Origin of the sequence: Arthrobacter sp. BB-1, from assembly GCF_006151685.1 — a bacterium.
Lineage (GTDB): Bacteria > Actinomycetota > Actinomycetes > Actinomycetales > Micrococcaceae > Arthrobacter.
Genome location: NZ_VDEV01000033.1, coordinates 111,229 through 166,400, shown reverse-complemented (window position 1 = coordinate 166,400; position 55,172 = coordinate 111,229). Strand labels below are relative to the sequence as shown.

General features: G+C 67.5%; 54 protein-coding genes and 1 riboswitch (2 of these 55 only partly in view). Of the genes, 21 read left to right on the top strand and 33 right to left on the bottom strand.

From position 1 onward, the window contains the following. Positions 1 to 223, top strand: partial view of an MFS transporter gene (locus tag FHJ30_RS18430; RefSeq protein WP_171059126.1) — the end only. It extends 1,097 nt beyond the left edge of the window; only the last 223 of its 1,320 coding nucleotides appear in the window; the start codon falls outside the window, past its left edge; its stop codon occupies positions 221 to 223. Positions 224 to 235: 12 nt separating this feature from the next. After that, positions 236 to 1,639: an MFS transporter gene (locus FHJ30_RS18425; RefSeq protein WP_139030696.1), complete on the top strand. Its 1,404-nt coding sequence runs from the start codon at positions 236 to 238 to the stop codon at positions 1,637 to 1,639. A gap of 36 nt (positions 1,640 to 1,675) precedes the next feature. Here FHJ30_RS18425 and FHJ30_RS18420 read toward each other — a convergent pair whose 3' ends face one another. After that, on the bottom strand, positions 1,676 to 2,473 hold the full coding sequence (locus FHJ30_RS18420) for a bifunctional 2-polyprenyl-6-hydroxyphenol methylase/3-demethylubiquinol 3-O-methyltransferase UbiG (RefSeq protein WP_139030695.1): 798 nt from the start codon (positions 2,471 to 2,473) through the stop codon (positions 1,676 to 1,678). Between the two features lie 391 nt (positions 2,474 to 2,864). Between FHJ30_RS18420 and FHJ30_RS18415 the strand changes: the two genes are divergently transcribed. Then, positions 2,865 to 4,766 (top strand): DEAD/DEAH box helicase, encoded by a 1,902-nt coding sequence (locus FHJ30_RS18415; protein ID WP_139030694.1) that lies wholly within the window; start codon positions 2,865 to 2,867, stop codon positions 4,764 to 4,766. Positions 4,767 to 4,851: 85 nt separating this feature from the next. Here the strand turns inward: FHJ30_RS18415 and FHJ30_RS18410 are convergent, their stop codons facing one another. From FHJ30_RS18410 to pulA, 4 genes are all read right to left on the bottom strand, one after another. Further along, positions 4,852 to 5,502, bottom strand: a complete 651-nt coding sequence (locus FHJ30_RS18410; protein ID WP_139030693.1) for an MBL fold metallo-hydrolase — start codon at positions 5,500 to 5,502, stop codon at positions 4,852 to 4,854. 10 nt (positions 5,503 to 5,512) lie between these two features. Beyond that, complete coding sequence (locus FHJ30_RS18405) at positions 5,513 to 6,505, bottom strand: aldo/keto reductase (RefSeq protein ID WP_139030692.1); 993 nt, start codon at positions 6,503 to 6,505, stop codon at positions 5,513 to 5,515. Between the two features lie 50 nt (positions 6,506 to 6,555). Next, the gene (locus tag FHJ30_RS18400; protein ID WP_139030691.1) at positions 6,556 to 7,182 is read right to left on the bottom strand and encodes a nucleoside/nucleotide kinase family protein; all 627 of its coding nucleotides are present in this window, start codon (positions 7,180 to 7,182) and stop codon (positions 6,556 to 6,558) included. Positions 7,183 to 7,369: 187 nt separating this feature from the next. Beyond that, a complete protein-coding gene (gene pulA / locus FHJ30_RS18395; protein WP_139030690.1) occupies positions 7,370 to 10,447 on the bottom strand; it encodes a pullulanase-type alpha-1,6-glucosidase in 3,078 nt (1,025 codons plus the stop codon). A gap of 193 nt (positions 10,448 to 10,640) precedes the next feature. Between pulA and FHJ30_RS18390 the strand changes: the two genes are divergently transcribed. Beyond that, positions 10,641 to 11,726, top strand: coding sequence for a LacI family DNA-binding transcriptional regulator (locus FHJ30_RS18390; RefSeq protein WP_139030689.1), 1,086 nt, complete (start codon positions 10,641 to 10,643; stop codon positions 11,724 to 11,726). Here the strand turns inward: FHJ30_RS18390 and FHJ30_RS18385 are convergent. The 4 genes from FHJ30_RS18385 to FHJ30_RS18370 form a co-directional block, all read right to left on the bottom strand. Then, positions 11,668 to 12,006, bottom strand: coding sequence for a multidrug efflux SMR transporter (locus tag FHJ30_RS18385; protein ID WP_139030781.1), 339 nt, complete (start codon positions 12,004 to 12,006; stop codon positions 11,668 to 11,670). The genes FHJ30_RS18390 and FHJ30_RS18385 overlap by 59 nt on opposite strands. Then, positions 12,006 to 12,329, bottom strand: coding sequence for a multidrug efflux SMR transporter (locus FHJ30_RS18380; RefSeq protein ID WP_139030688.1), 324 nt, complete (start codon positions 12,327 to 12,329; stop codon positions 12,006 to 12,008). Before FHJ30_RS18380 ends, FHJ30_RS18385 begins: the two co-directional genes overlap by 1 nt. 9 nt (positions 12,330 to 12,338) lie before the next feature. Beyond that, positions 12,339 to 12,404, bottom strand: a riboswitch (guanidine-III (ykkC-III) riboswitch). A 141-nt stretch (positions 12,405 to 12,545) separates the two neighbouring features. Then, the gene (locus FHJ30_RS18375; protein ID WP_139030687.1) at positions 12,546 to 13,076 is read right to left on the bottom strand and encodes a ferritin; all 531 of its coding nucleotides are present in this window, start codon (positions 13,074 to 13,076) and stop codon (positions 12,546 to 12,548) included. 55 nt (positions 13,077 to 13,131) lie between these two features. After that, positions 13,132 to 14,313, bottom strand: coding sequence for an ROK family protein (locus tag FHJ30_RS18370; protein ID WP_139030686.1), 1,182 nt, complete (start codon positions 14,311 to 14,313; stop codon positions 13,132 to 13,134). A gap of 126 nt (positions 14,314 to 14,439) precedes the next feature. Here FHJ30_RS18370 and FHJ30_RS18365 point away from each other — a divergent pair, with 126 nt between their 5' ends. The 6 genes from FHJ30_RS18365 to FHJ30_RS18340 are packed head-to-tail and all read left to right on the top strand — an operon-like array spanning position 14,440 to position 21,337. Next, positions 14,440 to 15,771, top strand: coding sequence for an ABC transporter substrate-binding protein (locus tag FHJ30_RS18365; protein WP_139030685.1), 1,332 nt, complete (start codon positions 14,440 to 14,442; stop codon positions 15,769 to 15,771). After that, a complete protein-coding gene (locus FHJ30_RS18360; RefSeq protein WP_205677059.1) occupies positions 15,771 to 16,685 on the top strand; it encodes a carbohydrate ABC transporter permease in 915 nt (304 codons plus the stop codon). The genes FHJ30_RS18365 and FHJ30_RS18360 overlap by 1 nt, the downstream gene beginning before the upstream one ends. After that, complete coding sequence (locus tag FHJ30_RS18355) at positions 16,682 to 17,566, top strand: carbohydrate ABC transporter permease (protein WP_139030684.1); 885 nt, start codon at positions 16,682 to 16,684, stop codon at positions 17,564 to 17,566. Before FHJ30_RS18360 ends, FHJ30_RS18355 begins: the two co-directional genes overlap by 4 nt. A 22-nt stretch (positions 17,567 to 17,588) precedes the next feature. Beyond that, a complete protein-coding gene (locus FHJ30_RS18350) occupies positions 17,589 to 18,677 on the top strand; it encodes an ABC transporter ATP-binding protein (protein WP_139030683.1) in 1,089 nt (362 codons plus the stop codon). Beyond that, positions 18,674 to 20,029, top strand: coding sequence for an MGH1-like glycoside hydrolase domain-containing protein (locus FHJ30_RS18345; RefSeq protein WP_139030682.1), 1,356 nt, complete (start codon positions 18,674 to 18,676; stop codon positions 20,027 to 20,029). The genes FHJ30_RS18350 and FHJ30_RS18345 overlap by 4 nt, the downstream gene beginning before the upstream one ends. Positions 20,030 to 20,032: 3 nt before the next feature. After that, entirely contained in the window at positions 20,033 to 21,337 is a 1,305-nt protein-coding gene (locus FHJ30_RS18340) for a Gfo/Idh/MocA family oxidoreductase (protein ID WP_228404493.1), read from the top strand. Here the strand turns inward: FHJ30_RS18340 and FHJ30_RS18335 are convergent. Next, complete coding sequence (locus FHJ30_RS18335; protein ID WP_139030681.1) at positions 21,321 to 21,902, bottom strand: HutD family protein; 582 nt, start codon at positions 21,900 to 21,902, stop codon at positions 21,321 to 21,323. The two genes, FHJ30_RS18340 and FHJ30_RS18335, sit on opposite strands and share 17 nt — an antisense overlap. Before the next feature lie 107 nt (positions 21,903 to 22,009). Here FHJ30_RS18335 and FHJ30_RS18330 point away from each other — a divergent pair, with 107 nt between their 5' ends. Together FHJ30_RS18330 and FHJ30_RS18325 are read left to right on the top strand one after the other, a co-directional pair. Next, complete coding sequence (locus FHJ30_RS18330; protein ID WP_139030680.1) at positions 22,010 to 22,624, top strand: phosphoribosylanthranilate isomerase; 615 nt, start codon at positions 22,010 to 22,012, stop codon at positions 22,622 to 22,624. Between the two features lie 70 nt (positions 22,625 to 22,694). Then, the gene (locus FHJ30_RS18325) at positions 22,695 to 23,096 is read left to right on the top strand and encodes a YccF domain-containing protein (RefSeq protein WP_139030679.1); all 402 of its coding nucleotides are present in this window, start codon (positions 22,695 to 22,697) and stop codon (positions 23,094 to 23,096) included. A 25-nt stretch (positions 23,097 to 23,121) separates the two neighbouring features. On the opposite strand, the gene FHJ30_RS18320 is transcribed toward FHJ30_RS18325, so the two are convergent. The 3 genes from FHJ30_RS18320 to FHJ30_RS18310 form a co-directional block, all read right to left on the bottom strand. Next, positions 23,122 to 23,931 (bottom strand): 2-phosphosulfolactate phosphatase, encoded by an 810-nt coding sequence (locus FHJ30_RS18320; RefSeq protein WP_139030678.1) that lies wholly within the window; start codon positions 23,929 to 23,931, stop codon positions 23,122 to 23,124. Continuing rightward, the gene (locus tag FHJ30_RS18315; protein ID WP_139030677.1) at positions 23,928 to 24,794 is read right to left on the bottom strand and encodes a DUF4031 domain-containing protein; all 867 of its coding nucleotides are present in this window, start codon (positions 24,792 to 24,794) and stop codon (positions 23,928 to 23,930) included. Before FHJ30_RS18315 ends, FHJ30_RS18320 begins: the two co-directional genes overlap by 4 nt. 493 nt (positions 24,795 to 25,287) lie before the next feature. Then, complete coding sequence (locus FHJ30_RS18310; protein ID WP_139030676.1) at positions 25,288 to 25,620, bottom strand: hypothetical protein; 333 nt, start codon at positions 25,618 to 25,620, stop codon at positions 25,288 to 25,290. Positions 25,621 to 25,998: 378 nt separating this feature from the next. Here FHJ30_RS18310 and FHJ30_RS18305 point away from each other — a divergent pair, with 378 nt between their 5' ends. Genes FHJ30_RS18305 through FHJ30_RS18290 form a run of 4 tightly spaced genes read left to right on the top strand, consistent with a single transcriptional unit; the run spans position 25,999 to position 29,193 of the window. After that, positions 25,999 to 26,409, top strand: a complete 411-nt coding sequence (locus FHJ30_RS18305; protein WP_139030675.1) for a molybdopterin-binding protein — start codon at positions 25,999 to 26,001, stop codon at positions 26,407 to 26,409. Continuing rightward, complete coding sequence (modA, locus tag FHJ30_RS18300; RefSeq protein ID WP_240793758.1) at positions 26,406 to 27,218, top strand: molybdate ABC transporter substrate-binding protein; 813 nt, start codon at positions 26,406 to 26,408, stop codon at positions 27,216 to 27,218. Before FHJ30_RS18305 ends, modA begins: the two co-directional genes overlap by 4 nt. Continuing rightward, positions 27,218 to 28,147 (top strand): ABC transporter permease, encoded by a 930-nt coding sequence (locus tag FHJ30_RS18295; RefSeq protein ID WP_240793757.1) that lies wholly within the window; start codon positions 27,218 to 27,220, stop codon positions 28,145 to 28,147. Before modA ends, FHJ30_RS18295 begins: the two co-directional genes overlap by 1 nt. Continuing rightward, on the top strand, positions 28,144 to 29,193 hold the full coding sequence (locus FHJ30_RS18290; RefSeq protein WP_139030674.1) for a sulfate/molybdate ABC transporter ATP-binding protein: 1,050 nt from the start codon (positions 28,144 to 28,146) through the stop codon (positions 29,191 to 29,193). The genes FHJ30_RS18295 and FHJ30_RS18290 overlap by 4 nt, the downstream gene beginning before the upstream one ends. 21 nt (positions 29,194 to 29,214) lie before the next feature. On the opposite strand, the gene FHJ30_RS18285 is transcribed toward FHJ30_RS18290, so the two are convergent. Then, positions 29,215 to 29,550 carry a YciI family protein gene (locus FHJ30_RS18285; RefSeq protein ID WP_139030673.1) on the bottom strand — a complete coding sequence of 112 codons (336 nt, stop codon included), beginning with the start codon at positions 29,548 to 29,550 and terminating at the stop codon, positions 29,215 to 29,217. Between the two features lie 236 nt (positions 29,551 to 29,786). On the opposite strand from FHJ30_RS18285, the gene clpB reads away from it, so the two are divergent. Then, entirely contained in the window at positions 29,787 to 32,429 is a 2,643-nt protein-coding gene (gene clpB, locus FHJ30_RS18280; RefSeq protein ID WP_139030672.1) for an ATP-dependent chaperone ClpB, read from the top strand. A gap of 31 nt (positions 32,430 to 32,460) precedes the next feature. Here the strand turns inward: clpB and FHJ30_RS18275 are convergent, their stop codons facing one another. Beyond that, positions 32,461 to 33,126, bottom strand: coding sequence for a septum formation family protein (locus tag FHJ30_RS18275; RefSeq protein WP_139030671.1), 666 nt, complete (start codon positions 33,124 to 33,126; stop codon positions 32,461 to 32,463). 274 nt (positions 33,127 to 33,400) lie between these two features. On the opposite strand from FHJ30_RS18275, the gene FHJ30_RS18270 reads away from it, so the two are divergent. Beyond that, complete coding sequence (locus FHJ30_RS18270; RefSeq protein ID WP_009359485.1) at positions 33,401 to 33,634, top strand: DUF3073 domain-containing protein; 234 nt, start codon at positions 33,401 to 33,403, stop codon at positions 33,632 to 33,634. Positions 33,635 to 33,801: 167 nt separating this feature from the next. On the opposite strand, the gene FHJ30_RS18265 is transcribed toward FHJ30_RS18270, so the two are convergent. The 11 genes from FHJ30_RS18265 to uraD form a co-directional block, all read right to left on the bottom strand. After that, positions 33,802 to 35,541 carry an ABC transporter permease subunit gene (locus FHJ30_RS18265; RefSeq protein ID WP_139030670.1) on the bottom strand — a complete coding sequence of 580 codons (1,740 nt, stop codon included), beginning with the start codon at positions 35,539 to 35,541 and terminating at the stop codon, positions 33,802 to 33,804. Beyond that, positions 35,541 to 37,067 carry an ABC transporter substrate-binding protein gene (locus FHJ30_RS18260; RefSeq protein ID WP_139030776.1) on the bottom strand — a complete coding sequence of 509 codons (1,527 nt, stop codon included), beginning with the start codon at positions 37,065 to 37,067 and terminating at the stop codon, positions 35,541 to 35,543. The genes FHJ30_RS18265 and FHJ30_RS18260 overlap by 1 nt, the downstream gene beginning before the upstream one ends. A 70-nt stretch (positions 37,068 to 37,137) precedes the next feature. Next, a complete protein-coding gene (locus tag FHJ30_RS18255) occupies positions 37,138 to 38,409 on the bottom strand; it encodes an MFS transporter (protein ID WP_139030669.1) in 1,272 nt (423 codons plus the stop codon). Further along, positions 38,406 to 39,206, bottom strand: coding sequence for an ABC transporter ATP-binding protein (locus FHJ30_RS18250; protein ID WP_139030668.1), 801 nt, complete (start codon positions 39,204 to 39,206; stop codon positions 38,406 to 38,408). Before FHJ30_RS18250 ends, FHJ30_RS18255 begins: the two co-directional genes overlap by 4 nt. Further along, complete coding sequence (locus FHJ30_RS18245; RefSeq protein ID WP_139030667.1) at positions 39,206 to 39,976, bottom strand: ATP-binding cassette domain-containing protein; 771 nt, start codon at positions 39,974 to 39,976, stop codon at positions 39,206 to 39,208. Before FHJ30_RS18245 ends, FHJ30_RS18250 begins: the two co-directional genes overlap by 1 nt. A gap of 432 nt (positions 39,977 to 40,408) precedes the next feature. Further along, entirely contained in the window at positions 40,409 to 40,714 is a 306-nt protein-coding gene (locus FHJ30_RS18240; protein WP_139030666.1) for a hypothetical protein, read from the bottom strand. A 412-nt stretch (positions 40,715 to 41,126) separates the two neighbouring features. Further along, positions 41,127 to 42,287, bottom strand: a complete 1,161-nt coding sequence (purM, locus tag FHJ30_RS18235) for a phosphoribosylformylglycinamidine cyclo-ligase (protein ID WP_139030665.1) — start codon at positions 42,285 to 42,287, stop codon at positions 41,127 to 41,129. After that, on the bottom strand, positions 42,284 to 43,963 hold the full coding sequence (gene purF / locus FHJ30_RS18230; RefSeq protein WP_139030664.1) for an amidophosphoribosyltransferase: 1,680 nt from the start codon (positions 43,961 to 43,963) through the stop codon (positions 42,284 to 42,286). Before purF ends, purM begins: the two co-directional genes overlap by 4 nt. A gap of 74 nt (positions 43,964 to 44,037) precedes the next feature. After that, positions 44,038 to 44,352, bottom strand: a complete 315-nt coding sequence (locus FHJ30_RS18225) for a hypothetical protein (protein ID WP_139030663.1) — start codon at positions 44,350 to 44,352, stop codon at positions 44,038 to 44,040. 27 nt (positions 44,353 to 44,379) lie between these two features. Then, on the bottom strand, positions 44,380 to 44,718 hold the full coding sequence (gene uraH / locus FHJ30_RS18220) for a hydroxyisourate hydrolase (protein ID WP_139030662.1): 339 nt from the start codon (positions 44,716 to 44,718) through the stop codon (positions 44,380 to 44,382). After that, positions 44,715 to 45,212, bottom strand: a complete 498-nt coding sequence (gene uraD, locus FHJ30_RS18215) for a 2-oxo-4-hydroxy-4-carboxy-5-ureidoimidazoline decarboxylase (RefSeq protein WP_139030661.1) — start codon at positions 45,210 to 45,212, stop codon at positions 44,715 to 44,717. Before uraD ends, uraH begins: the two co-directional genes overlap by 4 nt. A 329-nt stretch (positions 45,213 to 45,541) precedes the next feature. Here uraD and FHJ30_RS18210 point away from each other — a divergent pair, with 329 nt between their 5' ends. Next, positions 45,542 to 45,865, top strand: a complete 324-nt coding sequence (locus tag FHJ30_RS18210; RefSeq protein WP_139030660.1) for a hypothetical protein — start codon at positions 45,542 to 45,544, stop codon at positions 45,863 to 45,865. Between the two features lie 214 nt (positions 45,866 to 46,079). Here FHJ30_RS18210 and FHJ30_RS18205 read toward each other — a convergent pair whose 3' ends face one another. Next, positions 46,080 to 46,658 carry a GNAT family N-acetyltransferase gene (locus FHJ30_RS18205; protein WP_139030659.1) on the bottom strand — a complete coding sequence of 193 codons (579 nt, stop codon included), beginning with the start codon at positions 46,656 to 46,658 and terminating at the stop codon, positions 46,080 to 46,082. A gap of 94 nt (positions 46,659 to 46,752) precedes the next feature. Between FHJ30_RS18205 and FHJ30_RS18200 the strand changes: the two genes are divergently transcribed. Beyond that, complete coding sequence (locus FHJ30_RS18200) at positions 46,753 to 46,956, top strand: hypothetical protein (protein ID WP_139030658.1); 204 nt, start codon at positions 46,753 to 46,755, stop codon at positions 46,954 to 46,956. A 58-nt stretch (positions 46,957 to 47,014) separates the two neighbouring features. After that, positions 47,015 to 48,529 carry an MFS transporter gene (locus FHJ30_RS18195; RefSeq protein WP_171059124.1) on the top strand — a complete coding sequence of 505 codons (1,515 nt, stop codon included), beginning with the start codon at positions 47,015 to 47,017 and terminating at the stop codon, positions 48,527 to 48,529. A gap of 140 nt (positions 48,530 to 48,669) precedes the next feature. Here FHJ30_RS18195 and bcp read toward each other — a convergent pair whose 3' ends face one another. From bcp to FHJ30_RS18165, 6 genes are all read right to left on the bottom strand, one after another. Further along, positions 48,670 to 49,149, bottom strand: a complete 480-nt coding sequence (gene bcp / locus FHJ30_RS18190) for a thioredoxin-dependent thiol peroxidase (protein ID WP_139030657.1) — start codon at positions 49,147 to 49,149, stop codon at positions 48,670 to 48,672. A gap of 81 nt (positions 49,150 to 49,230) precedes the next feature. Beyond that, entirely contained in the window at positions 49,231 to 49,872 is a 642-nt protein-coding gene (locus tag FHJ30_RS18185; RefSeq protein ID WP_139030656.1) for a winged helix-turn-helix domain-containing protein, read from the bottom strand. An 8-nt stretch (positions 49,873 to 49,880) separates the two neighbouring features. Then, complete coding sequence (gene allB / locus FHJ30_RS18180; RefSeq protein WP_139030655.1) at positions 49,881 to 51,224, bottom strand: allantoinase AllB; 1,344 nt, start codon at positions 51,222 to 51,224, stop codon at positions 49,881 to 49,883. After that, on the bottom strand, positions 51,217 to 52,425 hold the full coding sequence (locus tag FHJ30_RS18175; RefSeq protein WP_139030654.1) for a glycerate kinase: 1,209 nt from the start codon (positions 52,423 to 52,425) through the stop codon (positions 51,217 to 51,219). The genes allB and FHJ30_RS18175 overlap by 8 nt, the downstream gene beginning before the upstream one ends. A gap of 2 nt (positions 52,426 to 52,427) precedes the next feature. Continuing rightward, positions 52,428 to 54,218: a glyoxylate carboligase gene (gene gcl, locus FHJ30_RS18170; protein ID WP_139030653.1), complete on the bottom strand. Its 1,791-nt coding sequence runs from the start codon at positions 54,216 to 54,218 to the stop codon at positions 52,428 to 52,430. Between the two features lie 141 nt (positions 54,219 to 54,359). Further along, a protein-coding gene (locus tag FHJ30_RS18165; RefSeq protein WP_257223700.1) for a 2-hydroxy-3-oxopropionate reductase crosses the window boundary here: on the bottom strand, positions 54,360 to 55,172 show its 3' portion. Its footprint extends 111 nt past the window's final position; only the last 813 of its 924 coding nucleotides appear in the window; the start codon falls outside the window, past its right edge; the stop codon is at positions 54,360 to 54,362.

Here is a 55,172-nt window from a genome sequence, read left to right as displayed (position 1 = left end):
GACCATGATCATGCTCCGGACCCGCGACGGGCACACCGCCGCGCACCTGTCCGGAATGATGCAGGGCGTGGGCTACGGGCTGGGCTCCACCGGCACGCTGATGGTGGGCCAGCTGCACCAGGCCACCGGATCCTTCACCGCCGCCGGGGTCCTGTTCCTGGCGGTGGGGTTGCTGGCGGGGACCTTCGGCTACCGGGCCGGCCGCGACCGGTTCGTCAGTTAGGGGCGGGCTGCCGTGCGGGATTCCGTTGTTCCGGCCACCCGTCCCGCCGCGGGCATCCTCCGGGGGCCGTACCTCTGGGTGACCGTGGGGACGTGTGCCCTGGTGTTCCTGGCCGCGTTCGAATCCCTTGCCGTCACCACCATCATGCCCCTGGTCAGCCGCGAACTCGACGGCGCCGGACTCTATGCGCTCGCGTTTGCCGGTCCGCTGGCAACAGGCGTGATCGGCATGGTTGCCGCCGGAAACTGGTCCGACAGGCGCGGGCCCACAGCCCCGCTCTACGCATCAGTGGCGTTGTTCGTGCTGGGCCTGCTGATTGCCGGGACCGCGGCGTCCATGCCCGTGCTGGTTGCGGGCCGGCTGGTGCAGGGGCTGGGCGGGGGAGCCCTGACAGTCGCGTTGTATGTGCTGGTGGCGCGCATCTATCCCGGCAGCCTGCACCCCAAGATCTTTGCCGCGTTCTCCGCCGCGTGGGTGGTGCCGTCCCTGGTAGGGCCGTTTGCGGCAGGAATCGTGGCGCAGGTCTTCAGCTGGCACTGGGTGTTCCTGGGCGTGGTAGGCCTGGTCATCCCCGCGCTGGTGATGATTGCGCCCGTGCTGAAGGGACTCGAGCCGCCTCACGGACCGGCCGGGGAGCCGGGGGATGCGCTGCCGCCCTGGGCGCCGGGCAGACTTGCCTGGGCAACCCTGGCGGCGCTCGCTGTCCTGGCGCTCAACCTGTCACGAGAGCTCCGGATCCCCGGCCTTCCCGCCGCGCCGGCGCTCCTGGCCGTTGCCGCCGTCGTCCTTGCCCTGCTGGCCGTCCGCCCGCTGGTTCCGCGGGGCACCCTCACCGCCCGCCGCGGCCTGCCCAGCGTGATCCTGGTACGCGGGCTCGCCGCGGCAGCGTTCTTCGGAGCCGAGGTTTACCTGCCCTACCTGCTGATCGAGCTGTACGACTTTTCGCCCACATTTGCCGGCCTTACGCTTACCGGCGGGGCGCTGGCCTGGGCCGGAGCGTCGGCAGTGCAGGGGCGCCTGGGCGCCAGGCTGTCCCATCGCCGTGCGGTGGGCATCGGCGCCCTGATGGTCCTGGGGGCGGTGATCCTCGCATTGGTGACCACCGCGCTGCACTGGCCGCCCGCCGTCGTCATTGCCGGCTGGATCCTCGCCGGCGGCGGCATGGGACTGCTGTATCCGCGGCTGAGTGTCATGACCCTGGCGCTGTCCAGCAAGGAAAACGAGGGCTTCAACAGCTCCGCCATGTCCATCGCGGACTCCCTGGGCGGCGCACTGGCCCTCGCAACGACGGGCATCGTCTTCGCAGCGTTTACGACGACGACGGAATCCTTCGCCGGGGTCTTCGGCCTCGCCGCCGTGCTCGCCGTCGCCGCGGCCGCCGTCGCGCCCCGGGTCACCGCCGCCAAAACCCCCTGAGTTGGACAAAAACTCCGTGGCCTGGGCGGGCGGCAGTCAGGGCAATCGGGTGGCCCGCAGGACGACGTCGGCGATGGTTGCGTGCTGGCCGTCAGGCCCGGTTACCGGCCGCTCCCGGCTGGTCTGGACCTCCAGCTGCCATTCGGGACCGTCAAGCCCCAGTTCCTGGACGAGCTCATCACAGGTGTAGAACATCCCCTGGTGGTCGTGCCCGCCGCCCCACGGCGGCAGCCTGTCCGGGTGGTGGCCCACCACCAGCAGCGTGCCGCCGCGCTTGACTGCGGCCGCCGCGGTGCGGAGCGGGCCCTGCCAGGCGAGCTCCTGCGAGTGCAGGAACTGCGACGTCACGAGGTCGAAGGAGTCGCCGGGCTGCCATTGGCTGAGGTCTGCCTGTTGCCAGGTGATCCTGCTGGCAATTGTTCCCTCCGCGGCATGGACGCTTTCGCGGGCCAGCGCGGCCTTCTCGTGGGAGTGTGCCCGGTCGAGGGCCACCGCGGAGACGTCGACGGCGGTGACGGTCCACCCCTGCTGGGCAAGCCAGATGGCGTCAGCGCCTTCCCCGCAGCCGAGGTCCAGCGCCTTCCCGGGGCGAAGGCCACCGGCTTCCCGGACCAGCTGCGGGTTGGGCTTGCCGCTCCACATCCGGGGTTTGCTGCGGTAGCGGTCGTCCCAGATGGCCGCGGCGTCGGCCCCGCTGTGGACTGCCAACCCCTCGCCGAGCGTGGCGTCGGAATGGCCAGAACCGGCGTCGTGCATCGTCTGGTGCGTTTCAGGATGCTGCTGGCGTGGTCCAGGATGCTGCGCGTCATTCCCGGGGGCGGCGTGTTCACTCATGCCTCAAGCGTGCCCCGGCCCCGCCCCCAAGGCAACGCCCAACCAAGTAGCGCTAAGTGTCGTTTTGAGGGTTCAAAACGACACTTGGCGCTACCTACTTGGGAGGGGGCGGGAAAGTGGGGTGGGCCAGGGATGCTAGACTGGTGGAACTTGATGTGCAGTGATGCCCAGGATCTCCTGTGTGAAGGTACCCCTTCATCCAGGGGACAGGGCTTTTTTCATGTGAGAGGCACATCCTGCGTCGATGAACGCATTCCATTTGGTCCCGGCCGCCGCTTTGCATAAGCGGCAGCAGGCTGGTTGACCACCTGAATTTTCTTCGGCGAACCCTTGAGCCAACCGGCATCGGGGGCCGATATCCATACGGATACCGCCTGAAAGACCTTTGACTTTGACTACATTTGCTGCCCTCGGCACGCCCAAAGCCCTCGCCGACACCCTCACCGCCCAGGGAATCGAAACCCCGTTCCCCATCCAGGTGAAGACCCTCCCTGACACCCTCGCGGGACGCGACGTCCTGGGCCGCGGCCGCACCGGCTCCGGCAAGACCATCGCGTTCGCCATCCCCCTGGTGGCACGCCTCGCCGAGCGCGAAGCCCCGTACTTCCGCAAGCCCGGCCGCCCCATGGGCCTGGTCCTTGCACCCACCCGTGAACTGGCCACCCAGATCAACGCCACCATCGAGCCGCTGGCCAAGGCCGCCGGCCTGAACACCACCGTGATCTACGGCGGCATCTCCCAGGCGCGCCAGGAGAAGGCCCTGCGCGCCGGCGTCGACATTGTCATCGCCTGCCCGGGCCGCCTGGAGGACCTGATCCGCCAGCGGATCCTCACCCTCGAGGCCGTGGAAATCACAGTGCTGGACGAGGCGGACCACATGGCCGACCTCGGCTTCCTGCCCGTGGTGAAGAAGCTCATGGACATGACCCCCAGCCAGGGCCAGCGCCTGCTCTTCTCCGCCACCCTGGACAACGGCGTGGACAAGATCGTCCAGCGCTACCTGTCCAACCCGCTGACCCACTCCGTGGACGATCCGCAGGCCGCGGTGACCACCATGGAGCACCACGTCCTGGTGGTCAACGACCAGACCGTCAAGAAGCAGCTGATCGTGGAGCTCGCCTCCGGCGCCGGCCGCCGCGTGCTCTTCATGCGGACCAAGCACCACGCCCGCAAGCTGGCCAAGACCCTGACCGACGCCGGGATCCCCGCCGTGGACCTGCACGGCAACCTCTCGCAGAACGCCCGTGACCGCAACCTCGCCGAGTTCTCCTCCGGCGAAGTACGTGTCCTGGTGGCCACCGACGTCGCCGCCCGCGGTGTCCACGTTGACGACGTCGAGCTGGTCATCCACGTGGACCCGCCCACCGAGCACAAGGCATACCTGCACCGCTCAGGCCGTACCGCCCGCGCCGGTTCCGACGGCACCGTGGTCACGCTGACCCTGCCGGAGCAGCAGACCGACGTGAAGAAGCTGATGAAGGCCGCCGGCGTCGACGTGAACTTTGAGCGCGTCACCGCCTCTTCGCCCATCGTTGCTGAACTCGTGGGCGAGATGGCCGAAAAGATCGACCCGCGCACCCGCGCTGCACTGCTGGCTAAGAAGGCTGCACAGCAGGGCGGCGGCACCTCCACCGGCGCCAACGCGGAGCGCAAGCGCGCCCGCCGCCAGGCTGCACCCACGGCCGGCGGCCGTGGCGGCCGTGGTGGACGCGGCAAGGTTGGGGCCGAGCCCGTTCGCACCGACGTACCCCGCGCCGAGCGCCGGGCAGTTGCCTTCGAGGGCCGCACCGAAGCCCGCGCAGCGTTTGACCGCGTGGCCGAGCAGAACGAGGACCGCGCCGTTGCCGCAGCGGCTGCCCGCCGCAACAACCGCGGCCGCGGCACCGCTTCCACACACCGCAACGACGTCCCCGCGGCAGGTGGCCGTGCATCGGCCGGCCGCGGTTCGGACGGCCGCGCAGAGTCACGCGTAACCCGCAGCGAAGCGCCCCGCGGCGGCACCGGCCGGCCGGCAAGCTCAGGACGTCCGGCAGCATCCGGTGGCCAGCGCAGCGGACGCCCGGCAACCGGCCAGCGCGCAGCAGCGGGTGCGGGTGCAGGCACCCGGGGTGGCGGTTCACGCTCCGCCGGTGCAGGTGCAGCCGGCGGCAACAAGGCAGTCTGGTCCTCCAACACCGGTGGCACCTCAGGCGGCTCCTACAGCGCAGGCAACGGCGGCGGCTCCGGCCGTCCCGCCCGCAGCGGTCCCCGCCGCGCGTCGGCTCCGGCGTCGAACGAACGCCGCAGCCGCTAACAAGGCCCCTTAACGTCCATCGATTGCTCCGCACCTGCCGTTTAGAAGGTCCATAACGGCAGGTGCGGAGCAATCGATGTGGTCGTCACCAGCCGCGGGCGCGCCACTCCTCGAGGTGCGGCCGCTCGGCGCCCAGGGTTGTCGGCTGGCCGTGGCCGGGATGGACGACGGAGGAGTCCGGGTAAGTGCCGAACAGCCGCTGGGTCACGTCGTCCAAAAGCTGGTTGAAACGCCCGGGATCCTTCTGTGTGTTGCCAACGCCGCCGGGGAACAGCGAATCGCCGGAGAAAATGTGCGCAGGCCCTTCGGGGTCCTCGTACACAAAGGCGATCGAGCCCGGCGTGTGTCCCCTCAGGTGGACCGCCGCCAGCTCAAAGCCGTCCACGGCAACCGTATCCCCGTGCCCAAGGGGCCGGTCCACCGGAACCGGCAGCGCCTCGGCGTCGTCCGTTCCTGCTGCGGTGGCCGCCCCGGTAGCCTCCACCAGTTCCTTCAGCGCCCGGACGTGGTCCCAGTGCTGGTGGGTGGTGGCGATCAGTGCCAGCCGAGGCGTTGCGGAGGTGTCTCCGGGCGCATCCTGCAGCAGTTGCTGGATGGCCGGAAAATCGTCCGCGGCGTCGATCAGCACCTGCTCTCCGCTGGCCTTCGCCGTCAGCAGGTACACGTTGTTGTCCATCTCGCTCACGGAGATCCGGCGGATGGTCAGGGCGGGCAGGTCATACAGAAGTGAGTCCATGGCTCTGAGTCTATTCACGGCCCTCGGACACCCAGGTGGGATCCGCTGAGCGGGAGCCGACGACGGCGTCCGAGGCTTCACCTAGCGCGTCCAGTTGGGCAGGGGTGAGGTCCAACGCCAAGGCGCCCAGGTTTTCGTCGATCCGGTGCCGCTTGCGCGTGCCGGGGATCGGGACGACCGGCAGGCCCAGCCGCCTGCCTTGGGCGAACAGCCAGGCCAGGGCAACCTGGGCAGGTGTTGCGTCCAGTTCGCCAGCCACGGACCGGACGGTGTCCACGACCGCCTGGTTGGCGTCCGCTGCGTCCAGGGCGAAACGGGGGATCCGGCGTCGAAAATCCTTTTCGCCAAGGCTCGAGGCGTCCACAGTGCCGGTGAGGAACCCGCGGCCCAGCGGCGAGTACGGGACAAAACCCACCCCGAGGGCGGCCGCGGCAGGAACAACGTTGCGTTCCACGTCGCGGCTCCAGATGGACCATTCGCTCTGGACCGCCGCAATCGGGTGGACGGCAGAGGCTTCTTGAAGCTCCTGGGCCGTCACTTCGGACAGCCCCAGGTGCCTGATTTTGCCCTGCTGCACAAGCTCTGCCATGGCCTCCACGGTTTCCACAATCGGAACGCGGAGGTCACGGCGGTGCATGTAGTAGAGGTCAATCCGGTCGGTTCCCAGCCGCTGCAAGCTGCGGTCCACCGCCTGCCGGATGTAGGCGGCGTCGCCCCTGATGTCCGTGTAGCCGTCCGTCGGAGTTCCCACCAGCCCGAACTTGGTGGCCAGCTGCACCTCGTCCCGCCGCTCCTTGAGCAGCCGGGCGATCAGTTCCTCGTTGCTGCCCCCGCCGTAGATGTCCGCGGTGTCAATAAAGCTGACACCGGAATCGACGGCGTGATGCAGCGTCCGGAGCGCGTCCTCCTGGTCCACCTCCCCATACACCGGGGTGAGCGCCATTCCGCCGAAGCCGAGGGGGCTGACCTTGAGGCCGTCGCCGAGGTCCACAGTTGCTGGCATGGGTTCTCCTGTTCGTTCTCTGTTGCAGGGTTCAAGATTGCGGTCGTGGGCTACTTCCAGGGGATGAGCCGGTCCGCGGCCGGGCAGGTGGCCTGGATCAGCACCGCATTCGCTTCGTCCGGTCCGTTGGCCCAGGCCTCCGCCGCAGTCCTATCCATGCCGAACGAGACGTGTCTTTCCACGAGCCGGGCCAACCGCAGCACCGGGGGCGTGTCCACGAACCACACTTCGTCCAGCTGCGCCCGGACATCCTTCCACGGCTGATGCTCCATCAGGAGGTAGTTGCCCTCGGTGATGATGAGGGGCACCTCGGCAGGGACAGCGATCGATGCCGCCACCGGCTCGTCCAGGGTCCGCCGGAACTCCGGGGCGTACACTACTGGCTCGTCCCGGCGCACCAGCCTGCGGAGCAATGAAAGGTACCCGCCGGCGTCGAAGGTCTCCATGGCTCCCTTGCGCTGCCGAAGGGGCGTGCCGTCGATGATCGCGTTGCCCAGGTGGAAGCCGTCCATGGGCACCACCACTGCCTGCCCCGGACCAAACTGCTGCCGGATCCATTCCGCGAACGTTGATTTCCCGGAGCCGGGCGCCCCGGCAATGCCCAGTATGACGCGCGTCCCGGGAACCAGTCGGCGCCGGAGGGCATCCATCGCTTCGGCTATCTCGGGTGAGTCCATGGCAAAAGCCTAGACCGGGGCCCGGACATGCGCTGAGTCTCCCCACCTTTGGTTCGGCACAGGCGGCGGACGACGGCGTTTTGGCGGGACACGCCGTCGTCCGTCCTTAAAGGCGGGGAGACTCAGCGGTGGGAGATTCCGTTGGGCCGGCCGGAGGCCAGGGGCACCCGGCCGGCTTTGCCGGGCGCTAGCCGGCCTGGAACACTGCTACGGTGCGGGCCGGGACGGTGAAGGTCCCGGTTGCCGGATCATGGGCGGCAGTCCTGACCACCGGGTCGCTGCCCGAGGCCTGGACCGGGTGCAGGCCGTAAGCGGTGCCTGTGGTGCCGGCGACTGCCTGGCTGACGGCCTCGTCGGCGGCGTTGAACACCACCACCAGCCCGCTCCGGTCCTTGTCCACGTCCGGGCCCACGGAGTCGTCGATCCGCATGACCACCACGCCGGGCGCCTGGTCCGGGCCCGCCGTGGGGAACGAGACCTTCTGCTGCACCAGGGCGGCGTCACCCAGGCGGAACAGCGGCGTGCTCTTGCGGATCTGCAGCAGCTCGGCAGCCCGGCCGCGCGCCTCGGCGATCGCGGCGGGAGCAGGCTTCAGTGCGGGGTCCGCCAGCAGCGGGCGCAGGTAGCCGTACTTGTCCCCGTTGTCGGGCTTGGGCGGCAGTCCGCGGCCGAAGCCGTTGGTGGCATCCGTGTGGTCAAGGATGTTGAACCAGTCGCCCGAGTCGTAGCTGTTGCGGTCCAGGGACTTGCTGCGGAGGGATTCCCCGCCGGCGTGCCAGAACGAGATGCCCTGGCTGAAGGCCGTGGTGCTGAGTGCGAGGGTCTGCATCCGCGTCCGTTCCGCCATGGGGGTGTCCTGCGGCAGTTTCAGGGCGAGGGCGTCGAACAGCGTCTCGTTGTCGTGCGCTTCCACGTAGGTGACGGCCTCCTGCGGATCGCTGGTGTATCCGGCCGGGGCGCCGTTGTACGGCACGTCAGAGCCCTTGACGGTTGCACCGGTGCGGTCAACGAAGGAGTAGTCCTTCAGGTTGCCGGTCAGGCCCACCTTGATCAGGTCCTGGGCCAGGAGGAGGGATGCTTTCTGCTGTTCCGGGGTGCCGTTGGCAGGGGAGCTGTTGGGGTCGGTGAACAGGCCCGAAGCGAAGCCCTGGACCCGCGGGTCGGGGTCGAAGGGGCCGCCGCCGCGTACGGCGTCGCGCAGCCGGTCATTGAACGTGCCGATGCCGGTTCCTGCCATGTTCTCCTGGGTGGCCTGGACGAACCTTGCGTTGTTGGCCACTTCGCCGAAGTTCCAGCCCTCGCCGTAGAGGGTGATGTTTTTGCCGTCTACGCCATCCTTGGCCAGGGTCAGCTCGTCCAGGGCTGCCCGCACGTCCAGCATGTTCTGCTTGGAGTGGTGGCCCATGAGGTCGAAGCGGAACCCGTCCAGCTTGTAGGTCTTGGCAAGCGTCACCAGGGAATCGATCATGAGCTTGCCCATCATCGTGTTCTCGGTGGCCGTGTTGGCGCAGCAGGTGGAGGTCTCCAGCGAGCCGGTGGTGGCGTTCAGGCGGTGGTAGTAGCCGGGAACAATCCGGTCAAGGTTGTTGGACCCGGGTTGGCCGGCGCTGGAGGTGTGGTTGTAGACCACGTCCTGGATGACGCGTGCCCCGGCGGCGTTGAGTCCGGCCACCATTTCCCGGAACTCGGTGATGCGTGCGGTGCCGTCCGGGTTGGTGGCGTAAGAGCCTTCTGGGGTGGTGTAGTGCAGGGGATCGTAGCCCCAGTTGAAGCCGTCCTTGGAGGCTGTCTCTGCGACGCAGGCCTGCTGCTCCTCTGAATCTGCAGGCATTGCGGCGAGGTCGCAGGCGGGTTCGAGCTGTTCGCTGCGCCGTTCCTCGATGGTGCCGATGTCGTTCACCGGCAGCAGGTGGACGGCGTTGAGGCCCGCTGAAGTCAGTTCGCGGAGGCGGCGCATGCCGTTGCTGTCCTGCTGTGCGAAGGCTTTGTACGTTCCCCGGTGTTCTTCCGGGACGGAGGCATCGGTGATGGAGAAGTCGCGGACGTGCAGCTCGTACAGGGAAAGGTCCTCCGGCTTGTTGAGCGCGGGCTTCTGCAGCTTCTTCCACCCCTCGGGGGCCAGGGACTTGTCCTCCACGTCAACAAACAGGCTGCGTGCGGAGTTGGCGGAGAGCCCCACGCTGTAGGGATCAGTGACGAGGTTCCGCTCCACCTTGCCGGTTTCCGGCACGAAGACCTCCACCTCGTACAGGTAGTAGGCGCCGCTCCATTCCTTCTCCCCGGTCAGGGACCAGACGCCATCCTCGCCCGGTTCCATGGCCCGGCTGGCCACAGGATCGCCGCCCGAACCGGAAGCGTAGGTGTGGACGGTGACGTTGCGGGCAGTCGGCGCCCACAGTGCGAGCCCGGGGCGGTTGCCCTTCCACGTCAGCCCGAGCTCCTGGCCGGCCGCGCCCTGGTACAGGGTGTCCATGACGCCGGGGACCTGGACGCCGGTGGCTGCGGTGACCTTGCCGTCGGCCCCAACGGCGGCAACCAGCAGCTGGCCCCTGAGCAGTTCCTTTGCGCGAACGGAATCACCTTCCGCCAGCCGCAACGGGGTGAAACCGGCGAGGTGTGGGTACTTCGCTGCCAGCCCTGCATCCAAAGCGCCGGACGTTTTCTCAAGCGCTGTGTAGCTGCCGCCGGTGACCTGGCCGTCCGCCAGCGCCAGGCCGCCGTCGGGCGCGTTGTAGAGCCGGTACGTAGTTCCCTCCGCGGCCGGCGCCTGCCAGGCGATGGTGTCCGCCGAGAGCCAGTGCGCGCCGGCCTCCGTTCCAAGCGCATCAGGGACATCGTCGCTCAGCGTGTGGCTGGCGTGGTCATAGGTGAAGGTCACGGGACCGCCGGGCGCGTTGAGCACCAAGTCCCCGCCGCCGGCTGCTCCGCCGGCACCGTAGTTCTCATCCCAGGAATTGTTGAGGGCGACCTTCATGCCGTAGGTGCCGGCCGGTATGTCGAAGGTGGCGCGGTACAGCGTTGCCGAGCCCTCGACGGGCTGCAGCCTGCTGGCCGTGCAGTCGGGCTGCCAGTCCCCGGGGCAGCCAATTTCGGATTGCAGGGAGCCAACGAGCGCCACGGCCTGGGGCGCGGCCGTGTGGTCCGCGGACGCCGGGAGGGCAAAGCCGCCCAGCGCCAGGGGCGTGGCACAGGCCGCGGCCAGGGCCGCTGCAAGCTTCCTTCTGAGGGCAGGGGGCAGCCCGGAGGATGTGGGGTGATGAGTCATGGAAGACCTTCCTTGGAGACGCCCCGGCCGTCAGCGGTGAGGAGCGGGGTACCCCTGAGCCTAGAATTCGTTTCACGCAGCGTCAACCGTTTGCTGAAAATTTCACGTCCTGTTTTCATGAAGCTACCGGTCTGCTGTCCGTACACTTGAAGGCACCAAGACTTCCGGACTCCTGTTCCGGTGAAGGAGCTGCATGAGCATGACCGGGAGCCGGACCCCACCCGCCCCAGCCGAACGGCCAAAACTGGAAGACCTCGCACGGAAGGTCGGCGTCAGCATCGCCACCGTGTCCCGGGTGGTCAACGGCCGGAAGGGAGTTTCACGGGAAATCCGCCAGGCAGTCCTGGCGGCCATGGACGACCTCGGTTATGAACGCCCCGACCGTGCCCGCAGCGACGTGAGGGGCCAGGTTGGCATCATCGTCCCGGACCTGGCCAACCCGATCTTTCCCGCCATTGCCCAGGCCGTGGTCTCCCTGCTTTCCCAGGAGGACTTCATTCCCGTCATTTGTGCCCTGCCCGGGGGAGGGCGTTCGGAGGACGAGTACATCGAGATGCTCGTGGCGCAGGGAGCCGCCGGCATCATTTTCATCTGCAGCGCGCATGCGGACGGCCAGGCCAGCCTGGAGCGCTACCACCGGCTACGCGGCCGCGGCATTCCGTATGTGCTGGTCAACGGCCCCCGGCCGGAACTCGGCGCGGCGTCGGTCGCCAACGACGATGCAGCGGCCATCAGCACCGCTGTCCAGCACCTTGCCAGTCTGGGACACCGCAAAGTGGGGTTGGCCATTGGGCCCCACCGCTTCATTCCCAGCCGGCAGAAACTTGCCGGTTTCCGCTCGGCACTCGCGGAATTCCTGGGTGTGGACAACCCCGAGGCCCACACGGCCACGAGTATGTTCACGGTGGAAGGCGGCCAGAGTGCAGCCAATGAACTCCTTGACTCCGGCCATACTGCGATTGTGTGTGCTTCCGACGTCATGGCCCTTGGCGCCATCCGCGCAGCCCGCGCCAGGGGGCTGCGGGTGCCCGAAGACGTGTCCATCATAGGCTTTGACGATTCGGCTTTGATGGCACTTACCGATCCGCCGCTGACGACGCTGCGGCAGCCAACTGCGGCGATTGCCCACGCTGCCGTCCATGCGCTTGCTGCCGACATGGCAGGCGAGCAGTCCACGCACTCGCCGGTGGTTCTGGCGTCCGACCTGGTGCTGCGCGGTTCTACCGGTCCTGCGGCAAAGCCTTCAGGCCGCCAACGCAGCCAACAATCCCCGCGATAAAAGCCACTTTGAGCACGCTGAAGGCTTCCGCTCCGGTGGCCATGGCCCAGCCGACGGTCAGCGCAGCGCCGACTCCCACCCACACGGCGTAGGCAGTGCCCAGCGGGATGTGCCGGATGGCCCAGCCCAATCCCAGCATGCTCAGTGTTGCCGTAACAGCGAAAACCAAGGTGGGGAGCGGTTGGCTGAAGCCGTCGGACAGGCCCAGTGCCGTTGCCCACACCGCTTCGAGGACCGCCGAGGCCAGCAGAACCAGCCAGGGAACCCTGTGCTGCCGCATCACGCCACCACCTTCAAGCCCACCACGCACACGGCGATGCCGGACAGCAGGAGGAGGCGTGCCGCCGTCGGACGTTCCACCTTGGTGGCAATGGCATACGCCGAGGTCAGCACCACGCCCACGCCTACCCACACCGCGTAGGCCGTGCCGGTGGGAATGGACTGCATGGCGAGGGCCAGGCCGCCGGTGCTTGCCGCGGCGGACACCAGGAAGAGGGCGGCGGGGCCGATGCGGCGGCGTCCGGAAGCCTGGAAGGCACGGTGCAAGGCTGCGGCCCACACGGCTTCAAGGGCGCCGGAAAGAATAAGTATCAGCCACGACATAAAGGATCCTTTGGCCAGTCTTGTCGTGTGCCGGGTACTGAACCGTCGTCCGGAGGCCCGGGTGCTGAGCCTTGGCTTCCAGCGTAGCAACGCGCGACGACGGCGGGCCACCGGTGGTGCCCAACCTCACCACCCCTGGCCCCCCAACTGGGTAGCGCTAAGTGTCGTTATGGGGCGCCAAAACGACACTTGGCGCTACTTAGTTGGGGGGTGGGGTTAGAGGGCGCCACCCGCAGCTTCGGGCGCGGAGGAGTCCCGGCCGCCGTCGCCGATTGTTTCCCGGGCGATGAAGTTCTCGATGTCGAACAGGTTGTCCGCGCGCTCGGCAATGTTCAGCAGTGTGGTCATGGACGCCACTTCCTCCACCTGCTCCTTCAGGAACCACAGCATGAACTGCTCGCCCAGGGCGTCGTTCTCGCCGCGGGCGGCCCGGAACAGGTCCTCGATGTTGCGGGTCACGTCCTTTTCCTGCTGCAGGGCAAGGGCCAGCGGTTCCGTGACGGAGTCGAAATCGTTGCGGACGGCCGGAACACCGGGAATGGTGAAGGGAATGTCCCGGTCCAGCATGTACTGGACCATCATCATGGCGTGGTTCCGCTCTTCCACGGACTGGCGGTAGAAGTACCTGGCCAGTTGGGGGAGGTCCTGGTTCGCGAACCAAGTGGCCACGGCAATGTACTGCTGTGAGGCAGCGAACTCATTGCCGATCTGGGTGGACAGGAGGGCATTGAAGTTTGAAGTGGTCATAGCCCGAGTCTAGGGACGGCCGCGGGGAGTGGCCAGTGTGGGAAGGCTCTGCTTCTCAGCCGGCCCGCTGGGCCAGCAGCTGTTCCACACGCTCCGGAGCGTAAAGGCTCTCCTCCACCAGCCGGCAGAGTCCAATGGCGGTGGCGGTCCGACTGTCCGCCGGCACAATCTCAAGGTCCACCAGCGAGGGCTCGAAGGCGTCGTCCAGAATCTGCCGGCGGCAGGCGAGCAGGAAGTCCGGGAGCACGCCAACCAGCCCGCCCACGGCGATGCGGCCGGGGTTCAGCGTGCCCACCGTCGCCGCGAGCGTCCGCCCGAGCAGCTGGCCGGCCTCTGCGACGGCGGCGCGGACGGCGGGATCGCTGCCACAGGCGTCCACCAGCTGCCGCAGCGAACCGTAGCTGGAGAGCTTGGGATCGGCCAGCAACGCCCGTCCCGAGGCCACCGCGGCAAGGCAGCCGTCCCTGCCGCAGCGGCAGCGCCGGCCGGCCGCCTCCGGAATGCGGACGTGTCCGATGTCCCCCGCGGCCCCGTGGGCGCCCCGCACCAGGGCGCCGCCCACGATGATGCCGGAGCCGACGCCGGTGCTGACTTTGACGGCCACGAGGGATTCGAGGGGCTCGCGTACCTCGCCCACAGCCATGGAGCGGGCGTCATTTTCCAGCAGGACCGGGCAGTCCAGCCTTGACTCCATCACTTCCTGCAGGTTTTGCAGGTTCCAGTGGGCCAGGACAGTCCGCTCCAGTCCCAGGCGGTGGAGCGGGTCCACGGGGGCGGGCAGGCCCACTCCCGCTCCCACCGGCTGCCGCCCGTCGAGCAGCCGGAGTGACTCCCCGATGACCTGGCCGGCCACCGCCTCCTGGGGTTGCCTGATGTCGATGGGCAGCCGCGCGGAGGCCACGATGTCACGGCCCAGGGACAGGAGATGGATCCCGGCGTGGGTGTGGCCGATCTCGATGCCGAGGACCAGCTTGTTGCGGTCATCGAAGCGAAGGGCGCGCGGCGGCCTGCCGCGCTGTGCATGTAGTGGCGAGGATTCGTAGACCAGGCCTGCGGCGAAAAGCGCATCGAGCCGCTCATAGAGGGTGGACCGCGCCATACCCGTGATGTCCAGCAGTTCCGCCCGGCTGTATCCGCCCGCGTTCGAGCGCAGCAGCTGGAGGACATGGCCGGCACTGGTGGCAAGCCCCACCGGAGGTTGGCCCGAGCCCCCGACGAGCGTCCTCTGCTGGGTCATGCTGCTTGCTCCCTCGGAAGTGCGGACGGGCGGTCCAGCGCGCCGGACGTTGACGTGGTCTGGATCACACAATTATGATCGATCATCAGACAAAAATACTATCTGCCCTTGAAGCAGGAGGCTCTCATGTCCGATCTCGCTCACTTCGACGTCAGCCGGCGGACCTTGTTGAAGGGAGGCCTGCTGGCGCTGGCTACTGGCCCACTCCTCGCGGCCTGCGGTGTGAATACCAGCGGAAGCGGAGGGGAAGGCTCCGTCAACTTCCTGTCCACCCAGTTCTCCCCGGTGGAGGAACGCCAGAAGTACGAAGCCACGCTGAAGAAGTTTGCAGGGGACATCAAGGTGGCCTACAACCCCGTTGACACCGGCGTCTTCAACACCACCCTGAAGTCCCAGCTCGCCGCAGGGAAAGTGGAGATCGGCATCGCCGCCGGCCTCCACAGCGACCTCATCCCGTTCGCCTCGCAGTTCGAAGACCTCAGCTCCCTCACCAAGGACCTGTCATCCGCCGGCTTCTCCGACGACCTGCTGAAGCTGGCGAAGCTCGGCACGGATGTTCCCCGGTACATCCCCTGGATCCAGGCCACCTACGTGGTTGCGGTCAACAAGAAGGCGCTTGAGTGGCTGCCCTCCGGCGCGGACGTCAACAACCTCACCTACGAGAATTACCTCGCATGGGCGCAGGCCGCCAAGGCGGCCAACGGCGGCCGCCCGGTCTTCGGCATCCCAGCCGGGCCAAAGGGCCTCCACCACCGCTTCTACCAGGGCTTCCTCCTGCCAAGCTTCACCGGCGGGCAGATCACCACGTTCCGCAACGCGGATGCGGTCACCGCCTGGACGTACATGCGGGACCTGTGGGCCAACATGAACCCGGCCTCCGCGAATTACGACTTCATGCAGGAACCCCTGGGCAACGGCGAGGTCCTGGTGGCCTGGGACCACGTGGCCCGCCTCATCAACGCCGTCAAGGACAAGCCGGACGACTGGATGATGGTGCCGGCACCGTCCGGACCGAAGGGCAAGGGCTACCTGCTGGTGGTGGGCGGTATGGCCGTGCCGCAGGGTTCACCGGAGAAGGACAAGGCGTTTGAGCTGATCAAGGCACTGTCTAAGCCTGAGGCGCAGATAGAGACGCTGAAGTCCAACGCTTTCTTCCCGGTGGTGAAGGCAGACATTGGCAGCGACCTGCCCGGCGGCATCGCCCTTGAAGCCAAGGCGGTCAAGGCGCAGCAGGAAGCCCAGGACGCGATCCTGGCCCTCCCGCCGGTGGGACTGGGAGACAAGGATCCCCAGGTCTCGCAGCTGTTCAAGAACTGCTTCCAGGAGATCTGCCTGAACAACGCGGACGTCAAGGCGACGCTGGACCGGCAAGGGGCAGAGCTTGCCAGCATCATGGAGACGCTGAACGTTCCCTGCTGGGCCCCCGATCCTGACGCCGATCAATGCAGGGTTGCCTGATGGCCGCACCCGACGCCCCGGCAGCAGCCAAGCCTCGGCCCCGGCCCGCAGCGCCGCGGGGCCGGCCGCCGCGCAGGAGCGGCACGTCGGCGGCCATGCTGCTGATCGCCCCGTCCATCGTTTTCATGACGCTGCTCTTCGGCTGGCCGATGGTCAGCGGCATCCTCCAGGCGTTCGGCGGCCCCGAGGGGCTTACGACGGCGAACTTCACCCGGATGGCGCAGGATCCCTACTTCTGGTCCTCCGTGGGCAACACGCTGCTCCTCATCGTGGTGATGATTCCGATCCAGTTCGTCCTGGCGCTTGCCATGGCCCTGCTGATCCGGGCCAAACCGAGGGGCTCGTCGGTGTACTTCTACATCTGGGCCATACCGCTGGCCGTCAGCGACCTTGCCGCCGGCCTGGTGTGGCTGACCGTCTTCACCGACCGGGGATACCTCAACTCCATCCTGGCGTCCGCGGGCCTTGAGCCCGTCTCCTGGCTCGCCTACGACAACTACGCCTCGATGTTCATGGCCGTGCTGATCGCGGAGGTATGGCGCGCCACGTCCCTCGTGTTCGTGATCGTGGTGGCCGGCCTGCAGTCCATCCCCAAGGACTATGAGGAGGCCGCCGGCGTGTTCGGCGCCGGCTTCTGGGACCGTCTCTGGCACGTGACCCTCCCGCTGCTGCGCCCCAGCCTCCAGACGGCCCTGATCCTGAGGACCATCCTCGCGTTCCAGACCTTCGCCGTCGCGCTGGCCCTCACCGGCCAGAACTTCCCGCTGGTGGTCGGTGAGACATACCGGTGGTACACCGGCCTGCAGGACGCTAACGTGGCCTCTGCCCTGGCCCTGGTGGTCATGGCGGTGTCCATGGTGACCGCCGTCGGCTACCTCAAGCTCCTGAGAGACCAATCGGAGGCAGCCCGATGAGCCACGCCACCACCAATAAGGAAACGGCTCCCGAATCGCGGCCGCAGCCGGAGGTGGACCGCAGGCCGCTGGCACGGCGGCGCCGGAGCCGGATACTGCTCCAAGTGGGCTGCATCCTCATCACGCTCTTCATGGCACTTCCCATCTACCTGATCGCACTGTCCGCCACCTCCAGCAGGGCGGCCCTGCAGAAGTTCCCCCTGAGCTTTATTCCGGACAACTTCTCCCTGGAGACGATGCAGACGTTCCTGCAGTCCACGGGCATCCTGGCCGGCCTCATCAACTCCGTCCAGGTGGGCGTCTTCACCCTCGTGTTGTCCCTGCTCATCGGCGTCCCCGCGGGGTACGCGGTGGCACGGTTCGCCTTCCCCGGGCGGGACCCCTACCAGCTGTTCCTGCTCTTCACCCGTGCGCTGCCCATCGTGGTGCTTTCCGTGCCGCTGGCCCAGCTGTTCCTCCAGACCGGGCTGTACGACAGCGTCCTGGCCGTCGTCCTGCTCCACACCGCACTAGCGCTGCCGACCACCATCCTGATCACGTCCTCGGTGTTCCTGGGAGTACCCCGGGACGTCGAGGAAGCTGCCCGCATCTTCGGCTGCAGCCCCGTGCAGGCCTTCCTCAAGGTGGTCATGCCCATGGCCATCCCCGGCATCGCCGCGGCGTCCATCTTCACGTTCGTCATGTCCTGGAATGAAGTCCTGGGTGCGTCGATCCTGACCCTGAACCAGCGCACCCTGCCCGCCCAGGTCCTCAGTTCCCTCGCCGAGTCACCGCTGGCCTACCGGTTCGCCGGCGGCTTCCTGCTGGTGGTCCCGGCACTGATCTTCATCTTCTTCATGCGCCGCTACCTCACAAACATGTGGGGCTCCACGATCCGCTAGTTCTCCCCAGAGAGGCTGTTCCATGGCTGACATCTCCATCAAGGGTCTCCACAAGACCTACCCCGGAAGCACCGAGCTGGCCACGAACAACGTGTCCCTCGAGGTTGCAGAGGGTGAGTTCATGGTGCTCCTGGGGCCCTCGGGCTGCGGGAAGACCACCCTCCTGCGCATGGTAGCGGGGCTGGACTTCCCGGATGAGGGGAGCATCTCCATCGGCGGGCGCGACGTAACCTACCTGCCACCGCAGGACAGGAACCTCTCCATGGTGTTCCAGTCCTACGCCGTGTTCCCGCACCGCAAGGTCCGCACCAACATCGGGTTTGGCCTGGTGATGAAGAAGGTTCCCCGGGATGAACTCGAGAAGAAGGTCGCCTGGGCGGCCGACCTCCTCCAACTCACCCCCTACCTGGACCGCTACCCAGCCCAGCTCTCGGGCGGGCAGCGGCAGCGCGTCGCCGTCGCCAGGGCGATCGTCATGGACGCAGACGTGCTGCTCATGGACGAGCCACTGTCCAACCTGGACGCCCTCCTGCGACTCGACTTCCGCGCGGAACTGAAAAAGATCGTCCAGCAGCTGGGATCCACCACGCTCTACGTGACCCACGACCAGGTGGAGGCGATGAGCCTGTCGGACCGGGTGGCCGTGATGAAGAAAGGGCAGATTGCCCAGCTGGGGCATCCCATCACCGTCTACGAGGAGCCTGCGGACCGATTCGTCGGGGGATTCATCGGCTCGCCGCCAATGAACTTCCTCGAGGGCCGCGTGACGCAGCAGGGCGCCCTGGAAGTCGCCGGCCAAAGCACCGAGGCGCCTGAATTCCTGGCCCGTTCCGCAGCCCGGTCCGGAGGTCTCCCGGTAATGGTCGGTATCCGTGCGGAAAACATCTATCTTGAGCAGCGCGGAGCGCCGGGGACCCTTGATGCCACCGTGGAAGTGGTGGAACCGCTTGGCCATGCAACCCTGCTGACCGTGGACCTGGGCGGCCAGCCCATCAAGGTGCAGGTTGCCTCCACCGTACGGGTTTCCCCGGGAGAAAAGGTTGGCCTGAGGTTCGACCAGGCTGCCATCCGGTTCTTCGACACGGAGACGCAGCTGGGGCTCACGGCATGAGCGCGGCGCCGGACAGGGACACTTATCCGATCCAGGACCTCGAAGAGCTCGGGCGCCGTGCCAGGGACGTCCTGGCAGCAAACGACCTCGGCACCATGGTGACTGCCGCACCCAACCTGTATCCGCACATGTGGAGCTGGGACGCCGCCTTCGTCGCCACCGGACTTTCGACCGTGAGCGTCGAACGGGCCCTCCGGGAGCTCGACTACCTGCTGGCCGCCCAGTGGAAGAGCGGGATGATCCCGCACATCGTCTTCTCCGACGTCCCCGGCTACTTCCCCGACGTTGAGCGCTGGGGGACGCGCGGGGCCGCGCCGGAGGGCGTGCAGTCCAGCGGCATCTGCCAGCCGCCGGTGCATGCCACCATGCTGCGCCGCATCGTGGAACGGGCGACGGCGGCGGGAGGCGAGGATGCCAGGCTCGCCGATGAATTCACCCGGCGGACGCTGCCGGGATGGATCGACTGGCACGCCTGGCTGCGCAGCGCGCGCGGCGGGGACGGCTCGGGCCTGCTGACCATCTACCACGGCTGGGAGTCCGGAATGGACAACTCCCCGCGCTTCGACGGACCGTACTCCAGGGTCAAGCCGGGCGAGATGGAGCCGTTCGTCCGCACGGACACCCAGAAGGTCAAGGACCACAGCCAGCGCCCCAGCGACGAGGAATACAGCCGCTACCTGTGGCTGGTGCAGCAGATGGCGGACGTGGGGTTCGACGACGCGCAGTTGCCGCGGGTGATGGCCTTCCAGGTCAAGGACGTCTTTATGTCCGCCATTTATGCCGCGGCCAACGAGGACCTGGCCGTGCTGGCGGAACAGTTCGGATTGCCGGGGGAGGCCCCGCAGCTGCGGCAGTGGGCCCGGGAATTCCGCGAGGGCGTTGACGCGACGGTGGATGAAGGGACCGGACTTGCCCGCGACCGGGACGTGCTGACCGGGGAATGGATCGGACCGCCCACCATGGCCGGCTTCGCGCCCCTGATTTCCACCACGGACCAGGCCCTCCTGGACCGGCAACTGGAGGTCTTCGAAGGGCCGGACTGGACCGGCGACCCCCGCCTGGCCTTCCCGCTGCCGGCCTCCACGTCCACCACTTATGAGGGGCTGAAGCCGCGCCAGTACTGGCGCGGACCGGTATGGCCGGTGATGAATTGGTACCTGGCCCACTGCCTGCGGAGGCGCGGCGACGAGAAACGCTACCGCCAGCTGCGCGAGGCCTCCCTCGCCCAGCTCATGGAAGGCCATTTCGGCGAGTACTACGAACCCTTCACCGGCGAACCGCTGGGCAGCATGGACCAGTCGTGGACAGCCGCCGTCGCGCTTGAATGGCTTGCCGATCCCCGGAACGGTTGACCGGTGGACGCCGTGCCGGTGCGCCGGAACCCGGTGCGGCTCCTCATCGCCGGTGCCGGTGCCAGGGGTGCAGCCTATGCCCGGCTCGCCGTCGCCACCGGCCAGGCCATCGTGGTGGGCATGGCCGAGCCGCGCCCCGTGCTGCGCAGCCGCCTGGCAGCCGAACTGAAAGTGCCTGCGGAGGGTGTCTTCGCGGACTGGCAGTCAATGCTCGGGAACCGCCTGCCCGCCGATGGCATCATCATCGCCACACCTGACCGCCAGCATGGGGCTCCCTTCGCGGCAGCCGCAGCCCACGGCTATCCGATCCTCCTGGAGAAGCCGGTTGCGGTGGATGCCTCCGGCTGCGCCGAGCTGGAACGCGTGGGGCGCGAAACGGGCGCCAGCGCAACTGTCTGCCACGTATTGCGCTACACCCCCCTGACCGCGCTCCTCAGGCAGCTCCTGGAGGGCGGGGCGGTAGGCCGGATTATTTCCGTCCAGCACCTGGAGCCCGTGGGCTTCTGGCATTTCGCGCATTCGTACGTGCGCGGAAACTGGCGCCGGGAGGAGGACTCGAGCCCATTCCTCCTTGCCAAATGCACGCACGACGTCGACTGGCTTTCCTACATCATCGGCAGCAGGCCGCTGAAGGTGTCGTCCTTCGGATCTCTGGCCCACTTTCGCCCTGAAGGGGCGCCGGAGGGCGCTGCCCGGCGCTGCGTCGGCTGTCCCGCGGAGCCCCGCTGCCCCTACTCCGCGCTGAAAATCTATGGTGCGGGGCGCCCCACGAACGGGGCCAAGGCTGACCCCGCCCGGGCGTATTTTGCGGACGTGGTGGATCCCGGCGGCACGCCCGAGACGCTGCTGCACGCCCTGGCAACCGGCCCCTACGGCCGCTGCGTCTATTTTTCGGACAACGACGCTGTGGACCACCAGGTGGTGAACATTGAATACGAAGACGGCACAACAGCGTCCTTCACAGCCACGGCCTTTACCGCCGCCGGCCCGCGGCGCACCCGGATCTTCGGCAGCCACGGGGAGATCTCGGTAGAAGCGGACGCCATCTCGGTCTTCGATTTCCTGACCGGGGCAACCACTGTCCACCCCGTCCCTGCTGCCCCACCGCAGGTCCAGGGGGAAAAGCACGAGGGCGGCGACCGCGGCCTGGTTCAGGCGTGGGTGGCGGCGCTTGCCACCGGTGACTGGTCGGCGGTGGTGTCCGGGCTGGAAGAGTCCCTCGTCAGCCACGCTGCCGTTTTCGCCGCCGAGGAGGCCCGCAGGAGCAGCGCCGTGGTTCAGGTTGGCTCGTTCAGCCTGAGGCAGTGACCGGGTCGATGGACACAACGGCCAGGAAGCCGCGGCCCAGGATCTCCGGGGACGCCGTATCGGAGCCCACCACGGCGTCGTAGCGGCCCAGGACCTCAGCTTCGCTGGTTCCCTCGGAGGCCGTGGCCTGCCCCTGCAGCAGGATCCCCAACTGGCCGGCGAACAGCGGATGGGCGCGTTTCCTGGAGATCTCGATGATGGACGTGAAGCCCTTGAAGCTGCCGGCCCGGGTGATGACGTTGAGGTTCGTGACATCCCCCGTGGGAAGGGCGCACGAGGTGGCGGCCCCGCCGGGAAACCGGAACGCGCGGTACTTCTCCAGGGGATGCTCGGCGCCGTCCACCGTCAGGAGCAGGAGTTCGCCTTCCACCACCGTCAGCACCCGCTCCATGCCGGGGAACGGCGAGAAGTCCCCGGCTTTGGTGACCTCGGCGATGCTTACCCGCCAGTCCCATCCGCCATCCTGGAGGGACGTGGCGTCGGGATGGCCGGCAATCTGGGTTGTGACGCCGCCGCCGTTACGCCAGGGCTGGGGCTTGCGGTCGGCGAAGCGGATGATCTCCATCCGTCCAGCCTAGTTGGCCTGCCCTTCCTGCCCCTATCGGCAGCTGCCCGCCTTCCCTGCTACTCTCCTGCGGGGGACAACATCAAAACAGCCTGAAGGAGCCGGGAATGTTCGTCAAAGTGTGTGGCCTCAGCACGCCAGAATCCGTCCGGGTTGCCGTTGAGGCGGGGGCGGACGCGGTGGGGTTCGTCCTGACGGCCAGCCCCCGCGTGGTCTCGCCGTCCCAGGCCTCCGCGCTGCTGGCCGAAGTGCCGGACCGGGTTTCGCCCATCGGCGTGTTCCGTGACGAGCCGGCCGCCGACGCCGTGGCCATCGCCCGTGCCGCCGGGCTGGAGTGGATCCAGCTGCACGGCCGGCGCTCGCGCGCTGACGTGGCCACAGTGCACGACGCCGGCATGAAGCTGGTCAGGGCCGTCACCATGGGTGCCACGGCGGAGGAGCTGGAGGACTGGGGAGAGGACCTGCTCCTGATCGACGCCGCCGTCCCCGGTTCAGGCGAGGCCTGGGACTATGCATCCGTGGCCGAACTTCCTGTGCTTCGGGGACGCAAATGGCTGCTGGCAGGCGGGCTGGACGCGGCCAATGTTGCGCAGGCCTCAACGGCGGCACACGCGTGGGGCGTCGATGTTTCCTCCGGTGTCGAGGTGTCCCGCGGCGTCAAGGACCTGGCAAAGGTCAGCGCTTTCGTGCAGGCAGCCAAGGGTGTGGCTGCCCCGGCCTAGCCGTGGATTCAGGGGCCCGTCAGGGCAGGCCCCCATCCCGCTGCCGCAGTCCCCGGGGCACAATGGAGGGATGAAGGCATTGCTCAACATCATCTGGCTGGTTTTCGGCGGTTTCTGGCTCGCGCTGGGTTATTTTTTCGCGGGGGTCATCTGCTGCCTGCTGGTCGTTACCATTCCGTGGGGCATCGCGTCGTTCCGGATTGCCGCCTACACGCTCTGGCCATTTGGCCGGACGGTGGTGGACAAGCCCGGCGGCGCCGGGGTGTTCTCCCTGCTGGGCAACGTCATCTGGCTGCTGGTGGCAGGCATCTGGATCGCCATCGGACACGTGGTCACAGCCTTCGCCATGGCAATGACCATCATCGGGATCCCGCTGGCCATCGCCAACCTGAAGCTCATCCCGGTGTCCCTGATGCCGCTGGGCAAGCAGATCGTGCCCACCAGCCAGCCGTTCGTTTCCGCCTACCGCTAAGCGCCGGCGCGGAACAGGGACAACGTCAGCGGGGGCTGAACGTCCCGTCCACCAGGATGGCCACCGCGTCGCTGTCGTCCAGCTCCGCGGCAATATCGACGTCGGCCGCGTAGCCTCCGCCGGTCAGCTCCCGGCCGCTGGAACAGCCGTGCAGGATCTCCCGGAGCCGCGGCTCTGCGGCCTCGAAGACGGCCATGGCCGCCACCGCCTCCGGTGAGTATCCGTGCCTGCCGTCTTCGGCCTCATAGCCGCCCTTGCCTGCTGCCACAAGGCCCGCGATGAACGCCCCTGCCCCGATCTGGTCCTCCACGGCCGGCCGGAGGGTGCCGTCCGGCCAGCGTTCGCCGGCCGCAACCACTGCGATCACTGAATCCTCAGGCATGTTGGCAGCCACCCAGTCCGCAGTGGCCGCGGCATTCCGGAGGCACACAGTGGCCACCAGTGGAACGGCGCGCGCAAGTCCGTGGCAGAGCGCGGAACCGTTGGGGGAGGGCAGGACCACCCTATCCAGGGCATCGGCGGCCCGCAGGCTCGCGGGGGAGAGGCTGAGCCCGCCGCCGTCGCGGGGCCCGGCCAGGACAGCCCGGTGGCGGGCGGCGAAGTCCTCCGCGCCGGTGTCCTTCCAGGGAAAAGGGAAAACCGCGGCGCCCCGGTCCAGGGCGACGCTCACGCAGGTGCTGAAGGACAGGACGTCAACCACCACGGCGAGGTCCGCGCCGGACGTTACTGTGCCGGCGCCGTCGGGCCCCCATTCCACCCGGACCTCATAGGGCAGCTGCCGGTGCGCGGCGCTTGCGGTGAACGTGTGGCGGGGATTGGAGGTGGGTGCGTTCACGCCAGCTCGCCCTTCAAGTTGCGGTGCGCGGCAGCCAGCCACAGCTCCTGTGCCCTGCCGCTGTGGAACAGCGGCTCCAGTTCCAGCAGTTGGCGTACGACGGCGGCGCGCCCGGCCGCGAAGTCGGCGTCGCCGATGTGCGCGTAATCCTTCCGGACGGAGGCAACGTACCTGGCATATTCCTCGGGGTCCCCGCCGAGGACGGACAGGTCGGCGTCGCAGAGGAGGGCGCCGTCGTCGTCCCCCTGTTCGGGGCGGTGATCGGCGGTCAGCCGGACAAGCCGTGCCACCTCGGCCGCCTCTGCCTCCGGAAGGCCGGCGTCATGCAGCCGCTCCTCGGCGAGGCGGGCGGACTCCTCCTCGTCCTGGCCGGCTATGCCGCGGTAGACGGCGTCGTGGAACCAAGCCGCCAACAGGACCGTCCGCGGCGGGTCGGCGGGATCGGTGAGGAGGTCGAGGGCTTCGAGCACTCCCAGCAGGTGCGTGCAGCCGTGATAGTGGCGGTGGTCCTCGCTCCACCGGTCCAGGAGGTCAAGGAACAGGGAGTCATGGCCCGGCATGATCGAGTTCCAGCGGTTCAGCAGGGGCATCTTGAGCGATTTGTTCCGTTGCCGGGCCGGGATGCGCAGGCCGCTGGCGATCAGCTTTCGGACCAGGATCCTGGCTTCCACAGGAACGGCGCCGGCTGCCACGAGGTCATCAAAGCGGCGCTCCGGAACGTCGTAGTGGTCCCCGTCAAAGGCCCGCTGGGGGATACCGGCCGCAGCCGCAAACGCATGCAGTTCCGCCAGCGAGTCGTCGGAAATGAGGTGCGAGAAGTGTGTTCCGTGCGCAGGCCAGAGGGGCGGGTCGATGTATATCAAGTGATCCTTTCCGAGCCCCGGAACCTTTCGGACGCCTGCTGAAAAGATCCTAGCGCCGCTCGGGTCCGTCGTTCCATCATTCGGAATTCCAGACCTTGTGCCAGCAACACGCGGCCGGGAGAACCCCAACGTCCCGGAGATATTCCCCAACGGAGCTTGCCCTCTGCAACTGTGGGTATGAAGGCCAGCGCAGGTTGGCCAGTCCGCAGGCTTAACAGAGTGTCAGCCAAGAGAGCTTCAAGCGATGGCCAAACCGCCGGGCGCCAATCGGCCTCGTCCTTGAAATATTCACTTATGCAGCCGTGCCGCCGTCCTTTTCTGAGGTCGACGAACAGGAAGTCGCCGGAACCGTCGTCTGCGACCGGGAGGAAGGATGAGATGAACATAGAAACCCTGGTGCCGGCTTCTTCAGCTGCAGCACGTGCCGGGTCGTACGGTTGATGGGGCGTGGGCGCAAGAGTACCGCCGTAAGCTTCGTGGACGGCGCGCAGATTCAAGTAAAGAGGCGACCCTTCTCCCGTTCGTCCACGGCATTTGCTTCCTCTCCAACCCGCGCCCAGATGTCGAGCAACATTTGTTGTGTCTTCCCCGCTTCTTTCAGTGGGAGCGGCCGATAGTTCGGGAAGACATAGCCTGCGGTTGACGGCTCGGCGCCGTCGAAGAGCCGATAGAGAGTCGACAGGTCTTTGTGCCACCCGTTGGGTGCTGCCTCTTCAAATGAGCGAATGAGTGCTTCGGGCGCGGGGGCTCGTATGGTCCTGGCTGTTTCTGGTGCGTTAACACTCAGCCACTCAACAATTTCAGTCCACACTTTCTGAATCCCCATGCCGAGAATCTACCCACCTTTCCTGCGCATGGACGCGGAAAAGCTTCAGCAATTCTTTCCAGGAAGAAACACGGGCCCAGGGAGGGAGCCGGGGCCGCACCTCGGCCAGCGAACTACGGCGGGTCGATGTAGAGAGCCATGGGGGAAGTCTAGTGCTGCACCGTACCCGCACCGGCTGTGCCTTGCAGCCCAGTTGCTTCCCGGTTGCGGGTCCGCTCAGTCCGCTGCTGCGCGGAATTCCGGGTGTCCGTGCCGGGGAAACCGGAAGTAACTGGGCTGGAACGCACGCGGCAAGCTGAAGCTTAGGGTGCGAACGCGTTTCCGGATAAGCGGTTTTGCGGTGCCCTGTTATCCGCAGATGCGGACTATTATGGCCGGATGGGTCTTATTCGCGTCTCCGAAGCTGCCCGGTTCCTGGGTGTCAGTGACGATACCGTGCGGCGCTGGACGGAGAACGGGAGCCTGACGCCGCGTAAGGACAACGCCGGCCGGCTCGCGGTTGATGGCCTGGAACTGGCGCGGCACGCACAGAAACTGGCGCAGCTCCCGGACGATCCGCACCGCACGGGCAGTTCGGCCCGCAACCGGTTCGTCGGACTTGTCACCGGCATCAAGGCGGACAGCGTCATGGCCCAGGTGGAACTGCAGTGCGGACCCTTCCGCGTGGTGTCCCTGATGAGCAGCGAGGCCGTCAATGAACTGGGGCTGGAACTCGGCTCCGTGGCCACGGCCGTGGTCAAGGCCACCACGGTCATCATCGAAACCCCGCAGGGAAAGGGCGCCGCGTGACGCGGGCGCGGCGGGCCGTGGCCTTGCTTACGGCAGTCCTGTTCGCGGCACCGCTCGCCGCCTGTGCCGGCGGCGCGGGCAACAGTACCGCCGGCGGCAACGCCACTCAGGGAACGGGCAAGGGAGCGGACCAGGAAACGCTGACGGTTTTCGCCGCGGCGTCCCTAAAAACCAGCTTCACCGAGCTTGCTGAACGGTTCGGAAAGGAGAACCCCGGAACCAGCGTGACCCTCAGCTTTGCCGGTTCAGCCGACCTGGCCACCCAGATCAGCCAGGGTGCGCCTGCGGACGTGTTCGCCTCGGCGGATGACAGGAACATGGCCAAGCTGCAGGATGCGGGCCTGGTGGACGGCGACCCGCGCGACTTCGCCACCAACACCCTGGCCATCGCAGTTCAGGCAGGCAACCCGGCAGGGATCGGATCCTTCGCGGACCTTGCCAGGAGCGGTACGAAACTTGTGATGTGCGCCCGCCAGGTGCCCTGCGGAGCCGCCGCGGCCGCCGTCGAACAGCAAACGGGAACGGACCTCAGTCCGGTCAGCGAGGAAAACTCCGTGGCCGATGTCCTGGGCAAAGTGACCTCCGGCGAGGCCGACGCCGGACTCGTGTATGTCACCGATGTCCGGGCAGCCGGAGGCAAGGTGGAGAACATTCCCTTCCCGGAGGCCGCCGGAGCGGTGAACACATACCCGATCGCAACGTTGGCCGGCAGCCGGCACAAGGCCGCCGCCGCAAAGTTCCTGGAACTGGTCACCGGCCCCGGTGGCCGGGAAATCCTGGCTGCCGCCGGGTTTGGGCCGGGCCGCTAATGGCAGCAGATGAGGCGCAGCGCGTGACCGGCAGGCGTCCGGGCGGGCGGCAGGCCGGCCAACGGCACAAGGAAACCGGGCACCAGAGGTACACAGGCATTCCCCGGTGGCTGTACGCGCTGGCAGTGCTCGCCGCCACAGTGGTGGTCCTGCCGCTTGTGGCCATGGTGGCGCGGGTCAACTGGGCCAACTTCCTGCCGCTGGTCACGTCCGAGTCCGCCCTTGCGGCGCTGGGCCTGAGCCTGCGGACCTCGGCGGCGAGTACTGCCCTGTGCATCGTGCTGGGCGTTCCGCTGGCCGTGGTCCTTGCCCGCGGCACACTTCCGCTGCTGGGGCTCCTGCGCTCGCTGGTGCTGCTCCCGCTGGTCCTGCCGCCCGTGGTGGGCGGCATCGCCCTCCTGTACACCTTCGGACGGCAGGGCCTCCTCGGCGGGGCGATTCACGTGCTGGGGCTGCAGATCGCGTTTTCCACCACGGCCGTGGTTCTGGCCCAGACGTTTGTGGCACTGCCGTTCCTGGTGGTCAGCCTCGAGGGTGCGCTGCGCACCGGCGGACACAGGTACGAGGCCGTGGCAGCGACGCTCGGCGCATCGCCGGGAACCGTCTTCCGCCGCGTCACGCTGCCGCTCGTCCTGCCGGGCCTGGCATCCGGGGCGGTCCTCGCCTTTGCCAGGAGCCTGGGCGAATTCGGCGCCACCCTCACGTTCGCGGGCAGCCTGCAGGGGGTCACCCGGACGCTGCCGCTGGAAATCTACCTGCAGCGAGAGACCGACCCGGACGCCGCCGTTGCGCTTTCCCTGGTGCTGGTGGCCGTGGCAGTCGCCGTGGTGGCACTCGCCTACCGGCGCCCCGCGGGCAGGACACGCGGCCTCAAGGCTTCCGGACAGCGGCCGACGGCGGCTGCCGCACCGGGCGGGGACGTGCCGTGACGTTCTCGTTCCAGGCAGCCGTGGCTGAGCGCGGTTTCGACGTCGCCTTCTCCCTGGGGCCTGCCGAAACCGTGGCAGTGATGGGGCCCAACGGGGCGGGCAAGTCGACGCTGTTCTCGATTATTGCGGGGCTGCTGCGGCCGGACAGCGGACGGGCCGAGCTGGACGGCCGGGCCCTGTTCCAGGTGGGGGACGGCCGGAACCAGTGGGTCCCGCCCCACCTCCGCGGCACGGCATTGCTCGCACAGGAACCGCTGCTCTTCCCGCATCTCACCGCGGTGCACAACGTGGCCTTCGGTCCACGCAGCGCGGGTACGCCCAAGTGCCCGGCCAAGGCCAAGGCGCTGCAGTGGTTGGCCGAAGTGGAGGCTGCAGACCTTGCAGCCCGCCGCCCCGCGGAGCTTTCCGGCGGGCAGGCGCAGCGCGTTGCCGTGGCCCGGGCGCTCGCCGCGGATCCCGGGCTCCTCCTCCTCGATGAACCGATGGCCGCGCTGGATATCCACTCGGCCCCGCTGCTCCGGCGGCTGCTCAAGCACGTCCTCGCGGACCGGCCGGCGATTATCATTACCCATGACGTCCTGGACGCGCTGATGCTGGCGGACAGGGTGGTCATCCTTGGAAACGGGCGCATCGCCGAGGAGGGCCCCACGCGGCAGGTGCTGCAGCGGCCGCGCAGCGCCTTCGGAGCCGGACTCGCCGGGCTCAACTTCATTCCCGGAACGTATGCCGGGGATGGCGTCCTGGCAGGCCGGGGGCAGCACATTGCCGGCCACAGCGAGGACCCCATCCCGCCGGGCCAGGCCGCCGTGGCCGTGTTCCCGCCGTCGTCCGTATCCGTGTTCCTCACCGACGCCCATGGAAGTCCTCGCAATTCCTTCGAGGTGGCCATCACGGACCTCGAACCGCACGGCGACTTCATCCGGGTCAGGGCAGGAAGCCTCGCGGCGGACATCACTCCGGCGGCGTCGGCGGACCTCGGCCTGGTCCCCGGCCTGCCGGTGCACTTCGTGGTGAAGGCGACGGCGGTTTCGGTCTACCCGTTGTAAGAGGAAAGCCGCGCGGAGCGCCTACATGCCGGGCAGGTCCAGGGTTTCGTAGACCTGGATGCTGGCTCCGGGCATCATCAGGTGGGGATGGCCGTCCAGCAGCGCCTGGGCTCCGGCAAGATCGTCAGCCTGGAGGATGCTGTAGCCTGCCGCCCCCGTCTTGGCTTCAGTGGCCCCCGTCGCCGTGATTTCCGTTCCGGCGCCCAAGGGGCTTCCCATGTCCACGATGCCGTCCCCGGCACGCGCGGCCCATTCCATCCAGGCCTTCATCCCCTCCTGCGCGGCTTCGGGCGAACTTTCCGCCATCTGGGCCTGGGCTGACTGCTGTGCGAAGTAAAGAACAACAAACTTTTTCATGGATTGTCCCCTCTGTACTGCGCCGGCGGCACGCTGCTCCCGGCCACAGGCCGATAGTAGAGCGCATGGCTGCGAATGGGAACAGGAGCGGTGGAGGCAGATAGGGCCGGTTGCCCCTTCCGCTTTAGTGGTGGGCCTGTTTCGCTGTAGGCAAACAGTTCCGGTAAAGCGTCCCCAAATCAAAGTTGAGCGTAGTACACTCAACTTAGGAAATCTGCCCCCGAAAGGAGCTCTCTTTGGACGTCAAATTCACCACCAAGAGCCAGGAGGCTCTCTCGGCTGCGGCCATGAACGCCTCCACGGCGGGAAACCCCCAGGTGGAGCCCGCGCACCTGCTCAAGGCGCTGATGGACCAGCGCGAAGGGGTGGCCGTGGCCCTGCTGCGCGCCACCGGCGCCGATCCGGACTCCGTCAGCGTGCAGGCGAGCAGCGCCATCAAGGCGCTGCCGGCCACCTCCGGCGGCTCCAGCCAGCAGGCCCAGCTTTCGCGCCCCGCCCTGCAGGCAATCCAGACCGCCAAGAATGAAGCCGACCGGCTGGGGGACACCTTCGTGTCCACCGAGGTCCTCCTGCTGGGCCTGTCCGCCGGAAATGACGCCGCAGCACGCCTGCTGCGCGACGCCGGTGCCTCCCATGAGGCGCTCCTCGCCGCGCTGCCGGGTGTCCGCGGAGACCGTAAGGTGGACAGCCAGGATCCGGAGAATACCTTCCAGGCACTGGAGAAGTACGGCACCGACCTTACTGCCATGGCCCGTGCCGGCAAGCTGGATCCCGTGATCGGCCGGGACTCCGAAATCCGGCGCGTGGTCCAGGTCCTGTCCCGCCGCACCAAGAACAACCCGGTGCTCATCGGCGAGCCGGGCGTGGGCAAGACTGCCGTGGTGGAAGGGCTGGCGCAGCGGATGGTGGCGGGCGACGTCCCCGAAAGCCTGCGCGGCAAGACGCTCATCTCCCTGGACCTCGGTTCCATGGTTGCCGGCGCGAAGTACCGCGGCGAGTTCGAGGAGCGGCTGAAGGCGGTCCTCGAGGAAATCAAGGGCTCCGAGGGCCAGATCGTCACCTTCATTGACGAAATCCACACGGTGGTCGGGGCGGGCGCCACCGGTGACTCTTCCATGGACGCCGGAAACATGCTCAAGCCCATGCTGGCCCGCGGCGAGCTGCGGCTGATCGGTGCCACCACCCTGGATGAATACCGCGAAAACATCGAGAAGGACGCGGCCCTCGAACGCCGCTTCCAGCAGGTGTACGTCGGCGAGCCCAGCGTGGAGGACACCATCGGCATCCTCCGCGGCCTCAAGGAACGCTACGAGGCGCACCACAAGGTGTCCATCGCAGACTCTGCCCTCGTGGCGGCCGCAACCCTCTCCAACCGCTACATCTCAGGCCGCCAGCTGCCGGACAAGGCCATCGACCTGGTGGACGAGGCCGCTTCACGGCTCCGGATGGAGATCGACTCCGCCCCGGAGGAGATCGACCAGCTGCGGCGCCAGGTGGACCGGCTCACCATGGAGGAGCTGGCCCTGACCGGGGAATCGGACCCGGCCTCAGTGGAGCGGCTGGCGGCTCTCCGGGCGGACAAGGCTGACAAGGAAGAGGAGCTCTCTGCCCTGAACGCCCGGTGGGAGGCCGAGAAAGCGGGGCTCAACCGGGTGGGTGACCTGAAGGCGAAACTGGATGAGCTGCGCAGCGCTGCGGACAAGGCCCAGCGCGAGGGCGACCTGGAGGCTGCATCGCGGATCCTCTACGGGGAAATCCCGGCGCTGGAACGCGAGCTGAACGCCGCCGCCGAGGCGGAAGCCGCCGTGACGGACAAGTCCTCGCAGATGGTGGCCGAGGAAGTCACGGCAGAGGATATCGCCGAGGTCATTTCCGCCTGGACCGGCATCCCCGCCGGCCGCATGCTGCAGGGCGAGAGCCAGAAGCTGCTGCACATGGAGCAGGAGCTCGGGAAGCGGCTGATCGGCCAGTCGAAGGCTGTTACTGCAGTCTCCGATGCCGTCCGGCGCGCGCGTGCCGGGATCAGCGACCCCAACCGCCCCACCGGTTCGTTCCTGTTCCTGGGCCCCACCGGCGTCGGCAAGACGGAGCTGGCCAAGGCGCTCGCGGACTTCCTGTTCGACGACGAACGCGCCATGGTGCGGATTGACATGTCCGAGTACGGCGAGAAGCACTCCGTGGCCCGGCTCGTGGGCGCGCCTCCGGGCTACGTGGGCTACGAGGAGGGCGGCCAGCTGACGGAAGCCGTCCGCCGTCGTCCTTACTCCGTGGTGCTGCTGGACGAGGTGGAGAAGGCCCACCCCGAGGTGTTCGACATCCTCCTGCAGGTGCTCGACGACGGTCGCCTTACCGATGGCCAGGGCCGCACGGTGGATTTCCGCAACGTGATCCTGGTGCTGACCTCCAACCTGGGCAGCCAGTTCCTGGTGGACCAGTCGCTGGACGCGGAGGCCAAGCGGAACGCCGTTATGGCCACCGTCAACGCCTCCTTCAAGCCCGAGTTCCTGAACCGGCTGGATGAGGTTGTGCTGTTCGACGCCCTGAGCGTCGAGGAGCTGGCACACATCGTCGAGCTGCACGTGGCGGAGCTGGGGCGCCGGCTGTACGAGCGGCGGCTAACCCTGGAAGTCACCGATGGCGCCAAGGCATGGCTGGCGCTCTCCGGTTACGACCCCGCCTACGGCGCCCGGCCGCTGCGCCGCCTCGTGCAGCGGGAAATCGGCGACCGCCTGGCGAAAGCCATCCTGGCCGGCGAGATCAGCGACGGCGACACCGTGCTGGTGGACACGGCGGCGGACCTGGGGGAGCTCTCCGAGGGCAGCGTGGATGTCCTGACGGGGGCACCCGGCTCCGGGCTCTCGGTCCGGCGGAAGGACTGACTGCAGGGTTGCTGCCCTGGCGGCCTGGCCGCTAGGGCAGCACGCTTGCGTTGATCACATTGCCGCCCGGGGCGGTCACATAGCAGTCAACCCTGCGGTCGCCGGACTCCCAGCTGGTGGTGCTGGGAAAGCTGCGCTCGTAGTTCAGGTCGTAGTCGTTGGCGGCCGGGCCCAGCCTGGCCGCCTGGCACGCTTCCAGTGCCTTGGCCTTCAGCGCCTCGGCGCCGGGGTAGGACCCTCCCTCCGGGTAGCGGAACAATGCCACGAGCTGGGCGGAATGTCCGGTATCGCAGGGCACCACGGTGGAGGACAGGGACTCGGGGTCGAAGTCCTTGAAGCAGTCGCCCAGAGCGTAATCGGCGGGCGGGACCCCTTCACGGGGGAGCGGCAACGGTGTTGCAGGCGGCGTGACAGCGGTTTCCAGCACGCCGGGAACCGGGCCCCGTGAAGTGCCCGTATCCGGGTTGGAGTCCAGCCACAGGGCAAGCCACACCAGCGAGCCGATGACGGCCAGCAGCACGGCCACAAAAAACGCTATCCACAGCGTCCGCCGCTTCACCCGGCCGGGCCCCGGCGCATGGCCGTCCTGCGGTTCCATGTGCGGGTGGAGGACCGGCTGGGCTGCGGGGGCAGGCACGCGCGGCAGCCCGGCCGTGGGAGGCGAGGAGGGCCTGGGCGGGACGTCCTGGTTGTTCACGGGGATGGATCCTCCTGCGTTCTCTCCGCGGCGGGCAGCCGGTCTGCGGCCTGTATCAGCAGTTGTCCAAGTGACTCTACCGAAGAAAAAAGCCGGAAACCCGCGGGTTGGGGCCACGGATGGTAACCCAAACCACGTCCGGGGGGCGTGCGTGGCAAGCGGGGGCAGTCGAAAGCATGTAATCTAGGTGTACGACAAATTGACCAAACATTCCGGGGCCTCACCGATAGCCAAGGTGACCACCTCCGGTCCAAGTACAAAAGGGGGTCACGCCATGGGGCGCGGCCGTCAAAAGGCAAAAGCTACCAAGCAGGCTCGGGATATCAAGTACTACTCCCCGAACACTGACTACTCGGCACTTCAGCGTGAGCTGACGGGTCCTAGCAGTCGTGCCACGAGCCATTACGCGAATGAGCCGGTTGAGCCGGACTATTCGGCTTATGTGGATAAGTACGCGGATGATTTGGAAGAAGACGACGACGAGGTAGATACCCGTCGGATCGGCTAGTTGTCGCAAGGTGCTGTTGCCGTTACCGGGCAGCCCTGTGACGCCGCAGCACTAACGGATCCATAGCGGATCTTGGTCCCCGGACCGGTGCGGCGCTTCTTTTTCGGCACCTGGATCCTCACGGGTCCCAGGTGCTGACTTCAGTTATTGGGCCCGCTGCCCGCACCTCATCGGTGCAGGCGGCGGGCTTTCTGCTGCCCTCCGCCGGCCAGTCCCACGGCCAGGACGGACGCCAGGACCAGGGCGGAGGCGGGCGCCAGGACCGCCCACGGCGCGCGCTCAACGTAACCCATCCCTTCCGCCAGGACGAGTCCCCACTCCGGCGAGGGCTGCTGCGGGCCCAGCCCCAGGAACCCGAGGGCCGCGAGGGCGAGTGCGGTTCCCGGCAGCCGGAGCATCGCATGGCGCAGCAGCGGGGCGGCCACCGCCGGAAGGACATAGCGGAGCATGATGCGCGCCCTGCCCACCCCGAGCACCGGCAGGATCCGCACATAGGGCTGGGCCCTTGCTTCTTGGGCCAGAGCCGCCGTATGCGCGGCCAGGGGTGCCCAGCTCACGGCGGCCACGGCGAGGGCCGCGCCGTGTGCCGAAGGCCCGGTGAGCGCCGCAACAACCAGGCCGGCCAGGATGGGCGGTGCCGCGTTGGTTACCTCCAGCGGCCCCGTGGCGGCAAGCGGGAAGAGTCCGACGGCGATTCCCACGGCGAGGCAGGCCAGCACCACTACCAGCGCTGTCCCCAGTGTCCCCACGGCCCCGTGCCCCACCCGCGCCAGGAGGTCCCGGCCGCTGGCGTCGGCACCGAACGGAAGCGCCCAGGTGGGCGGGGCCAGCCGGGCGTGCCCGGAGGTGAAGGGGTCGCGGAGCAGCCCTGCCCCGACGACCAGGAGCAGGGCCAGTCCGGCGGCCGCCGGTACGGCCAACTGCCGGCGGTTCCCCGGCCGCAGCGGCTCAGGAAGCGGAACCGTTCCGAAGCGGACCGCAGGCCCGATCAGCAGGTGCCGCACCGCCGTCGTCAGCGTCCCAACCAGCAGGGCAAACCCCATCAGGGCCAGCATGCCCGCCTGCAGCGTGGGGATGTCCTGCGCGCTGGCGGCGCCCAGCAGCGCCCGGCCGAGCCCGGGGATGGCGTACGTCTTTTCCACTGCCACTGCGCCGCCGGTCAGCCCCACCAGGACCAGGCCGGTCTGCGGCAGCACGGCGGGAAGCGCACGGCGGAGCACCGCAGCAGTCAGCCGTGCAGGTCCAGCCCCTGCCATCCGCCACGTGGCCACCCACTTCTCCGCGAACGCTGCCCGGATGGCGTCGGAGGCCAGCAGCCCCATCAGCCCGCCTGCCGGAAGCCCAAGCGAAAGGGCCGGCAGGACGGCATGCTCCGGACCCTGCCAGCCGAAGGGCGGAAACCACCGCAGCCAGATGGCGCCCACCACCAGCAGCACGGCGGCCAGGAGGAATTCCGGCAGGGACGTCAGCGCAGCGGAAAGGGCGCCCGACGCCGGCCTGCGCCGCCCCTGCAACCCGTCCCACACCGCCGGCACGCATGCCAGGAGCGCAACGAACGCCGCCGAACCTACCGCGAACCCCATCAGGGTCACCGAGACGCCCAGCGCGGCCGCAATCCCGGGTCCCACGGCTGTGTTGCTGATCCAGGACGTGCCGAGGTCCCCGGCGAAGATCCCCTGGGCCCAGGACAGGAGCATGGCCGCCGGCCCCTGCTCCAGGCCGAGCTCTGCGCGGATGGCGGCGAGTGCCTCCGGTGTGGGTTCCCGGTCCGAGTACCTGGCCCGCAGGACGGTGTATTCGGCGCCGCGGCCCGAAAGCCACGGCATCATTCCGATCAGCATTACCAGGGCCAGCAGCGCGAGGACCCGCGACGCGGTGGTTTTCGCTGAAGCCGATACGCCGGACATCAGCGGGCGCCGCCCGTAATCCCAGTCCTGCTGGTCATCAGTGCACGCTCGCGCGGATCCCGCTCCACCCCGCGAACCCGGGCAGATTCGCCCTGGATGACGCGTTCGTGGAGCAGCGGAATGGCGGCGTCCCGGGCCAGGATGAGGCTTTCTGCGGCGGCAATGGCGGCACGGCGTTCCCTGCCGGCAGGAATGGCCGCGGCTGTGGCCAGGGCTGCGTCCACCCGGGGATCGCAGAACTGGGAGATGTTGAAGGACCCGGCGCACGAGAAATCGCTGTACAGGTAAGCCACCGGGTCACCGGAATCCAGGACGGTGGCGCGCGAGAGGATGAAGGCATCAAACTTCCCCGCCAGCGCGTCCGCCTCGATGTGCTGGTACTCCCGGACGTCCTGTTCCACGGTAAAGCCGGCGGCTTCCAGCTGCTGTTCCAGCTGGACCGCCACCTCCGGCAACTCAGCGCGGTCCGTGAAGGTGCCGAGCCGGATGGTTGTTCCCTTCACCGCCGCGGCCGCCGCCCGGGTGGCCAGGGCCGCCGCGTACTCCCCGCTTTCCCGCTGCTCCGCCGCCCACGGGAGTGCCGGGCCCAGCAACCCGGCGGCTTTGTCTGCCCGGCCTTCATAGACCCGGTCCACGATGGTGCCGGCGTCGATTGCGGCGCGGGCTGCGGCACGGGCGGCCGGGTCCGCGAAGGGGCCCTCTGCCGTGTTCAGGTACAGGGTGTTGGTCCGCGGCATGGGCACTTCGTGGACCAGTTCGGGGTCGATCTGGGCCACCTGGCCCACCGGAATGGCTTCCACAACATCCGCGTCCCCGGTCCGGAGGGCTGCTGCCCGCGCAGTGCCGTCCGGGACGAACTGGACGTCCACGCCCCCGGCTTCCGCCGGCCCGCCCCAGTACGCATCGAAGCGGTCCAGCCGGGCCGAGCTGGTGCCCTCCACCGAAACCAGGCGGTAGGGCCCGGTACCCGCATTCACGGGACTGACCACGCCGCCTTCCTTGTACGCCGAGGCTGCGAGGATGGCCAGTTGGGGGCTGGACAGCCGCTGGGGCAGGAGCGGATCGGGGGTTGCCGTGGTGATGATGACTGATCCCACGCCTTCCGCCCGGGCGGTGAGTTCCACGCCGTCCAGGATCCGGGGCTTCGGGCTGGCCTGCGCCGCGGCAGTCAGGGATGCAGCGACTTCCACCGGGGTCATGGCTGTTCCATCGTGGAACTCCACGCTGTCCCGGACCGCGAAACGCCAGGAGGTCGGGTCCACCTGCTGCCACCCGGTTGCCAGGGCCGGCTGCGCCTCGCCGAGCTCGTCCAGTTCCACCAGGGTTTCTGCTGTCTTCCACCGTGAAAGCTTGAAGGCGTCATCGCTGAGGGGCGACAGTCCCGAGCGCGGCGGCTGGAGCATTGCCAGTTTGATGCGGTCCCCGCCGTCCACGCTGTCCGCAGCTTGCCCGCCGGTGAAACACCCGGTGAGGCTGATCGTAAGGAGGAGGGCTGAGAGCGTCATGACGCCGGTTTCCAGTCGCATTTTGGGCACGTTGATTACCTGTTTCGATGTGTGATGTGGGTTGGCCAAGGCTCTGGCCCGGTTTTAAGTGCTAGGGAGCAGGGCGCGCGGGTGGCAGGAGCCTGGAAAGTCCGACGGCGGGAATCACCGTGAGTGCCGCCATCACCACCCAGGGCCAGGCGGCTGCGGGGCCGGGCTGGGTGGCCCCTGAGTAGAGCGGTCCCAGGACGACGTTGCCCAGCAGCACCGCGCACCCGCCCATGCTCGCCAGGAGTCCGTAGTAGATGCCGGACCGGCGGCCCAAGGCAAAGTCGAGGACCAGCGGCATGGCCACCGGACCGACGCACATGTGCCCCAGGCAGAGCCCCGCCACCAGCAGCAGTGCCGGCAGGAGCTGGAGTGTGCCGGTGGCAGGGAACTGGACGAGCAGGGCCATTCCGGCGAAGGCGAGGCCCTTGAGGGTGAAGCCGGCGGTGAGCGCATGTCCCGGGCCTATCCGGCCGGTCAGCCGGGAGATGGGCAGCTGCAGCGCAATGGTCAGGACCGAGGCTGCGGCGAACAGCCCGGCCAGCGCGCCGGCCCCCGCCCCGCTCCTGGTTAGTTCGATGGGGAGGCCGAAATAGAGCTGGTTGTACGCCAGGAGGTTGACGCTGTACAGGGCCGCGAAGGCCACAAACCGCCTCTCCCGCAGCATCGCCGCAATCCCTTCACCGCGAGGTGCGGCGGGCCGGATACCCGCAGGTGGGCCGCGCACGGTGTCCGGCGCCTCGGCGGGCACGCTGCGCCACAGCACCACGGTCATCACCGCAAACACCGCTGCCCCCGCCACGGCTGCCCAGCTGAAGGAAACGTCCAGCAGGAGGGCGCCCAGCAGGGGCCCGGCCACCGCACCGATCTCTCCGCAGATGGCGAGGAGCGCAAAAAGTCCCGCGGCCTTCCCGCGGGTGTTCCGCCGTCGTTCTTCCGCCTTGCCCACCAAGGACTCCAGCGCCGGCGAGAACAGCGCACCACCCATGCCTGTGAGGACCGCGCCCAGGAGGAACAGCGGAAAGCTGCCGGCAAGGGCCAGGGTGAGGTAGCCGGAAATGCGCACGAGGCAGCCCACCAGCATGGCCCGCCGCGGCCCCCACCTGTCCGTGATCATCCCGCCCGCCAGGAACAGCCCCTGCTGGCTGAAGACCCTGGCTCCCAGGACAACACCCACGGCCGTGGCGGTCATGCCGAAGTCCTGGGTCATGACCAGGGCCAGGAACGGCACCACGGCATAGAAGCCGATGTTGAAAACAAGCTGGCTTGCCAGGAGCAGGCGGGGTGCCGGGCGCGGCGTTGTTGCTGTCCGTTCTGCACCGCTGAGGGCCGTCACAGAGCGGCCGCCGGGACGGCGTAGGGGAGTTGGGTGCCGGCTGAAGCCTCCACGAGCGCGACGGCGGCCGGGCTGACGGGACTCGACAGCACCTGGTCGGTGGGCGCGTGCTCCACGATCCGGCCGCGTGAAAGGACGGCCGTGGTGCCGCACATCCTCGCGGCCGTGGCGAGGCAGTGGGTCACCAGGAGCAGGCCCAGGCCCTCGTCCCGCACCAGGCGGTCCAGCAGCAAGAGGACATTGTCCCGCAAGGGGAGGTCCAGGCCGCTGACGGGCTCGTCTGCCAGCAGGTACGCGGGCTGCAGCACCAGCGCGCGGGCGATGGCCACCCGCTGGTTCTGGCCGCCGGACAGCTCGCCGGGGCGGCGTTCCATCAGGGCAGCGGACATCTCGACGCGTTCCAGCGCCCGGACCGCCAGCTGGCCATGGTTTCCCGGTGCCCGGAGCTGCCGCAGCGGCTCCTTCAACAGTTGCGCAACAGTCATGCGGGGGTCGAGGCTACCGGCCGGGTTCTGCGGGATGTACTGAACTGCCTTGCGGTACCAGCGCAGCGATCTTACGGGCCCGGGCCTTACCGCCCGGGCGCCGAGTGTGACCGTGCCGGCGTCGGGCTTTGCCAGTGCCAGGAGGATCCGCGCCAGGGTGGACTTGCCGGAGCCGGAGCTCCCCACCAAGGCAGTGCTGGTGCCCGGGGAAATCTGCAGGCTGACGTTGTGCAGTGTTCCTGCGGGCCGGCCCTTGCGGAAACCGGGCCTGGTGTAGGCGAAGGAGATGCCGTCGGCGGTGAGCGGTTCCATCACGCTGCAGCTGCCGTCCGTGCAGCGGTCATGGGCTGTGCCGCGCGGGCGGCTGCCTGGACCAGGCGGCGCGTGTAGGGGTGCTGCGGGCTCTCGAACAACTCGGCCATGGGTGCCTGCTCCACGATCCGTCCCGCTTCCATCACAATGGCGCGGGTGCACAGCGCGGCGGCTGCAGTGAGGTCGTGGGTAATGAAGACTAGGCTGCGGCCCCCGGCGCCCCATGCGCGGAGGGTCGCGATTACTTTCAGCTGGCTGACGGCGTCAAGGGCGGTGGTGGGTTCGTCGGCCACCAGGACGGAACTGCCGCAGGCCAGGGCCAGGGCGATGCAGACGCGCTGCAGCTGTCCGCCGGACAACTGGCCTGTATAACGCGGAAGAACTTGGCCGGGGTCCTCGATGCCTGCCCGTGCCAGCAGCCGGGCCGCTTCAGCCGTTGCTTCTGCGCGGTTGGACCCCTTGGCGAGCAACGGGATGGCAAGCTGCTTGCCGACGGGAACAAGCGGGTTGAGGGCTGTTGCCGGGTCTTGGCTGATGAAGGCTGCCTTGCCCGGCACTGGTCCCGCCGGATAGGAGATCGTCCCACTGGCAGTGATCCCCTCGGGAAGCGAGCCAGCCAGCGCCGACGCCGTGAGGGACTTGCCCGACCCCGAGGCTCCCAGCAGGGCAACGCACTCACCAGCCCCTATTGAAAAGGTCAGGGGATGCACCAGTTGCCCGGTGCCGCTGGAGAGGGCAAGGTCTGTCACGGACAGGGCGGACGGAGGCATGGAAACGTCGATTCTTGGGCGGATCACTAAGGGTCGAGACACATGCTATCAAGAATCATTATCATTTAGGACAAGCGCGGGTTCGATGCCCACTATGCAAACGTTGTTGCGCGCGAAAGAGCCGCAGTCAATGACGGGGGCTCTTAGCGTGAAAACTCAGGGGGGACGGCCCGTCGCACTCGTTGGGGGTTTGGGTGTAGGCGTTGACCGGCCGGACGGCCCGTCGTCCAGAGCCTGACGCCGTGTACGTCATCGGGGCGGGACTGGTGCTCTGTATGTAATTGGGGGCGGGTTGAGGGTGGATCCGGGGGTTGGCTGTTGGGCACAAAAGAGCCCCAGCCGATATCGGCTGGGGCTCTTTGCGTGGATCCGGATTGGGGACGGTGCGCTGGGCGCGTTGTGGATTGTCCCTCAATCCAGTCCGCTGAACTGCTAGTTATTCACGATGCGAACCGGGCCGGTGGCGGTATCGCAGACGGTCTGCTCGGTGCCGGTGGCGTCTACTGCTTCACCAAGCACTGCGATCGATCCGATGTCAGCGACGTCGCAAAGGGTTGCTGCGACGCTGGCGGCCACATTGACGTCAACAGCATCCTTGACGGTGACGTCGCCGACCGTTACGTTGACGAGGCCATCATTCAGAGTGTTGTTGTTTGCTGCCTGCGAAGGTCCGGCAACGGCGCCCAGCAAGAACAGGCTTCCAGCGGCTGCGGCGGTGGCTTTCTTAAGAACTGACATGGTTTTTGCTCCCTTGGATATTGGCCTGGCGCCCTATCGGGCAGTCCGGAATGAGTACTCCGACTGGCTGCTACCGTGCTGGTGCGCGGCGCAAGTACCTGGCGTGTCTGTGGTTGCTTCTTCTGGCTTCCGCCGGATCGGCGGGGAAGGCGGACCAACTGTGCGGGCGCCCAAGCGCCGGTTGTTCGGGCTGGGCATCAGGCCTTCGGAAGGCCCCGCGTTGATCATCTGTATTGCGCTTCCAATTAACAGCCTAAAGCTAAGCATGCTTAGTAGTCAAGGGAAGTGAGTGTTCTACCTCGGATTTCCGGTTCTGGCGGCATTCCAGGGGCACCGGTTAAAAGCAATCGAGTGCTCCGTACCTGCCGTTCTGATGGGTCAAAACGGCAGGTACGGAGCACTCGCTAAGGGTTTAGGCGTATGCGTTCACCAGGCGGACAGCGCCGCCGTCAACGCCCTTGGCGCCCTGCACATAATCGGGGCCGGACTTGAGGATGGAATCCGAATCCTCGGTGACGGTGCCCATGATCCAGGACGGCAGGCCGCGGTCGTTCAAGCGTGAGACTGCGGCGTCGGCGGCATCGGCGGAGACGATGGCCACCATGCCCACGCCCAGGTTCAGAGTGCGCTCAAGGTCTGCCAGCGGCACGTTGCCCAGTTCGGACACCAGCTTGAAGATGGCCGGCAGTTCCCAGGTGTTCCGGTCCACGGTAGCCACCAGGCCTTGGGGGAGGACGCGTGCCAGGTTGGCGGCGAGGCCCCCGCCGGTGACGTGGCTGAAGCCGTGCACGGCGGACGTCCCGGTGACGGGGAAGGCGCGGGCAAGGTCCAGGCAGTCCGCGGCGTACACCCGGGTGGGCTCGAGGAGCTCCTCGCCCAGCGTGCGGCCCAGTTCGGAGACCTGGCGGTCCAGTGCCCAGCCGGCGTGGTTGATCACGCGGCGGACCAGGGAGTAGCCGTTGGAATGCAGGCCGGAGGAGGCCATGCCGATAACAACGTCGCCTGCGCGGACCCGGTCGGGTCCCAGGAGCTGGTCGGCTTCAACCACGCCGGTGGCTGCTCCGGCGACGTCGTACTCGTGCTCGCCCAGGAGGCCGGGGTGCTCGGCGGTCTCGCCGCCCACCAGTGCTGTCCCGGCCACGGAACAGGCTGCAGCGATGCCGCGGACGATATCGGCGATGCGCTCAGGCACTACTTTTCCGCAGGCGATGTAGTCGGTCATGTACAGCGGCTCCGCGCCGACCACAACGATGTCATCAACCACCATGCCCACCAGGTCGAACCCGATGGTGTCGTGGATGTCCATGGCCTGCGCTATGGCAACCTTGGTGCCCACGCCGTCGGTGGACGTGGCCAGCAGCGGCCTCTTGTAGGTCAGGAGCCTGGAGACGTCATAGAGGCCGGCGAACCCGCCCACCCCGCCAATCACCGAGGAGTTGTGGGTGGCCTTGACGGCACCCTTCATCAGCTCGACGGCGCGGTCCCCGGCTTCAACGTCGACGCCGGCAGAGGCGTAGGTGATGCCGGCTGCGTTACCGGGGGTGTTGCCAGGGGCAGGAGCAGCGGAAGTCATACGGACTCTTTCTTGTCAGCGTCGGGGGTGGTGACTGCCTGATGAATCTCCGGCACGAGATCGGCGTCGGTCAGCAGGTTTTCAAACTCGGAGTCCGGTCCGGGATCGCACCCGGTGGCTCCGGACTTCTCCGCCGGATCCTCCTCGGAATCGACGGAAAGGGCCGCTGTTGCGCCCGGAAGGGCCGACGGCGAGGGCTTCAGTCCGCCGAGGTCCTTGCGTTCCAGCAGGTTCTTGCCCAGCTTGTCCGAGCCCGGAAGTTCGATGGGGTACTTGCCTGTGAAGCAGGCGGTGCAGAGCCGTTCCCGCGGCTGCCGGGTGGCGCCGATCATCCCGTCCTCGGAGATGTAGGCCAGGGAGTCCGCGCCGATGGCCTGCGAGATTTCGTCGATGGTGGCGCCGTTGGCGATCAGCTCGGCCCGGGAGGCGAAGTCGATGCCGTAGAAGCAGGGCCACTGCACGGGCGGGGAGGAGATCTTGACGTGGACGGCGGCTGCCCCGGCCTCCCGGAGCATGCGGACAATGGCGCGCTGGGTGTTGCCGCGGACGATGGAGTCATCCACCACCACAACGCGCTTGCCGCGGATCACGGATTCAAGGGCGTTGAGCTTCAGCCGGATACCCAGCTGGCGGAGGGTCTGGGACGGCTGGATGAAGGTGCGGCCCACGTAGGAGTTCTTGACGAAGCCATGGGCAAAGGGAATGCCGGATTCCTCGGCGTAGCCCACGGCTGCCGGCGTGCCGGACTCCGGGACAGGGATGACGATGTCCGCCACCTGCGTGTTCTCGCGGGCAAGCTGGCGGCCCATCTCCACGCGGGACTCATACACGGAACGGCCGGCGATGGCGGCGTCCGGACGCGCAAGGTAGACGTATTCGAAAACGCAACCGGCCGGCGTCGGCTCCGCAAAACGCTGCGACCGTACGCCCTGCTCGTCAATGGCGATGAATTCGCCCGGCTCGATTTCGCGGATGAAGCTGGCGCCCACGGTGGCGAGGCCGGACTGCTCGGAAGCGACCACCCAGCCGCGCTCCAGCCGGCCAAGGACCAGCGGGCGGATGCCGTAGGTGTCCCTGGCGGCATACAGCGTGCCTTCATCCATGAAGACGAAGCAGAAGCCCCCCTTGATCTTGGGCAGGAGCTCGATGGCGGTCTCTTCGAGGCTCTTGCCCGGTTCACCCTCCAGCAGCGCGGTGACCAGGGCGGTGTCCGAGGTGTTGCCCTGCTTCATTTCGCCGGTGAGCTGGTCGCCGTGGCGCTCCTGGATCATGGCATTGAGCTCGGCCGTGTTGGTCAGGTTGCCGTTGTGTGCCAGGGCGACGGTGCCGGTGCTGGTGGCGCCGAGGGTGGGCTGCGCGTTGGCCCAGTGGCTCGCGCCGGTGGTGGAGTAGCGGCAGTGTCCCACCGCCAGGTGCCCGGTCAAGGTGTTCAGCGTGGTCTCGTCGAAGACCTGGGAGACGAGTCCCATGTCCTTGTAGACGTTGATCCGCTTGCCGTCGCTGGTGGCAATACCAGCCGACTCCTGACCGCGGTGCTGCAGTGCATACAGCCCGTAATAGGTAAGTTTTGCTACTTCTTCACCTGGTGCCCAGACTCCGAAGACGCCACAAGCGTCCTGCGGGCCTTTTTCGCCAGGGAGAAGATCATGGGAAAGTTTTCCATCGCCGCGTGCCACTGGTCGATTATCTCACGACATGGGGTAGGACTTTTCCGGCCGCCCGTTTGTGACCCGGGCCCGTTGCGCCGGGCCTACGGCTGGGGCTCTGTGTCCGGCTCGGAGTCCGGCACGGCTTCCACCACGGCCCGCTCCTGCCGCCTGACGCTGCGGCGGTCCAGAACCAGTGCCAGCACCGCGCCGAGGATGGCGCCACCGCCGGCGAACAGGACCATAAAGAACCCGAAGACGGCGCCGGCGTCGAAGCTGGGGTTCGCCGGAACAGCGTAGGCCGCCACCGCTGCGGCCCCGATGCCCACCAGTGCGCCGAGGATGAGGAACGGCACATACTTGGGCGCACGGCGGACCGTAACTTCGCGCCGCTCGGCGGGGGGTTGTTCAGAAGGCATGCTTCAAGCCTACATTTTTCGCGGCCCTCAGCTGCCGCGGTAGGTGGAGTAGGCGAACGGGCTCAGGAGGAGGGGGATGTGGTAGTGCTCCGGCCCGGTCACCTCGAACACCAGGTCAACCTCGGGGAAGAACGTGGCTGTCTGCAGGCCCGCGTAGTAGTCGCCGGTGGCGAAGTTGAGTTTGTAGTGCCCGGCCTCCAGCCGTTCCGGTCCTAGGTCCTTGGCGCGGCCGTCGGTGTCGGTGGTGGAATCTGCAACGTGGCGCCAGGTGCCGCCATCATTCCGGTAAAGGACGACGGCGACTCCCGCCGCCGGGCGTCCGGCGCCGGTGTCGAGGATGTGCGTAGTGATGTGCGAGACGCTCATTCGGTGATCAGTCCTTCAAGCCGGAGTACGGCGATTTCGCGCAGCTGCTGGGCCACGATGGTGTCTTCTTCGGCCGGGGAGTTCGCCAGCCGTTCGTTCAGGGCCTGCAGGATTTCCGGAGCGGTGCGGCCGGCGGCCCGGATGAGGAAAACCCGCCCGAACTTCTCCTCATAATCCCTGTTGCCGCGGGCCAGGGCTTCGGCGATGGCGGTGTCCGCAGGATCCACCCCGGCCTGCTCGGAACGGGACATGGACGCTTCGGTGCTGGCCGCCGTCGGACGTTCCCCGATGCGCGGATGGTGCGCCATGGCGGCCTCAACCTCAGTAGGGGTGAAGGGGCTGGCTGCCTGCGACGCGTAGGCGAGCAGGGCGTCCTTGCTGGTGAACGGGCGGCTGGCCGTGATGGCATCCACCCATCGTGTGACGTCGATGCAGGGCCTCAAGGTTTCCGCGGCCCGCCCGGGGTCCGCGCTGTTGAATTCGGCAAGCTTCATGCTGGCTGGTTCCTAGGTGCGATCTGCTGGCATCCATGGCGACGGCTATGCGGAGGCCGGCCTTTCCGGCGCCGGCAACAGCAGGACTGCTACGCGGATTCCGCATCATGGAACTGTTATTTCAGCATACGTAATATTGAAAAGCAGTCAGGCTGTGGTGTCAAGAGACTACAACAGATGCCGCGTTACCCGATCTTGCGGAAATCCTTAGGCCGGCTTGCCTGGACGTTGAGGTGCGCGCGGGACACTCGAAGACAGGCAGCAGCTTCCACGGCGAGGGTCAAAGACGACCCGCCGGGAAGCTGAACGGCTCGGAGAAGGTGCAGCCCATGCGACAAATCAACATCAAAGACCAGGCGGTCAGTGCCCTGGCCTGCGCGGCCCTGGATGCGGCCCTTCTCAAGGGCCGGGCGTTACTGCGCGTCTACTTTCACAGGCGGAAGGTGCGCGCTGCCGCCAGTGCGCTGGCCGAAGCCTTGGCGGAATCGCGGGAGGTCTGGAGCTGGCCGGGGGACAGGCTTCCGTTAGGCGCCGAAATGTCCCAGCAGGTGGAGAAGCTGACCCGCCGCCTCAAGCTGGAAACCGAAGCGCACCACAGGTTGGAAGCGCTTTTCAGGACTGCGGACTGGAGCCGTTCCGTAGCGGCGCTTTAAGTGCCACACTTATGAGCAATCGAGTGGCTGGGGGTTTACCAAGTCAGGAGATTGCGATGAGTTGGTTTACAGGGTGGGCGTACCTTATTGCTGGCCTCATGACTGCCGACGCGCTGCTCCTGGCGCTGTGGGCAATTGATGAGGGCTGGCCGGGTAGCTGGTGGAAGAAGCCCTGACGCCTTTCAGCCCTGGGCCCCCTAAGGTCTGGGCGTCTTCAGCGCGGCTGCAACTCAAGTCGCATCAGCACCCGCGGGAAGCCATTCAGGACTGACTCCGTGTCCGCGGCCTTGCTGAAACCCGCGTCCTCGAACAGTTTCCGGGTGCCCACATAGGCCATGGTGAGGTCCACTTTCCTGCCGCCGTTATCCACCGGATAGCCCTCTACGGCCGGTGCGCCGTAGCTCCGGGCCAGGTCCACGGCGCCAGCCAGCAAGTGGTGCGAAATGCCCCTGCCGCGGTATCCCGGCCGCACCCTGATACACCAGACGGACCACACGTCCAGGCTGTCCACGTGCGGGATCTTCCGGTTGCCGGCGAAACTCGTGTCCGCACGCGGGTGGACCGCTGCCCACCCAACTGGCTCATCGCCGTCGTACGCTAAAACCCCTGGCGGAGGATCCTCCGCCACCAACTGCCTGACCAGGTCCCCGCGCTCGGTCCCGCGAAGGGCCTGGTTCAGTCTGGACGGGACGCGGTAGCTCAGGCACCAGCACACGTTCGCGTCCGGCCGCTTTGGCCCCAGCACGGTTTTGACGTCCTCGAACGTTGTTGCGGGACGGACGTGGATCGCCATGCGGCCATCCTGTCACCGGGCAGGGAGTCCGGCAACGGCGCGCAAGCAGCGCTAGACTGGGCAGCCAGGCAACTGCAGGAAGGCATGGCGGTCAATGAACGATAAGCTGCACCTCACTCCGGAAGACCAGTTCCCGGATGATTTGGAAAAGGTGTCTGACCAGGAACTCCAGGTCCTGGACAGCCGGGTTCAACGCCAGCTTGACCACGAAGTGGTGGTCGACGGGGAAGTGAACCGTGAAACGGAGTTCCGCCACTACGAACTGGATGTTGAATTCAACGACCGCGACCAACGCTGACCCCTCTTGCTGGTCCTGGCCGTGTCCATGAGTGTCAGTTGTCACTACACTGGGACGCATGACCGAGCAGGAACCGGTCCGGCCGCGCGCCGCTTCGGCTTCCGACGGCGGGAAAAGACCCAGCGAGGACATGGCGGACACGTCCGCGCCCGTGGAGGTAGGGGAGGCTCCGCACCTCACTGATCCGGACGCCGTCGACACCTCACTGCGCACTCCGGCCCAGCGCTCCCGCACCTTCACCGGGATCCTGGTGAACACCGCCCTCGCCAATGTCACCACCAGCTACCTCTGGTTCGCGCTGACGTTCTGGGTGTACCTGGAAACGCGCAACGTCATAGCTACCGGAGTGGTGGGCGGCGCCTATATGCTGCTGATCGCCCTTTCCAGCATCAGCTTCGGCACTTTTGTGGACCGCTACCGCAAACTGGCCGTGATGCGCTTTGCCGCTGCCTTCACCCTGGTGATGTTCGTGCTGTCCGGGGTCATGTTCCTGCTGACGCCCTCGTCGGCGCTGCTGGACCTGGCGCGGCCGTGGTTCTGGATTTTCGTCCTGGTCGTCCTGATCGGCGCCGTGGTGGAGAACATGCGGAACATCGCCCTTTCCACCACTGTCACCATCCTCATCGAGCCGGACCGGCGCGCTAACGCCAACGGGCTGGTGGGCATGGTGCAGGGACTGATGTTCATTGTCACTTCAGTGCTTTCCGGGCTCTCGGTGGGACTGCTGGGCATGGGCTGGACCATCGGAGCCGCCCTGGTGCTCACCGCACTCGCGTTCGCGCACCTGCTCACCCTGCGCATGCCCGAGGAGGTGCGCGCGGCTGCAACCGACGCCCACGGCGGGTTCGACCTGCGCGGCTCCCTCGCCGCAGTGCTGGCCATTTCGGGGCTTTTCGCACTGATCCTCTTCTCCACGTTCAACAACTTCATCGGCGGCGTGTACATGGCGTTGATGGACCCGTACGGCCTGGAAATGTTCCCGGTAGAGCTTTGGGGCATCTTCTCTGCTGTCGGCTTCACCGGGATATTGGTGGGCGGTGCCCTGATCGGAAAGTTCGGGCTGGGGTCCAACCCGCTGCGCACCCTGCTCCTCGCCGTGGTCCTGATGGGGGTCCTCGGGGCGGTGTTCACGCTGCGGGAGTGGGCATGGCTCTACATCGCAGGAATCTGGGCGTACCTGGTCCTGGTGCCTTTTGTGGAGGCGGCGGAGCAGACCGTCATCCAGCAGGTGGTGCCGTTGCAGCGGCAGGGCCGGGTGTTCGGATTCGCCATGGCGTTCGAGTCCGCGGCCTCGCCGGTCACGGCATTCCTCATCGCACCGATCGCCCAGTTCTGGATCATCCCCTACGCACGCTCCGCCGACGGCGCCGCCCAGTTGGCCCCGCTCCTGGGCGAAGGCACCTCCCGCGGGATCGCCCTGGTGTTCCTGGTTGCCGGCACCATCATGGTTGTGGCCGCGCTACTGGCCTTCCTGACCCCGGTCTACCGGCGGATCTCAGTCTCCTACGCCCGGGCGGCCGCAGACGAGCAGGCGGCGGCAGACGAGCGAGCGGCGAAGGGTGCAGAGCCTTAAACCCTGAACGCTCCCGCAGTGCGCAGGTGCGCAGTGCGGGAGCGTTGGTCGAAATGCCGCGTTAAGTGCGGGAGCGTTGGTCGAACCGCCGCGTTAAGTGAGAGAGCGTCCGGGGAAATGCCGCGTTAAGTGCGAGAGCGTCAGATGCCCAGGGCTTCCTTCAGGGCTGCGACGTGGCCGTCGGCCTTCACCTGGTACTGGGCCAGGGTGACCTTGCCTTCGGGGTCCACCACCACGGTGGAGCGGACGATGCCCTCGACGATTTCGCCCTTGACGAGCTTCTCGCCCCAGGCGCCGTAGGCCAAGGCAACGGCGTGGTCGGGGTCGGAGAGCAGCGGGAAGGTCAGGGAGAAGTCGCCCGTGAAGCCGGCCAGGGCCTCGGGGGCGTCGGGGGAGATGCCGATGACCTCGTAGCCCTTGCCCTGCAGGGAGGCCAGGCTGTCGCGGAAGTCGCAGGCCTCGGTGGTGCAGCCAGGGGTGGCGGCCTTGGGGTAGAAGTACACAATGACGTTCTTGCCACGGTAGTCGGCCAAGGCAGTCCCGCGGCCCTGGGCGTCCTGGAGGGTGAAATCAGGGGCCTGGGTTCCGGGCTGAAGCTTGGTGGTCAGGGTCTGGCTCATGGCATTCCTTTGGAAGTCTTTGTCAGGTAATGGCAAAACATCAAGTGAAGCGGGTTTCCGCTTAGTCATACAACTCCGGCGTCATATGCAGTATTCCGCCGGGCCGCGAACGGTGGCGCAGGGACCGGGCACAAACTGGTATCCGCCGCCCCGGACGGTGGCAACGGCATGGCGCGCATTCCCGAGTTTCCGGCGGATCCGGCCCACATACACATCGATGGCCCGGGCTGACGCACCGGGAAATTGCAGCGACTCCAGGAACGCCTGCAATTCCTCCCGGTCCACGGGCCGCGACAGGTGGGTCACCAAGTACCTGAGCACCTTGAATTCGACGCCTGTCAGCGGCACCGGGCGCCCGTCCAGCAGGACGGTATCCGCCGCCAGGTCCACGGCCACCCTGCTGACAGGGCCCGCCGACGGCGGGAGGCGCGTGCCGTCGTCGTCCTGCTTACCGCCTGGGTTCTCCGACGCTGACTGGCTGGGTGTCGCGGGTGTGGGTGCTCCGGCGGCAGGCACGTGGACTTCCGCCTCCGGAGCGGTCTGGAGGGCGCGGGCAAGCACCAGTTGGGCGGCGCGGGCGATGAGTTCGGGGCTGGTGCCTTCCCTGGGGACCACCCACACGGCAAGGCCGCGGGCAGCTGCCCGGGGAGGCTGGGCAGCAGGGCGCTTGGCCGGAACAGGATGCCGGGACAACCCCCTCGGATGGTGGGCTTCCACTGCCATGGCGCGTCCTAGGCCCCGCCGCGGCGGATCAGCTTGCCCATGGGGGTCTTGCCGTCCACCACGGCGCCGCGCAGGAATGTCTTGCGGACCACGCCGGAGAGGGCCTTGCCATCGTAGGGGGTGATGGGATTCTTGTGCTTGAGCTTGGAGGCGTCCACCACGAAGGCTTCGTCCGGAGCGAAAACGGCGAAATCGGCTTCGAACCCCAGCGCCAGCTGGCCTTTGCCGGAGAGCTGCGCCAGGGCGGCGGGTTTTTCGCCCATCCAGGACACCACCTGCTCGAGCGGGATGCCGCGGTCCCGGGCCTCCGTCCAGATCAGGGACAGGCCCAGCTGGAGCGATGAGACGCCACCCCAGGCCACGGCGAAGTCACCGTTTTCCAGGTCCTTCAGGTCCAGTGTGGAGGGGGAGTGGTCCGAGACGATGCAGTCGATGGTGCCATCCAGCAGCCCCTGCCAGAGCAGTTCCCGGTTGGAGGCCTCGCGGATGGGCGGGCAGCACTTGTAGGCCGTTGCGCCGTCCGGGATCTCCTCGGCCGTCAGCGTCAGGTAGTGCGGGCACGTCTCAACGGTGAGCTTGACACCGTCGCGCTTTGCGGAGGCAATCATGGGCAGCGCGTCCGACGACGACAGGTGCAGGATGTGGGCGCGCGCACCGGTGCGGCGGGCCCGTTCGATGACCTCGGCGATGGCCTTGTTCTCGGCACCGCGGGGGCGGGAGGCAAGGAACGTGGAGTAATGGGCGCCGCCGGGGTGCGGTGCGCGGTCGATGGTGTGCGGGTCCTCGGCGTGGACGATCATGAGGGAGTCGAAGGACTTCAACTCCCTCATGTCCTCCTCCATTTGGGCCGCATCCAGGTGCGGGAACTCGTCCACGCCGGAGTGCAGGAGGAAGCACTTGAAGCCGAAGACACCCTCGTCATGCAGGGGGCGCAGGTCGGCCTTGTTGCCGGGGATGGCACCGCCCCAGAACCCGACGTCGATGAACGCCTGGTCCTCGGCCACCTCGCGCTTGAGCTTCAGGTTTTCCACCGTGGTGGTGGGCGGGACGGAGTTCAGCGGCATATCGATGATGGTGGTCACGCCGCCCGCCGCCGCGGCGCGGGTGGCCGAGGCGAAGCCCTCCCACTCGGTGCGGCCGGGTTCGTTGACGTGGACGTGGGTGTCCACCAGGCCGGGGATCAGGGTTTCGTCGTCGGCCAGTTCCAGGACCTCGGTGCCGGCCAGGTTGGTGCCGAGCGGTTCGATCGCGACGATTTTGCCGTTGCGGACGCCAACCTCGCGCGGCGCGATGCCGGCGGTGGTAAGGATGCGCCGGCCCCGGATGACGAGGTCAAGACGTTCTTCAGACACGGAGGTCCTCCTTGGTGCTTGCGGTGGCAGGCGTGTTGGCCGCCAGCCGTCCGCCGATCCGGGTGCCCAACTGCTCCAGAAGCTGCGCTGCCCCTGCTATGCACCTGTCTACATTGCTTTCGAGTTCCGTCAAAGCGTAAACGTCCTCGAATCCGGCGGCATTCGCCTCGCCCTGCGTAAGGGTGGACCGTCCGCACACGGCGATCACCGGGACCCCTTGAGCTGCGGCTGCCCGCGCCACACCCAGGGGTGTTTTGCCGAGCAGGCTCTGCTCATCCAGGCTGCCTTCGCCGGTGATCACCAAGTGGGCGCCGGCAAGTTTCTGCTCCACTTCCGTGAATTCCAGGACGACGTCGATTCCCGGCCGCCGCGTCGCGGCCAGCACGGCGATGGCTGCGTAGCCGACGCCGCCGGCTGCCCCGGCACCGGGAGCCTCGGCGGCCTTCACCGCGCGGAATCCGATCTCCCGGGCCAGGACTTCGACAAACCTGGCCAGGGCGGCGTCGAGCAGCTCGACGTCCTGTTGTGCGGCGCCCTTCTGCGGGCCGAAGATCGCCGCGGCGCCCCGGGCACCCAGCAGGGGATTGTCGACGTCGGACGCCAGCACAAAGCGCGTGTCCTTCAACCGGGGTTCGAACCCGCTGAGGTCGATCCGGTCCAGGTGGGCCAGTGCCGCCCCGCCGGCCGGAAGTTCGCGGCCCGCACTGTCCAGGAACCTGGCGCCGAGGCCCTGCAGGACGCCGGCGCCGCCGTCGGTGTTGGCGCTGCCGCCCACCCCGAGGATGATGCGGTTGCAGCCGGCGTCCAGGGCGGCGCGGATGAGCTGGCCCGTGCCCATGCTGGTGGCGGTGCGTGCCGCCGTCGGGCCTGGCCGTCCGTTCACCAAGGCACCGGCGGGGAGCAGGGCCAGGCCCGAGGCAGCCGCCATTTCAATGACCGCTTCATTGCCGCGGACGGCAAACTCCGCCATGACCGCGTCGCCGGTGGGTCCTGCCACCACCGCGCCGCGGCGGGTGAAACCGGAGCCGACGGCGGCGTCGAGGGTGCCCTCGCCGCCGTCGGCCACCGGAATCCGGACCACATCCAGGTTGTGGATGTGTGCCGTTTCGGCCCCGCGTTGCAGGCCCTTCTCCAAGTGCGCACACACTTCCGGTGCGGACAGGGATCCTTTGAACTTGTCCGGGGCAATGACGATCCGCATGGTCAGGCCTGCAGCGCCAGGATGGAGGTGGGCGCATCGGCAGCGGTCTCTGCCAGTTCCTCGAACTCGTTGATGGCGTTGATTTCCAGTCCCATGGAGATGTTGGTGACCTTTTCGAGGATCACTTCCACCACCACGGGAACCTGGAATTCGCCCATGAGGGCCTTGGCCTTGTCGAAGGCGGCGGCGAGATCGTTGGGGTCCTCCACGCGTACGGCCTTGCAGCCCAGGCCCTCGGCCACCTTCAGGTGGTCCACGCCGTAGCCGCGGGTCTCCTCGGACAGGTGCGTGCTGTTGATGTTCTCGAACGCCAGGGACACGTTCTGCTCCATGCTGAAGCCACGCTGGGACTGGCGGATCAGGCCCAGGTAGGAGTTGTTCACCACCACGTGGATGTACGGCAGGTTGAACTGCGCGCCCACGGCCAGTTCCTCAATCATGAACTGGAAGTCGTAGTCGCCGGAGAGGGCCACCACGGTTTCGTCCGGCTTGCCGCGGACGACGCCGAGGGCTGCCGGGGCGGTCCAGCCCAGCGGGCCTGCCTGGCCGGCATTGATCCACTTGCGCGGGCCGAACACGTGCAGCATCTGCGCGCCGGCAATCTGGGACAGTCCGATCGTGGACACGTAGATGGTGTCGCGGCCGAAGGACCTGTTCATTTCCTCGTACACGCGCTGCGGCTTGATGGGGATGTTCTCGAAGTGGGTCTTGCGGTGCAGGGATGCCTTCCGCTCGGCACATTCGGCAACCCAGGCGCCGTAGTCCGGCAGGGAGCCTGCCGCCTTGCGCTCCTTGGCGAGCTCAACCAGCCCTGCCAGCGCCGCACCGGCGTCGGACGCGATGCCCAGGTCCGGGGAGAATACCCGGCCGATCTGCGTGGGCTCGATGTCGATGTGTACGAACGTGCGGCCGGCCGTGTAGGTTTCCAGGCCGCCGGTGTGGCGGTTGGCCCAGCGGTTGCCGATGCCGATCACGAAGTCGCTCTGCAGGTAGTTCTCGTTGCCGTAGCGGTGGCTCGTCTGCAGGCCCACCATGCCGGCCATCAACCGGTGGTCGTCCGGGATGGTGCCCCAGCCCATCAGCGTGGGGATGACCGGGATGTTCAGGATCTCGGCCAGCTCAACCAGCTGTTCAGAGGCGCCGGCATTGATGATGCCGCCGCCGGCCACGATCAGCGGATGCTTGGCCGCGGTGAGCATGTCCAGTGCCTTCTCCAGCTGCTTGCGGGAGGCCTTCGGTTTTTCGATGGGCAGGGGTTCGTAGGTGTCGATGTCGAACTCGATCTCGGCCAGCTGCACGTCGATGGGCAGGTCCAGCAGCACGGGGCCGGGGCGGCCGGAGCGCATCAGCTGGAAGGCCTTCTGGAACGCGCCGGGAACCTGGCCGGGCTCCAGGATGGTCATGGCCATCTTGGTCACGGGCTTGGCGATGGACTCGATGTCCACGGCCTGGAAGTCTTCCTTGTGCAGCTTGGCCACCGGCGCCTGGCCGGTGATGCAGAGCATGGGGATGGAGTCTGCCCAGGCGGCGTAAAGCCCGGTGATCATGTCCGTTCCGGCCGGGCCGGAGGTGCCGATGCAGATGCCGATGTTGCCGTCCTTGGCGCGGCTGAAGCCGTCCGCCATGTGGCTGGCGCCCTCAACGTGGCGGGCCAGGGTGTGGCGGATGCCGCCGTGGGCGCGCATTGCGGAATAGAAGGGGTTGATGGCGGCGCCTGGCAGGCCGAACGCCTCGATGGCGCCTTCCTTTTCCAGGATGGCCACCGCTGCATCAACGGTACGCATCTTGCTCATGGGGTGCTCCTTGTTGTGCCCCTCTTGGGGCGAAGTCTGGGTGTTTTTGGGTGTGGTGAGGGAACCGCCGTCGTTTTATGTACGACGGCGGGCACCCTGCTGGTGTTTCTTAGGCGCCTTTGGCGCCTTTGGCGCCGGTGCCTATTTCCTGCCGCTGAGCTGGAGGACCTGCTTAAAGAGTCCGGAGTGGTCCAGTGCGCCGTCGCCCTGGTTGACGGTGGCGGCTACGAGCTGTGCGACGACCGCGCCGAGCGGGATGGCGACGTTGGCCTCACGGGCGGCTGAGGTGACGATGCCCAGGTCCTTGTGGTGCAGGGCCAGGCGGAAGCCGGGGTCGAAGTTGCGGTCCAGCATCTTCTGGCCCTTCTGGTCCAGGACCTTGGAGCCGGCCAGGCCGCCGCCGAGGACCTTGAGGGCGGCGTCGGTGTCCACGCCGTAGGCCTCGAGGAAGGCGATGGCTTCGCCGAGAACCTCGATGTTGACGGCGACGATCAGCTGGTTTGCAGCCTTGACGGTCTGGCCGGAGCCGGAGGGGCCGACGTGAACGATGGTCTTGCCGACGGCGTTCAGGACGTCCTGCGCGGCGTCGAAGTCTGCCTTGTCGCCGCCAACCATGATGGAGAGGACGGCGTCGATGGCGCCCTGTTCGCCGCCGGAGACCGGGGCATCGAGCGGGCGGATGCCGGCTTCCTTGGCCTCGGCCGCGAGGCGGACCGCCACGTCCGGGCGGATGCTGGAGGCGTCGATCCACAGGGTGCCCTGCTTCGCGTTGGCGAACACGCCGTCCTTGCCGCTGACTACGCCCTCAACGTCGGGGGAGTCAGGCACCATGGTGATGACGACGTCGGCATCCTTGACGGCGTCAGCGATGCTCGCGGCGCCCTTGCCGCCTTCCGAGACGAGCTTGTCGACCTTGTCCCGGCTGCGGTTGAAGCCGGTGACGGCGTGGCCGGC

Coding starts and splice junctions, on each gene's coding strand:
- FHJ30_RS18420 (WP_139030695.1), bottom strand. CDS start 2,473: ATGAGTGAACACGCCGCCCCCGGGAATGACGCGCAGCATCCTGGACCA.
- FHJ30_RS18410 (WP_139030693.1), bottom strand. CDS start 5,502: ATGGACTCACTTCTGTATGACCTGCCCGCCCTGACCATCCGCCGGATC.
- FHJ30_RS18405 (WP_139030692.1), bottom strand. CDS start 6,505: ATGCCAGCAACTGTGGACCTCGGCGACGGCCTCAAGGTCAGCCCCCTC.
- FHJ30_RS18400 (WP_139030691.1), bottom strand. CDS start 7,182: ATGGACTCACCCGAGATAGCCGAAGCGATGGATGCCCTCCGGCGCCGA.
- pulA (WP_139030690.1), bottom strand. CDS start 10,447: ATGACTCATCACCCCACATCCTCCGGGCTGCCCCCTGCCCTCAGAAGG.
- FHJ30_RS18390 (WP_139030689.1), top strand. CDS start 10,641: ATGAGCATGACCGGGAGCCGGACCCCACCCGCCCCAGCCGAACGGCCA.
- FHJ30_RS18385 (WP_139030781.1), bottom strand. CDS start 12,006: ATGCGGCAGCACAGGGTTCCCTGGCTGGTTCTGCTGGCCTCGGCGGTC.
- FHJ30_RS18380 (WP_139030688.1), bottom strand. CDS start 12,329: ATGTCGTGGCTGATACTTATTCTTTCCGGCGCCCTTGAAGCCGTGTGG.
- FHJ30_RS18375 (WP_139030687.1), bottom strand. CDS start 13,076: ATGACCACTTCAAACTTCAATGCCCTCCTGTCCACCCAGATCGGCAAT.
- FHJ30_RS18370 (WP_139030686.1), bottom strand. CDS start 14,313: ATGACCCAGCAGAGGACGCTCGTCGGGGGCTCGGGCCAACCTCCGGTG.
- FHJ30_RS18365 (WP_139030685.1), top strand. CDS start 14,440: ATGTCCGATCTCGCTCACTTCGACGTCAGCCGGCGGACCTTGTTGAAG.
- FHJ30_RS18360 (WP_205677059.1), top strand. CDS start 15,771: ATGGCCGCACCCGACGCCCCGGCAGCAGCCAAGCCTCGGCCCCGGCCC.
- FHJ30_RS18355 (WP_139030684.1), top strand. CDS start 16,682: ATGAGCCACGCCACCACCAATAAGGAAACGGCTCCCGAATCGCGGCCG.
- FHJ30_RS18350 (WP_139030683.1), top strand. CDS start 17,589: ATGGCTGACATCTCCATCAAGGGTCTCCACAAGACCTACCCCGGAAGC.
- FHJ30_RS18345 (WP_139030682.1), top strand. CDS start 18,674: ATGAGCGCGGCGCCGGACAGGGACACTTATCCGATCCAGGACCTCGAA.
- FHJ30_RS18335 (WP_139030681.1), bottom strand. CDS start 21,902: ATGGAGATCATCCGCTTCGCCGACCGCAAGCCCCAGCCCTGGCGTAAC.
- FHJ30_RS18330 (WP_139030680.1), top strand. CDS start 22,010: ATGTTCGTCAAAGTGTGTGGCCTCAGCACGCCAGAATCCGTCCGGGTT.
- FHJ30_RS18325 (WP_139030679.1), top strand. CDS start 22,695: ATGAAGGCATTGCTCAACATCATCTGGCTGGTTTTCGGCGGTTTCTGG.
- FHJ30_RS18310 (WP_139030676.1), bottom strand. CDS start 25,620: ATGGGGATTCAGAAAGTGTGGACTGAAATTGTTGAGTGGCTGAGTGTT.
- FHJ30_RS18305 (WP_139030675.1), top strand. CDS start 25,999: ATGGGTCTTATTCGCGTCTCCGAAGCTGCCCGGTTCCTGGGTGTCAGT.
- FHJ30_RS18295 (WP_240793757.1), top strand. CDS start 27,218: ATGGCAGCAGATGAGGCGCAGCGCGTGACCGGCAGGCGTCCGGGCGGG.
- FHJ30_RS18285 (WP_139030673.1), bottom strand. CDS start 29,550: ATGAAAAAGTTTGTTGTTCTTTACTTCGCACAGCAGTCAGCCCAGGCC.
- FHJ30_RS18270 (WP_009359485.1), top strand. CDS start 33,401: ATGGGGCGCGGCCGTCAAAAGGCAAAAGCTACCAAGCAGGCTCGGGAT.
- FHJ30_RS18265 (WP_139030670.1), bottom strand. CDS start 35,541: ATGTCCGGCGTATCGGCTTCAGCGAAAACCACCGCGTCGCGGGTCCTC.
- FHJ30_RS18260 (WP_139030776.1), bottom strand. CDS start 37,067: ATGCGACTGGAAACCGGCGTCATGACGCTCTCAGCCCTCCTCCTTACG.
- FHJ30_RS18250 (WP_139030668.1), bottom strand. CDS start 39,206: ATGGAACCGCTCACCGCCGACGGCATCTCCTTCGCCTACACCAGGCCC.
- FHJ30_RS18245 (WP_139030667.1), bottom strand. CDS start 39,976: ATGCCTCCGTCCGCCCTGTCCGTGACAGACCTTGCCCTCTCCAGCGGC.
- FHJ30_RS18240 (WP_139030666.1), bottom strand. CDS start 40,714: ATGTCAGTTCTTAAGAAAGCCACCGCCGCAGCCGCTGGAAGCCTGTTC.
- purM (WP_139030665.1), bottom strand. CDS start 42,287: ATGACTTCCGCTGCTCCTGCCCCTGGCAACACCCCCGGTAACGCAGCC.
- FHJ30_RS18225 (WP_139030663.1), bottom strand. CDS start 44,352: ATGCCTTCTGAACAACCCCCCGCCGAGCGGCGCGAAGTTACGGTCCGC.
- uraH (WP_139030662.1), bottom strand. CDS start 44,718: ATGAGCGTCTCGCACATCACTACGCACATCCTCGACACCGGCGCCGGA.
- uraD (WP_139030661.1), bottom strand. CDS start 45,212: ATGAAGCTTGCCGAATTCAACAGCGCGGACCCCGGGCGGGCCGCGGAA.
- FHJ30_RS18210 (WP_139030660.1), top strand. CDS start 45,542: ATGCGACAAATCAACATCAAAGACCAGGCGGTCAGTGCCCTGGCCTGC.
- FHJ30_RS18205 (WP_139030659.1), bottom strand. CDS start 46,658: ATGGCGATCCACGTCCGTCCCGCAACAACGTTCGAGGACGTCAAAACC.
- FHJ30_RS18200 (WP_139030658.1), top strand. CDS start 46,753: ATGAACGATAAGCTGCACCTCACTCCGGAAGACCAGTTCCCGGATGAT.
- FHJ30_RS18195 (WP_171059124.1), top strand. CDS start 47,015: ATGACCGAGCAGGAACCGGTCCGGCCGCGCGCCGCTTCGGCTTCCGAC.
- bcp (WP_139030657.1), bottom strand. CDS start 49,149: ATGAGCCAGACCCTGACCACCAAGCTTCAGCCCGGAACCCAGGCCCCT.
- FHJ30_RS18185 (WP_139030656.1), bottom strand. CDS start 49,872: ATGGCAGTGGAAGCCCACCATCCGAGGGGGTTGTCCCGGCATCCTGTT.
- FHJ30_RS18175 (WP_139030654.1), bottom strand. CDS start 52,425: ATGCGGATCGTCATTGCCCCGGACAAGTTCAAAGGATCCCTGTCCGCA.
- gcl (WP_139030653.1), bottom strand. CDS start 54,218: ATGAGCAAGATGCGTACCGTTGATGCAGCGGTGGCCATCCTGGAAAAG.